47 protein-coding genes and 3 pseudogenes (2 of these 50 cut by a window edge) are annotated in these 57671 nt (G+C 65.4%); 14 read left to right on the top strand and 36 right to left on the bottom strand.

Going from position 1 to position 57671, the window contains the following annotated elements; genetic code table 11:
• A pseudogene (locus tag B384_RS18400) lies at positions 1–546 on the bottom strand (PhoH family protein) (it extends 523 nt beyond the left edge of the window).
• Positions 547–888: 342 nt separating this feature from the next.
• Between B384_RS18400 and B384_RS0108925 the strand changes: the two are divergent.
• A complete protein-coding gene (locus B384_RS0108925; RefSeq protein ID WP_019482773.1) occupies positions 889–1842 on the top strand; it encodes a GerMN domain-containing protein in 954 nt (317 codons plus the stop codon).
• 90 nt (positions 1843–1932) lie between these two features.
• On the opposite strand, the gene B384_RS0108930 is transcribed toward B384_RS0108925, so the two are convergent.
• The 3 genes from B384_RS0108930 to hrcA form a co-directional block, all read right to left on the bottom strand.
• Positions 1933–2688 carry a 16S rRNA (uracil(1498)-N(3))-methyltransferase gene (locus tag B384_RS0108930; protein ID WP_019482774.1) on the bottom strand — a complete coding sequence of 252 codons (756 nt, stop codon included), beginning with the start codon at positions 2686–2688 and terminating at the stop codon, positions 1933–1935.
• A gap of 2 nt (positions 2689–2690) precedes the next feature.
• On the bottom strand, positions 2691–3818 hold the full coding sequence (gene dnaJ / locus B384_RS0108935; RefSeq protein WP_019482775.1) for a molecular chaperone DnaJ: 1128 nt from the start codon (positions 3816–3818) through the stop codon (positions 2691–2693).
• Positions 3819–3924: 106 nt separating this feature from the next.
• Complete coding sequence (gene hrcA, locus B384_RS0108940) at positions 3925–4938, bottom strand: heat-inducible transcriptional repressor HrcA (protein ID WP_019482776.1); 1014 nt, start codon at positions 4936–4938, stop codon at positions 3925–3927.
• 150 nt (positions 4939–5088) lie between these two features.
• On the opposite strand from hrcA, the gene B384_RS0108945 reads away from it, so the two are divergent.
• Positions 5089–5955, top strand: coding sequence for a DUF3097 family protein (locus B384_RS0108945; protein WP_019482777.1), 867 nt, complete (start codon positions 5089–5091; stop codon positions 5953–5955).
• A gap of 87 nt (positions 5956–6042) precedes the next feature.
• Positions 6043–6474 carry a DUF4870 domain-containing protein gene (locus B384_RS0108950; protein WP_019482778.1) on the top strand — a complete coding sequence of 144 codons (432 nt, stop codon included), beginning with the start codon at positions 6043–6045 and terminating at the stop codon, positions 6472–6474.
• Positions 6475–6478: 4 nt separating this feature from the next.
• Here the strand turns inward: B384_RS0108950 and hemW are convergent, their stop codons facing one another.
• Entirely contained in the window at positions 6479–7708 is a 1230-nt protein-coding gene (gene hemW, locus B384_RS0108955) for a radical SAM family heme chaperone HemW (RefSeq protein WP_019482779.1), read from the bottom strand.
• A 2-nt stretch (positions 7709–7710) separates the two neighbouring features.
• A pseudogene (lepA, locus tag B384_RS18405) lies at positions 7711–9565 on the bottom strand (translation elongation factor 4).
• A gap of 185 nt (positions 9566–9750) precedes the next feature.
• Between lepA and B384_RS0108965 the strand changes: the two are divergent.
• Together B384_RS0108965 and rpsT are read left to right on the top strand one after the other, a co-directional pair.
• On the top strand, positions 9751–10230 hold the full coding sequence (locus tag B384_RS0108965; RefSeq protein WP_019482780.1) for a type II toxin-antitoxin system PemK/MazF family toxin: 480 nt from the start codon (positions 9751–9753) through the stop codon (positions 10228–10230).
• Positions 10231–10464: 234 nt separating this feature from the next.
• Positions 10465–10725 carry a 30S ribosomal protein S20 gene (rpsT, locus tag B384_RS0108970; RefSeq protein ID WP_019482781.1) on the top strand — a complete coding sequence of 87 codons (261 nt, stop codon included), beginning with the start codon at positions 10465–10467 and terminating at the stop codon, positions 10723–10725.
• 328 nt (positions 10726–11053) lie between these two features.
• Here the strand turns inward: rpsT and holA are convergent, their stop codons facing one another.
• The 5 genes from holA to leuS form a co-directional block, all read right to left on the bottom strand.
• Positions 11054–12019, bottom strand: coding sequence for a DNA polymerase III subunit delta (gene holA / locus B384_RS0108975; RefSeq protein ID WP_019482782.1), 966 nt, complete (start codon positions 12017–12019; stop codon positions 11054–11056).
• A 139-nt stretch (positions 12020–12158) separates the two neighbouring features.
• The gene (locus B384_RS18410) at positions 12159–14723 is read right to left on the bottom strand and encodes a ComEC/Rec2 family competence protein (RefSeq protein WP_192813076.1); all 2565 of its coding nucleotides are present in this window, start codon (positions 14721–14723) and stop codon (positions 12159–12161) included.
• A gap of 270 nt (positions 14724–14993) precedes the next feature.
• Entirely contained in the window at positions 14994–15932 is a 939-nt protein-coding gene (locus B384_RS19675; protein WP_083850892.1) for a ComEA family DNA-binding protein, read from the bottom strand.
• 72 nt (positions 15933–16004) lie between these two features.
• The gene (locus tag B384_RS0108990) at positions 16005–17093 is read right to left on the bottom strand and encodes a DegV family protein (RefSeq protein WP_019482785.1); all 1089 of its coding nucleotides are present in this window, start codon (positions 17091–17093) and stop codon (positions 16005–16007) included.
• 2 nt (positions 17094–17095) lie between these two features.
• Positions 17096–19594, bottom strand: coding sequence for a leucine--tRNA ligase (leuS, locus tag B384_RS0108995; RefSeq protein ID WP_019482786.1), 2499 nt, complete (start codon positions 19592–19594; stop codon positions 17096–17098).
• A gap of 317 nt (positions 19595–19911) precedes the next feature.
• Here leuS and B384_RS0109000 point away from each other — a divergent pair, with 317 nt between their 5' ends.
• Complete coding sequence (locus B384_RS0109000; protein WP_035766841.1) at positions 19912–23367, top strand: bifunctional proline dehydrogenase/L-glutamate gamma-semialdehyde dehydrogenase; 3456 nt, start codon at positions 19912–19914, stop codon at positions 23365–23367.
• Between the two features lie 204 nt (positions 23368–23571).
• Here the strand turns inward: B384_RS0109000 and B384_RS21500 are convergent.
• From B384_RS21500 to B384_RS0109010, 3 genes and pseudogenes are all read right to left on the bottom strand, one after another.
• Positions 23572–23811: pseudogene (locus tag B384_RS21500) on the bottom strand (type I restriction enzyme endonuclease domain-containing protein); the annotation flags it as partial.
• Between the two features lie 20 nt (positions 23812–23831).
• Positions 23832–24689, bottom strand: coding sequence for an ABC transporter permease subunit (locus B384_RS20570; RefSeq protein ID WP_019482788.1), 858 nt, complete (start codon positions 24687–24689; stop codon positions 23832–23834).
• Positions 24686–25633, bottom strand: a complete 948-nt coding sequence (locus B384_RS0109010) for an ABC transporter ATP-binding protein (RefSeq protein WP_019482789.1) — start codon at positions 25631–25633, stop codon at positions 24686–24688. Before B384_RS0109010 ends, B384_RS20570 begins: the two co-directional genes overlap by 4 nt.
• A 17-nt stretch (positions 25634–25650) precedes the next feature.
• On the opposite strand from B384_RS0109010, the gene B384_RS20575 reads away from it, so the two are divergent.
• The gene (locus B384_RS20575) at positions 25651–25788 is read left to right on the top strand and encodes a hypothetical protein (protein WP_156809033.1); all 138 of its coding nucleotides are present in this window, start codon (positions 25651–25653) and stop codon (positions 25786–25788) included.
• Between the two features lie 53 nt (positions 25789–25841).
• On the opposite strand, the gene B384_RS0109020 is transcribed toward B384_RS20575, so the two are convergent.
• Both B384_RS0109020 and B384_RS0109025 read right to left on the bottom strand, forming a co-directional pair.
• On the bottom strand, positions 25842–26339 hold the full coding sequence (locus B384_RS0109020; RefSeq protein WP_019482791.1) for a DUF6326 family protein: 498 nt from the start codon (positions 26337–26339) through the stop codon (positions 25842–25844).
• Between the two features lie 96 nt (positions 26340–26435).
• Complete coding sequence (locus B384_RS0109025; protein WP_019482792.1) at positions 26436–27476, bottom strand: NAD(P)-dependent alcohol dehydrogenase; 1041 nt, start codon at positions 27474–27476, stop codon at positions 26436–26438.
• 122 nt (positions 27477–27598) lie between these two features.
• Here B384_RS0109025 and B384_RS0109030 point away from each other — a divergent pair, with 122 nt between their 5' ends.
• Positions 27599–28273, top strand: a complete 675-nt coding sequence (locus B384_RS0109030) for a TetR/AcrR family transcriptional regulator (RefSeq protein ID WP_019482793.1) — start codon at positions 27599–27601, stop codon at positions 28271–28273.
• Between the two features lie 787 nt (positions 28274–29060).
• Positions 29061–30563 (top strand): HNH endonuclease signature motif containing protein, encoded by a 1503-nt coding sequence (locus B384_RS19680; protein WP_019482795.1) that lies wholly within the window; start codon positions 29061–29063, stop codon positions 30561–30563.
• Between the two features lie 221 nt (positions 30564–30784).
• Here the strand turns inward: B384_RS19680 and glpK are convergent, their stop codons facing one another.
• The 3 genes from glpK to B384_RS0109055 form a co-directional block, all read right to left on the bottom strand.
• A complete protein-coding gene (glpK, locus tag B384_RS0109045) occupies positions 30785–32299 on the bottom strand; it encodes a glycerol kinase GlpK (RefSeq protein WP_019482796.1) in 1515 nt (504 codons plus the stop codon).
• Positions 32300–32407: 108 nt separating this feature from the next.
• Complete coding sequence (locus B384_RS0109050; RefSeq protein ID WP_019482797.1) at positions 32408–33154, bottom strand: MIP/aquaporin family protein; 747 nt, start codon at positions 33152–33154, stop codon at positions 32408–32410.
• 132 nt (positions 33155–33286) lie between these two features.
• Positions 33287–35035 (bottom strand): FAD-dependent oxidoreductase, encoded by a 1749-nt coding sequence (locus B384_RS0109055; RefSeq protein WP_019482798.1) that lies wholly within the window; start codon positions 35033–35035, stop codon positions 33287–33289.
• 225 nt (positions 35036–35260) lie between these two features.
• Here B384_RS0109055 and B384_RS0109060 point away from each other — a divergent pair, with 225 nt between their 5' ends.
• The 4 genes from B384_RS0109060 to B384_RS0109075 are packed head-to-tail and all read left to right on the top strand — an operon-like array spanning position 35261 to position 39033.
• Positions 35261–36178: a sugar-binding transcriptional regulator gene (locus B384_RS0109060; protein ID WP_116777938.1), complete on the top strand. Its 918-nt coding sequence runs from the start codon at positions 35261–35263 to the stop codon at positions 36176–36178.
• Positions 36179–36206: 28 nt separating this feature from the next.
• Positions 36207–37043, top strand: a complete 837-nt coding sequence (locus B384_RS0109065) for an aldo/keto reductase (RefSeq protein WP_019482800.1) — start codon at positions 36207–36209, stop codon at positions 37041–37043.
• Positions 37044–37045: 2 nt separating this feature from the next.
• Complete coding sequence (locus tag B384_RS0109070) at positions 37046–37942, top strand: alpha/beta fold hydrolase (protein ID WP_019482801.1); 897 nt, start codon at positions 37046–37048, stop codon at positions 37940–37942.
• Positions 37939–39033 carry a glycosyltransferase family 4 protein gene (locus tag B384_RS0109075; protein WP_019482802.1) on the top strand — a complete coding sequence of 365 codons (1095 nt, stop codon included), beginning with the start codon at positions 37939–37941 and terminating at the stop codon, positions 39031–39033. The genes B384_RS0109070 and B384_RS0109075 overlap by 4 nt, the downstream gene beginning before the upstream one ends.
• Positions 39034–39143: 110 nt before the next feature.
• Here B384_RS0109075 and B384_RS21100 read toward each other — a convergent pair whose 3' ends face one another.
• The 14 genes from B384_RS21100 to pyrR form a co-directional block, all read right to left on the bottom strand.
• Positions 39144–39590: a hypothetical protein gene (locus B384_RS21100; RefSeq protein WP_237715273.1), complete on the bottom strand. Its 447-nt coding sequence runs from the start codon at positions 39588–39590 to the stop codon at positions 39144–39146.
• Positions 39514–41319, bottom strand: a complete 1806-nt coding sequence (locus B384_RS18425; protein ID WP_237715274.1) for a primosomal protein N' — start codon at positions 41317–41319, stop codon at positions 39514–39516. The genes B384_RS21100 and B384_RS18425 overlap by 77 nt, the downstream gene beginning before the upstream one ends.
• A 73-nt stretch (positions 41320–41392) precedes the next feature.
• Positions 41393–42607, bottom strand: coding sequence for a methionine adenosyltransferase (gene metK / locus B384_RS0109085; RefSeq protein ID WP_019482804.1), 1215 nt, complete (start codon positions 42605–42607; stop codon positions 41393–41395).
• An 80-nt stretch (positions 42608–42687) separates the two neighbouring features.
• Positions 42688–43968, bottom strand: coding sequence for a bifunctional phosphopantothenoylcysteine decarboxylase/phosphopantothenate synthase (locus tag B384_RS0109090; protein ID WP_026041078.1), 1281 nt, complete (start codon positions 43966–43968; stop codon positions 42688–42690).
• Between the two features lie 21 nt (positions 43969–43989).
• Entirely contained in the window at positions 43990–44253 is a 264-nt protein-coding gene (gene rpoZ / locus B384_RS0109095) for a DNA-directed RNA polymerase subunit omega (protein ID WP_019482806.1), read from the bottom strand.
• Between the two features lie 56 nt (positions 44254–44309).
• Positions 44310–44879 (bottom strand): guanylate kinase, encoded by a 570-nt coding sequence (gmk, locus tag B384_RS0109100; protein ID WP_019482807.1) that lies wholly within the window; start codon positions 44877–44879, stop codon positions 44310–44312.
• 38 nt (positions 44880–44917) lie between these two features.
• Positions 44918–45247 (bottom strand): integration host factor, actinobacterial type, encoded by a 330-nt coding sequence (gene mihF, locus B384_RS0109105; RefSeq protein ID WP_019482808.1) that lies wholly within the window; start codon positions 45245–45247, stop codon positions 44918–44920.
• A 105-nt stretch (positions 45248–45352) separates the two neighbouring features.
• The gene (pyrF, locus tag B384_RS0109110; RefSeq protein WP_019482809.1) at positions 45353–46234 is read right to left on the bottom strand and encodes an orotidine-5'-phosphate decarboxylase; all 882 of its coding nucleotides are present in this window, start codon (positions 46232–46234) and stop codon (positions 45353–45355) included.
• On the bottom strand, positions 46221–49535 hold the full coding sequence (gene carB / locus B384_RS0109115; RefSeq protein ID WP_019482810.1) for a carbamoyl-phosphate synthase large subunit: 3315 nt from the start codon (positions 49533–49535) through the stop codon (positions 46221–46223). Before carB ends, pyrF begins: the two co-directional genes overlap by 14 nt.
• Positions 49536–50732, bottom strand: a complete 1197-nt coding sequence (gene carA, locus B384_RS0109120) for a glutamine-hydrolyzing carbamoyl-phosphate synthase small subunit (protein ID WP_083850897.1) — start codon at positions 50730–50732, stop codon at positions 49536–49538. It abuts the gene before it with no gap.
• 41 nt (positions 50733–50773) lie between these two features.
• Positions 50774–51313, bottom strand: coding sequence for a PH-like domain-containing protein (locus B384_RS0109125; RefSeq protein ID WP_026041079.1), 540 nt, complete (start codon positions 51311–51313; stop codon positions 50774–50776).
• Complete coding sequence (locus B384_RS0109130; RefSeq protein WP_019482813.1) at positions 51301–52644, bottom strand: dihydroorotase; 1344 nt, start codon at positions 52642–52644, stop codon at positions 51301–51303. The genes B384_RS0109125 and B384_RS0109130 overlap by 13 nt, the downstream gene beginning before the upstream one ends.
• Entirely contained in the window at positions 52641–53645 is a 1005-nt protein-coding gene (locus B384_RS0109135) for an aspartate carbamoyltransferase catalytic subunit (protein ID WP_019482814.1), read from the bottom strand. Before B384_RS0109135 ends, B384_RS0109130 begins: the two co-directional genes overlap by 4 nt.
• Positions 53642–54247: a bifunctional pyr operon transcriptional regulator/uracil phosphoribosyltransferase PyrR gene (pyrR, locus tag B384_RS0109140; protein ID WP_192813077.1), complete on the bottom strand. Its 606-nt coding sequence runs from the start codon at positions 54245–54247 to the stop codon at positions 53642–53644. Before pyrR ends, B384_RS0109135 begins: the two co-directional genes overlap by 4 nt.
• A gap of 186 nt (positions 54248–54433) precedes the next feature.
• Here pyrR and B384_RS18430 point away from each other — a divergent pair, with 186 nt between their 5' ends.
• Positions 54434–55606 carry a PrsW family intramembrane metalloprotease gene (locus B384_RS18430; RefSeq protein ID WP_156809034.1) on the top strand — a complete coding sequence of 391 codons (1173 nt, stop codon included), beginning with the start codon at positions 54434–54436 and terminating at the stop codon, positions 55604–55606.
• A gap of 66 nt (positions 55607–55672) precedes the next feature.
• On the opposite strand, the gene nusB is transcribed toward B384_RS18430, so the two are convergent.
• The 3 genes from nusB to aroB all read right to left on the bottom strand — a co-directional run.
• Positions 55673–56083, bottom strand: coding sequence for a transcription antitermination factor NusB (gene nusB / locus B384_RS0109150; RefSeq protein ID WP_019482817.1), 411 nt, complete (start codon positions 56081–56083; stop codon positions 55673–55675).
• Positions 56080–56643 carry an elongation factor P gene (gene efp, locus B384_RS0109155; protein WP_019482818.1) on the bottom strand — a complete coding sequence of 188 codons (564 nt, stop codon included), beginning with the start codon at positions 56641–56643 and terminating at the stop codon, positions 56080–56082. The genes nusB and efp overlap by 4 nt, the downstream gene beginning before the upstream one ends.
• 146 nt (positions 56644–56789) lie before the next feature.
• A protein-coding gene (aroB, locus tag B384_RS0109160) for a 3-dehydroquinate synthase (RefSeq protein WP_019482819.1) crosses the window boundary here: on the bottom strand, positions 56790–57671 show its 3' portion. Its footprint extends 228 nt past the window's final position; 882 of the gene's 1110 nt are visible here — the last part of the coding sequence; the start codon falls outside the window, past its right edge; it ends in the stop codon at positions 56790–56792.

The following is a 57671-nucleotide window of genomic DNA, read 5'->3' on the forward strand; positions in this document are numbered from 1 at the left end:
CTCCCCCGCTTCGACGGCCGGGCGGGTGAGGATGATCCGGTTGACTTCCTTATGCTGCAGCGCCTGAACAGCTTTGGCCATGGCGAGGTAGGTTTTCCCGGTGCCCGCAGGGCCGATGCCAAACACCACCGTGTGCCGGTCAATCGCCTCGACGTAGTCCCGCTGGTTCAGGGTCTTTGGCCTGATAGTCCTGCCACGGGAGGAGAGGATGTTCATGGTGAGGACATCGGAGGGACTACTCACCGACTGATCCTTCAACATGGACACCAGCTGTTTGAGAACCTGGGGGTTGACGGTGGTGTTGTTGGCTGCGAGGGTGCGGATCTCGGAGATCAGACGTTCGGTGCGCGCGACGTCGACGGCCGGGCCCGTGATCGACAGCTCATTACCCCGGACGTGAAGATTGACCCCCACGAAAGTGCTCTCGATCAGCCTGAGCGCCTCATCGTTGGTTCCAAGCGCTTGAACCATTTGTTCCGTCGAATCGAAGTGGACCACCTTCGTGTCCAAGCCCACTGCGCTGATGCCAACTGAAGAATCGGTCATATAATCGGCCCTCGCGGCCTTCCATCTCTCCTTGAATCGGTTGGTGACGGCATACCGCCCCTTGACTAATCTTACGTTACGTCCCTGCCCGGCGGCCGTCCCCGGCCGCCGGATTCCGCCGTCGACGGAACCGGAGGTTTTACGGCGTCTCCGCGCGCCCAGGAAGCAGATGATCTCATCTGGGCAACGGCCCGGTTTCAATCCTGTCTCAGTCCGGCGACGACTTGGCTAAACCCCGTTCGGGGCCTGTTGCCATATGCGAAGCTGGAAACGTTGCTTTGAGTGCATTACTCGGCGGCGCACCAATCCGGCCGAGTGGTACAGCGAAAGGACAGGACGCGAATGGAGTGGTCCTTTCAACGCGATGCTGCCCGGCGCCGGCCTGGACGCGCTCTCTCGGTCACCGCGCTAATCGTCCTCGCTGGTCTGGGCCTGGGTGGCTGCACACCGGTCCCCGGCGATGATGCGACGGCCTCGCTTTCTGGACAACCAAACACGTCAGCTGGCCCAGCGTCGGCAGAGCACTCCGCAGTGACGGAATCCGCTACCCTGCGCAACCTGCTCCCCGTCTACTGGATGGGAGACAACGACGGAAGCATCCAGCTCTACCGGGAGTTCCTGGACGGCGGGAACGGTGGTGACCCAATCGCGGCGGCGGTCCAGGCGATGACCGCCAACTCACCAATCGATCCCGACTACTTTGGGTCGTGGTCCCCCGCCGAGTCTGTCAGCGCATCAATCTCCCCCGACAACGTTATTACGGTCGATATCTCGGCCGAGGCCTTCGATGCGCAGCTCGACCAGGGTGCCGCCTATCGTGCCATCCAGCAGCTCGTATACACAGCCACAGCGGCGGCGGCCAACGCGGGCCTGGTCTCGGGCGGTGACCCCAGCCGCGTCGTCGTCCTGGTGGACGGAGCGGCGGGGTTCAATGCTTTCGGCCACATCGAACTCGGTGGCCCGTTGCAGCGGGACTCGGCGTTGATGGCTCCGATCTGGATCATCGAACCCCAGCATGGGGCGGTCCGCGACCAGCCGACGATCACCGTGTCAGGCAGCGGAATGACGGAGAACGCGGTCCTGCACTGGCGGATCGACGAGGTGGTCGGCGATGAGCTGGAATCGTACCGCACTGGAACGGTGGGACTGGACGCCAGCGCCAGTTCCCCCGGACTCTTCGAGTTCACGATCGCCCTGGTGCCCGGTGAATACGAGATCAGCGTCTTCGACCGTCCGCAGGGCGTCCAGGAGAACCGTGAACTCGATACCGACACCAAGCGCGTCACGGTGCAGTAGGCAGCTGAGCCTCCTGCTTTCCTTCCCGGGGCTTGCTATTCCCGGGTGAGCACGGGACCTTATTCCCGGGTGAGCACGGAACTGAACCGGCTACCAGCGGCCCAGCAGTTGGCTCAGGACCGCAAGGGCGGCGGGTCCGGCGGTGGAGGAGCGCAGCACCTGGCCGCCGAGCCTGGCCGGATGCGCACCGTTCGACACGAACAGCTCCAGCTCCTGCCCGCTGATGCCCCCCTCGGGGCCGACCACCACTGCAATGCTGGTGGGCGGGGTGTCGGCCTGTGGCCCAACCAGTGCCCCAACCCCAGTTTCAGCGTCCTCGTGGAGGATCAGAGCGAGGTCCACGCCGGCAAGCCAGGCTGCCAGAGACCCGCTGTCGTGCAATGGCAGCACCTCGGGGAGGGTGGCACGCCGTGACTGTTTGGCGGCTCCCCACACCGTGGATTCCCATTTTCGCTGCCCTTTGAGCGCCTTGTCGGCGCGCCAACGGACAATACTTCGATCCGCCTGCCAGGGAATAACCGCATCGACGCCGAGTTCAGTGGCGGCCTCGACCGCCAGTTCATCCCGGTCCCCCTTGGCCAGTGCCTGCACCAGGATGAGACGGCAGGCGGGGGCCGGCTCGTCAATCACTGTTCGCACCTCGAGGGTGACTTCCTGCCCGGCGCTGGCCGTGACCACGCCGACGATTCTACGCCCGCGGCCGTCGGCGACGTCAATCGTCTCGCCGGCTGCCAGCCGTTTGACGGTCGCCGCGTGCCGGGCCTCGGCCCCGGTGAGGGTGAAACTGGCTCCGGGGAGGACAGCAGCCAGCGCCTCAGGGTCTCCGAAGTAGAGTGCGTTGCTCACCCCTAGAGATTACCCAACCGCTCCCGCAACTTCGCGAACACCCCTGAACCGCTGCTGGCCAGCTGACCCTCAACAAATTCCTCGCCGCGGAGTTCGGCAAGTTTGCGCAGCAGCTCTTCCTGCGCCTGGTCAACGTTGCGCGGAGTCTCGACGTTCAGGTGCACCTTGAGGTCACCACGCCCGTACCCGCGGAGGTGGGTTACGCCAAGTCCGCGAAGAGTCACGATCTCGCCCGACTGCGTGCCTGCTTTGATCCCCAGTTCCTGGTCGCCGTCGAAGGAGGCGAGGTTCACGGTGGTGCCCAGGGCGGCGGCGGTCATCGGCACGCTGAGGGTGACGTGGAGGTCGTCACCCTCACGGAGGAAGGAGGGATCCGGGTTAACCCGGATCTCCACATAGAGGTCGCCCTGCGGTCCGCCGGCCATACCGGCCTCGCCCTGGCCCCCCAGTTGAATGCGGGTGCCGGTCGACACGCCTGCGGGCACCTTGATGGTGAGGCTCCGACGGCTACGCACCCGACCGTCGCCGTTGCATTCGTTACAGGGGTTCGGGATGACTGTGCCGTACCCCTGGCAGGTGCCACACGTGGCACTGGTCATGACCTGGCCCAGAATGGACCGCACCGCACGCTGCACCTGACCCGACCCGCCGCAAATGTCGCAGGTTCGGGGGGAAGTGCCGGGCTGGCAGCAGGACCCGTCGCAGGTGGGACACACTGCTGCGGTATCGACGTCGATCTTTTTGTTGATCCCGAAGACTGCGTCGACCAGGTCGATCCGCACGGCGATCAGGGCGTCCTGGCCGCGACGGGTGCGCGACGGCGGGCCGCTGGCACCACCGCCACCGAAGAATGTTTCGAAGATGTCCTGGAAGGCGAAGCCCGGCCCTGCGTGTCCGCCGCCGAATCCGTTGTCGGTCCCGTTCTCGTTGCCGGTCGTGTCATACACGCGCCGTTTCTGCGGGTCCGAGAGCACCTCGTAGGCACGGGTGACCAATTTGAACTCTTCAGAGGCATCCGGCCCGGAGTTGACGTCCGGGTGCAGCTTTCGCGCGAGCTTGCGGTAGGCCTTCTTGATTTCCTCGCCGCTCGCATCGCGGTTCACACCGAGGACTTCATAGTGATTACTCACTCCTGCACTTCACTTCCTATGTCACTGACCGGTGCAGGGCTTGGTGCCCTGCCGGTATGGGGTCGACTGTTTCTACAACAAGTTCGCTGATGCGGTTACGTCAGGGTTAGTCCGTCAGGATCCGCGATAGGTACCGGGCTACCGCCCGCACCGCCGACATCGACGTCGGGTAGTCCATTCGGGTTGGCCCAAGGACTCCTACCTTGGCCAACGAGTCGGGACCGTATCCGGTGGCAATCACCGAGGCTTCAGCGAGGCCGCCGTGCGGGTTCTCCCGGCCGATCCGCACCGAGACGCCAAACGCATCCTGCTTCATTTCGGAAAGCAGGCGAAGCATTACTACCTGCTCCTCCAGGGCCTCGAGCACCGGCCCGATGCTCAGAGGAAAGTCTACGGTGGATCGGGCCAGGTTGGCTGTACCAGCCATCACAATCCGGTCATCCCGGTTGATGCCAGCCAACTGTTCGAGCGCCCGCGCCAGCACGGTGCCCGCCCTGCGCTGCTGGAACGACAGGGCTCCCACGGCGAGTGCGAGTTCCTGCGGAAGGGACGCCAGCTTGGTGCCGGCGACGGAACCGAGGAAGTGCTGCCGAAGCTCGGCGAGGGATGATTCGGGCACCGGTTCGGGCAGCGGGACAACCCGCTGCTGGACTGTTCCGTTGGTCGCTATGAGCACCACCAGAACCTGGTTGGGCGCCAGTAGGACGAACTCCAGGTGCCGGACGGCTGCGCTACCCAGATGTGGGTATTGGACCACCGCCACCTGATTGGTCAGGTGGGAGAGCAGCCGCACTGTCCGGTCCATGACGTCGTCGAGATCCTCTGCCTCCTCCAGGAGCGCCTGGATGGCGCGCTTTTCGGCAGCAGACAGAGGCTTGACCTCGGAAATCTGGTCGACGAACAGTCGGTAGCCCTTGTCGGTGGGGATGCGACCCGAGCTGGTGTGGGGCGCGGTGATCAGCCCCTCTTCTTCCAGGACAGCCATATCATTACGGATGGTGGCCGATGATACCCCCAGCTGATGCCGCTCCACGAGTGCTTTGGAGCCCACAGGCTCGCGGGAATGCACATAGTCCTCGACGATGGCACGCAACACTTCGAGTCTGCGTGGTTCGCTCACTTTTCACCTCCGCACACGTTTACTGTCTCTTCCGGCAGATCTGGCACTCGACACGCCCAAGTGCCAAGTCTAGTACGTTCGAAGGGATTGTTAGCATTGAAAATCCCTGGCCGGACCGTCCAGCGGCGAGTCGGGAAGTGAGCAACAATTTTGTCCAGTTATGAATGGGGCGCCCAGGACATCTCAGCCCCCCGCCAGGTTTCCCTGCCAAAGGTTCCGGTCAGCCGGGGCCTGGTTCTGGAGGATGTGCGGAGCGGGTACGTTGGCGCGGTGGTCCGGGTGGAGAAATCTGGTGGCATGCACGTCATGGTGCTCGAGGACCGGCGCGGCAGACTCAAGACTTTCCCGCTCGGGTTCGGGTTCCACGTCGACGGCGGGCCCGTTGAGGTGGTGGCACCCGCGCTGGCACCACCAGCGCCAGCCCGCAAGGTGACGGCGTCGGGATCGGTCAAAGTGGAGGGCGCCCGCGCGAGGACCGCCCGGGCCAGCAGGATCTGGGTGGAGGGACAGCACGATGCTGAGCTGATCGAAAAAGTGTGGGGCGACGATCTGCGTCTTGAGGGGATCGTCGTCGAGCCGCTGCACGGCGTTGACGACCTTGCCGGGATGATCCGCACCTTTAGTCCTGGACCGAACCGCCGGCTCGGTATCCTCGTCGACCATCTGGTAGCGGGGTCGAAGGAACAGCGCATCGCCCAGGAAGCCATGAAGGTTCCGGGAGCCGCCGCCAACGTCCTGGTGGTGGGACACCCGTATGTCGATGTGTGGCAGGCAATCAAGCCGGCGGCCGTCGGGCTCACCGCGTGGCCGGTGGTACCACGGGGCCAGGACTGGAAGACCGGAATACTCGCCGGTCTCGGCTGGCCGAACGCCGACAAGGCAGCGGTGGCACATGGCTGGAAGCGGTTGCTGGGGTGCGTCAATAGTTACTCCGACCTTGAGCCGTCGCTGCTCGGGCGGGTCGAAGAAGTGATCGATTTTTTGACCCCTCCCGGAGATTTCGACGCGACAATTTAAGCCCCAGTGCACGTTTGCTGGCGACGAAGTATCCTAGATAGGAAGGCTCCTGATCAAGGCTGCCCCGAAGCAATAGAGGATGTTCAGTTGTCTAACCCCGCCGACCAGCACGGAAACCACGGATCCGAGGACGGCCACGGCCAGCCCCGATCCGCTTTTGAGGGTGCCCCGGCGAATGCCTTGCCTCTGACCGCGACGGAAGACCGGCAGTGGGCAACCCTGTCGCACTTCGGGGGAATCCTCGGTTTCATTCCGTCGCTGCTCATCCTGCTGATTTTCAAGAACCGGGGACCTTTCACCGCCCAGGAAGCGCGGGAGGCGTTCAACTTCACCTTCCCGCCGACGGTGTTGGCGTTCGTGGCCTGGCTGCTCTCCCTCTTGCCAGCGGTCGGCGGCATGTTCGCCGTCGTCAACGCCCTGATCTGGGTGGCAATCGCCGTATCCTCGGTCATTGCCGGGATCCAGGTCAACCGTGGCCGCCCCTACCGGTACGCGTTCAACCTGCGGCTCTTCCGTTAGGAACCTAGTCGGGTAGTAGCCTGCGGACGACCGCGTCGGCGAGCAACCGGCCCTTGCCAGTGAGCGTGATCGTTCCGGCGAAGGCCTCCGCTGCAACGATCAGTTCATCAGCAATCAATCCGGCGACGGCGAGCCGCCCCCCTGGGTGCAGCACCCGGGTTGGTAGACCCTCGCGCAGCCTGGCGCGAAGCATCACGTCCTCGGTGTAGCGGGTCTCCGCGTCCAGGATTTCGCGGCCAGCGGCCGGTGACACTCCGGTTGAGAGGCGCTGGGCGTAGGCGGTCGGGTGCTTCACATTCCACCAGCGCACACCGCCCAGATGCGAGTGCGCGCCGGGACCAGCTCCCCACCAGTCGTCGCCACGCCAGTAGGCAAGATTATGCCTGCACTCGTCCGCAGGTGTGCGGGCCCAGTTGCTTACCTCGTACCATCCGAGTCCGGCGGCTGCCATCGCGCGTTCGGCCAGGGCGTACTTCTCGGCGTGATCGTCGTCGTCGATGTCGGGCACCTCGCCACGGCGGATCCGGGCCGCAAGTTTGGTGCCGTCCTCGATGATCAGTGCGTAGGCAGAGACGTGGTCCGGACCGTAGGACAGCGCCGCGTCAAGGGTCTGCTGCCAGTCGGCTGCGGACTCCCCCGGGGTGCCGTAGATCAGGTCAAGGCTGACGCGCAGCCCGGCTTCCCGCGCCCATTGCACGGCCAGTGGCACCCGTTCGGGCGCATGGGTGCGGTCCAGTACCTTCAGCACGTGCGGAACAGCCGACTGCATCCCGAACGACACCCTGGTGAAACCCGCCTGCGCCAGCACCGCAAGTGACTCGGGCGTGACCGAATCGGGGTTGGCCTCCGTGGTGACTTCAGCGCCTGGCGCGAGCCCCCAGTGCCCGACGGCGGTGCGCAGCACCGTCGCCAGATCGGCTGCGGGGAGGAGGGTGGGAGTGCCGCCGCCGAAGAACACTGTCGATAGCTGGCGTGGCGCGGTGCCGGAAGCGGTCAGGACACCGGCTGCGAGGTCCAGTTCAGCGCTGACCGTTGCGGCATAGCGGTCTTGCGATGCGCCCCCACCCAGTTCAGTGGCCGTGTAGGTGTTGAAGTCGCAGTAGCCGCAGCGCACGGCGCAGAACGGGATGTGGACGTAGAGCCCCAGCTTCCGGTCGGCGCTGCCGATGGCGGCCTGCTCCGGCAGCAGGCCGCTTTCCGGCGCTGGCAAGCCAAGAGGGAGGGCACCTGGCATTGCTACTTCTTGACCTTGTCCTTGGACTCGTCGGTGGTGAGTGCTGCGATGAAGGCTTCCTGCGGGACTTCGACGCGTCCCACCATCTTCATCCGCTTCTTGCCTTCCTTCTGTTTCTCCAGAAGTTTGCGTTTACGGGTGATGTCACCGCCGTAGCACTTCGCGAGGACGTCCTTGCGGATGGCCCTGATGCTTTCCCTGGCAATAATCCGTGACCCGATGGCCGCCTGGATGGGAACCTCGAACTGCTGCCGTGGGATGAGTTCACGCAGCTTGCCGGTCATCATGACGCCATAGGCGTAGGCCTTGTCGCGGTGGGTGATGGCCGAGAACGCATCGACCTGTTCGCCCTGCAGCATGATGTCAACCTTGACCAGGTCGGCGACCTGGTCGCCGTCGCTCTTCCAGTCCAGCGAGCCNNNNCCCGCGGGTCCGGGATTTGAGGATGTCGAAGAAGTCGAACACGATCTCGGCCAGTGGCAGTCGGTACCGGATCTCCACCCGGTCCTCGGAGAGGTAATCCATTCCGCCCATCACGCCGCGCCGGCTCTGGCACAGCTCCATGATGGCACCGACGAACTCGGTGGGCGCCAGGATGGTCGCCGAAACCATAGGCTCGCGGACCTCGGCGATTTTCCCGGTCGGGTACTCGCTGGGGTTGGTCACATGGACCATCTTTTTATCCTCGAGTGTTACCAGGTACTCCACGTTGGGTGCCGTGGAGATCAGGTTGAGGTTATGCTCGCGCTCGAGCCGCTCCCTGGTGATCTCCAGGTGAAGGAGCCCGAGGAAGCCCACCCGGAACCCGAAGCCCAGTGCCGCGGAGGTCTCGGGTTCGTAGACGAGCGCTGCATCGTTGAGCATCAGCTTTTCCAGCGCGTCGCGAAGCACCGGGTAATCGGTGCCGTCCAGCGGGTACAGACCGGAGAAGACCATGGGCTTCGCATCGGCATATCCGGGCAGGGATGCCTGGGCTGGCTTGGCCAGGTTGGTAACCGTGTCACCCACCTTGGACAGCCGGACGTCTTTCACACCAGTGATGAGGTAGCCGACCTCACCCACGCCAAGCCCCTTGGATGGGGTGGGCTCCGGGGAGCTGACGCCAATTTCGAGGAGCTCGTGACTGGCGCGGGTGGACATCATCTGGATCCGCTCGCGGGGATGCAGCATGCCGTCGACCACGCGGACGTAGGTGACGACACCGCGGTAGGTGTCATATACGGAGTCGAAGATCATCGCCCGTGCGGGGGCGTTGGGGTCACCAACAGGAGGCGGCAGGTCCCTGACAATCTTGTCCAGCAGTGCTTCGACCCCCATACCGGTCTTCCCGGAGACCCTGAGGACGTCGTCGGGATCGCCACCGATCAGGTTCGCCAGCTCGGCAGCATACTTCTCGGGCTGGGCGGCGGGCAGGTCGATCTTGTTCAGGACCGGAATGATGGTGAGGTTGTTTTCCATCGCCAGGTAAAGGTTGGCCAGTGTCTGGGCTTCGATCCCCTGGGCGGCATCGACCAGCAGGATCGCCCCTTCGCAGGCCGCGAGCGACCGGGAAACCTCGTAGGTGAAGTCAACGTGGCCTGGCGTGTCGATCATGTTCAGCGCGTGGCTGACACCGTCGAGTTCCCAGGGCAGCCGCACCGCCTGGGATTTGATGGTGATGCCACGTTCACGCTCGATGTCCATCCGGTCCAGGTACTGGGCCTTCATGTCACGCTGCTCGACGACGCCGGTGAGCTGCAGCATCCTGTCCGCCAGGGTGGACTTCCCATGATCGATGTGCGCGATGATGCAGAAGTTTCTGATGATCGCCGGATCAGTGGCGGCGGGCACCGGTGAGGTGCGGGCCTTGGGTGACACTGGACATTCCTTACTGTTGCGAGGGCTGCTGCGCGGCAACCGTTTCAACTACAACGACAGGGTTTGGAGCGAGGTGAACCCACCTCTCGGGCGGGGTTTGTTAAACCAGCCCCGGTTAACAGTCTCCCACGAGCTGGCGGGTGATCTGGAATTGCCTGGACTGGCCAAACTGTATCCTTTACCGCATGTCATTTGATTCCCGATCCTTCCTGCGGCTGGCCCGCACCGTTGTGCGGGCACTGCAGCCGCCGAAGCGGCGGTCCGGATCTGCCCGGAAACCAGCCGCCTACCCTGGTGATTTCACCGGCACCCCGAAGGTCAGCTATTCGCCCCGAGCCGATGATGTCCCGGATGCGGGGGAAATTGTCTGGGCCTGGGTGCCCTATGAAGAGGACCACCGTCAGGGCAAGGACCGCCCGGTCCTGCTGATCGGCAACCACCGGGGCAGGCTGCTGGGACTGACGCTGACTAGCCGCGACCGGAATGGAACCGGCAGATCGGATTCGGCCTACGTCGATATCGGGTCCGGCTCGTGGGACGTCAAGGGCAGACCGAGCGAAGTGAAAACCGATCGGATCATTCAACTGGCACCGGCGGATGTCAGGCGGATCGGTGCTGTACTTCCCAGGGCGCAGTTTGATCGTGTGGTGGCGCGGCTTGACTGAGTTGTTGTGGCTGCCCAACTTTCCATGCGGCACCTTCCACGTGCGGCGCCGCGCTCAGACAGACCGGCTGCCGGGACTAATCCGTGCATCTCTGGTAATCTAGACAGCTGTGTGTCCGCGCAGGTCGACGGGCACTTTAGTCCAATCGCCTACGGTATCCCCACGCCGCTCAGTCATTGGTTGAACTGAATTACCCTCACGACCAGTCCGCAATACAAAGAGAGTTCTAAATACGTGGCAAATATCAAGTCCCAGAAAAAGCGCATTCTCACCAACGAGAAGGCGCGCCAGCGCAACAACTCGGTTAAGTCCGAGCTGAAAACGGCCATCCGCGCCGTAAACACTGCGATCGGCTCAGCTGACAAGGAAGCTGCAACCAGCCTCCTCCAGTCGGCAAGCCGCAAGCTGGACAAGGCTGTCAGCAAGGGTGTCGTGCACAAGAACAACGCAGCGAACCACAAGTCTGCGATCTCGAAGAAGGTCAACGCTCTCTAACCAGAGCCTGATCGTTCGACGATTTCCAGATGGCTGGCCTTCGGGCCGGCCATCTGTCGTTTAACCGGTTGATCCCCTCGCCTTACGCGCCTTCAACCGACCAACGCCGCCTAAAACGCCTGCCGCGCCACATATAACTACAGCGCGGGACGATACCTACCGCGCGAGACGGCAGGCACAGCGCGAGACGGTAGGCACAGTACGAGACGGTAGGCACAGCGTGAGACGGGTCAGGCGCGGTACGTTCAGGTCGCAGAGAGTGCAAGCGGGTGCGCAGTGACTCGGAGCGCCGTCCGGGCCTAGCGGCACTTCAGACCGTACTGAGCCGCTAGCCGCGGCCAGCGAGGGCGATGGTGGTGACTGCGCGTTCGACGGCGTACACCGGATCCCGGGAGGCGCCCTTCACCTGGGCATCGGCTTCCGCAAGCACCTGAATGCACTCAACCAGACCTTCGGAACTGAAGCGCTGGGCGTCGCGTCGGGCCTGGTCTACCTGCCAGGGCGCCATCCCGAGCTCTTTTGCTAGCTGGGCGGAGCTCCCCCGCACCTGATGGACCTTCGCAACGGCCCGGACCTTCATCGCAAGGGCCGCCATCAGGAGTACTGGATCAGCGCCGGTCGCCAGGGCATGCCGGAGCATTGACAGGGCCTGTCCTCCACGGCCAGCCAATGCCGCGTCTGCCACCTTGAACCCGGTGACCTCCACCCGGCCGCCGTAGTACTTCTCGACGGTCTCCTCGGTGATTTCACCGGCCGTATCAGAAATCAATTGTTGACAGGCTGCCGCCAGTTCGGCGAGCTGGGACCCAACCGCTGCCACCAGCGCCCGCAGGGCTCCACCGCCGATCCGCCGGCCCGCGGCCCTAAACTCCTCGACAACAAAGTCTGTCTTGTCCGAGTCCTTCTTCAACGGCTGACAGTCGACAACGGTTGCCCCGGAAGACTTGAGTGCGTCAAGAAGCTTCTTGCCACGGTTTCCGCCGCTGTGATGCATCACCAGCACGACATCGGGGGCAGGATCGGCCAGGTATCCGAGCGTGTCCTGAAGAAAGTCGTCGTTCATCTGGGCGAGGCCGCTCACCTCGATCAATTTGGCCTCCCCAAAAAGGGACGGGCTCCCGTGGATGGTGAGATCGCCTGCCTCGTACTTGCCGGCGTCCAGCTTCACGTCTTCAAGGTCTGGACGTGCATCCCGCAGGCTGCGACGAATGCGTTCGACTGCCTGGCCGGCGGCATACTCCTCGGGGCCGCTGAGCAGCACCACTGGTGCGGGTACAACGGTTCGCCAGTGCATCCCTGAGCTTCCAGCTGATTCCCTGCGGGATGCGGCGGGCCTGGAAGTCACGTAGTTGCTCCTGGTGGTTGGTGGATGGAACGAGTCCTCAGCGTCAACTGTGCCACGGGCGGGACCTGCCGCAAAGCGGACAAGCGGGTCAACGGTGGACGCGGAGTGAGTCGTCCTGAATGGAGACCAGAAACGTTCCCAGCTGGTCGGTTCTGGCCACGGTAATCCCCGCCGCAGACAATCCGGCAGTGATAGTTGGGTGTGGATGCCCGTAGTCGTTATCCCGGCCAGCGGAAATCAGGGCGAGCCGTGGTTTGAGGGCGTGGGCCAGGTCGAGCCCACCGTTGCGGGCACCGTGGTGGGCTACTTTCAGGATCTGCACCCCCCGCTCACTGAGTCCGGGGCTGGCTCTCAACATGGCACGCGCCGCATCCTCCTCCAGATCACCAGTCAGCAGGACGGCCACATCGGGGGCGGCGTCAGTGTCGATGACGACGTCGAGCACAGCGCTGGAATTATTCTCGGAATCTATTGGTGCTCCGGCCTCTGGCCAGAGCACCGTCCAGCTGACGCGGCCATAGGAGCCACCGTCGCCATGTTCTCCAGTCATACCGGCAATGAGCCGCTCGGGTGATACTTGTTGCGCAGGGACCGCGGTGACAGTCGTGGGAAGTGCCGGTTCTGAGGAGGAGTACAGGATTCTCTGCACCGTCCTGTCCCTCGACACTCCTTCGATTCCACCATAGTGATCGGCATGGAGGTGGGTCAGCACGAGCAGTTCCACGGTGTCGACCGCCAGCCGGTCCAGGCAAGCGTCGACGTCGTCCGGTTCGGGACCCGTATCGATGAGGATCACGCTACGTTCGCCGGTCCGGACAGCGAAGGCGTCGCCCTGCCCGACGTCGCAGGCAGCAATGTGCCAGGTTCCATTGTCTGGTCGGCCCGGGGGCCACAGGCTGACGGCGGCAAGGCCCGCCACACAACCTACCGCAAGCCACAGCAGGGCACCGATCCTGCCGTGACCGGAATGGGCTTCGTTCCGGTTTGACCCGGGTAAAGGGTTCACCTTCGTCGACCTGCCTGGGCCGGGAGTAACAGTCCGGCGCCGGGGGCTGAAAGTCACCGCCAGCACGATTGCCGCCGAGAGCATTCCGGTGAGAATCACTCCCACCGGACCGCCTACCCACGGCAGGGTCGCCCCGGGCGCCGAGGCGAAAAAGGTTGCAACTGCGCCTACCCACGCTGTACCCCAACCGGCCACCAGGACCAGGGGTACCGCCAGCGGTTCCGCGACGGCGATCAACCCGACAGCCGCCATCCCCACGATGGTGACGAACGGTACCACCGGGCTGGCTGCGAGGTTCGCCGGAACCGAGTACAGCGGGAGAGTTGGCTGCAACAGCGTCAGGATCGGCGCGCAGAACAGTTGCGCCGCAATCGGAACAGCGACGAGCTGGGCGACCAGCAGCGGCATGAAACGGCTCAGCCTCAATGCCAGTACCGGACCGAACAGGATCAGTCCGGCCGCGGCGGCAACGGACAGCATGAACGCGAAGGAGGCGTGCAGCCAGGGATCGATGGTAAGGAGGACCACCACGGTGAGCAGCAAAAGTGCCAGCGGCACTTTCCCTCGCCCGGATAACACCGCTGCAACTCCGATGCCGCCCATCAGCGCTGCGCGCAACACACTTGGCTCGGGTCGAACCAGGATGACGAAACCAATCAGTGCAAGGATGCCCAGGACCGCCGACGGGAGTCGCGGCAGTCGCAGAGCGCGGGCACCGAGGAAAACGAAGGCCAACAGGTAGCTGCAGTTGGCACCGCTGACCGCTGTCAGGTGAGTCATCCCGGTGGTTTGCATATCTGCTGCCAGGTTTTCGTCCAGTGTGCTCCGGTCGCCGATGACCATGCCTGGCAGCAGCCCGCCCTCCCCCGTCAGCCGGGAAGAAAGCTGCGAAAAGTCAGTTCTTAATTCGGCTGGAACGGTAGTCCAGCCGGCAGGCGAGGTCACCTGCGGGCTGGTCGCGGCGATGAGCAGTGCGGCTGCACGGTCGCCGGGTTTGGTGGGTAGCAGGCGCCCGGCCGTGCGCACCGAGTCAGACGCGGCGACCGGCTGCCAGGACACCGGGCCAATCACCACCACCGGCGTACCCGCCGTGAACCTGACCCCGTCAAGCGTTCCAGCCGTCAACGTCCCTTCCACCATAAACCGGGAGGATCCGGTAAACCGGTCGGGGCTGATCATCGCTGCATCCGACGTCGCGTGCACAACAGCGGTGATCGCGGACTGCTCCTGGACCGCAGTTGATACCGGGCCGGAGGTCCGTGCGGCAAGGCTGGCTGAGGCGGGCGCGCAGACCAGGGTAGCGATGGCCAGCGGCACCACACAGGGTACCGCCACCCGCCTGACTCTGCCCGAGGCAAGGCAGCCGATCACACTGCAAAGGGCCAGCGTCGCCAGCACAACGGCGCCGAGCAGGGCGGAGGAGGCGTCCAGCCGGACCACCCCTGCTGCCGTGATCCACGCCACCGCGGCGGCAGGCAACAACCGTAAGTCCCGGTGACGGGGTTCGATAGCGCCTGTTCGGGTGTCCCTACCCCGCTTCTCCCGCAGAAACTTCTTCCGCCAGCTCGTCAGCGGGCCGATCGGTGTGCTTCGACTGCGCGCCGCCGTCAGTGTCGCTGCCGCACGGCCCGCTATAGTGCCGCTCACAGGGACGCTTGCTAAAGGGCCGGCCGCAGCAGCACCGCTCGCTACAGGGCCGGTCGCAGCAGTGCCGCTCACCACGGTGCCGCTTGCTAGAGGGCCAGCCGCAGCAGTACCGCTCACCACAGGGCCGCTCGCTACAGGGCCGGTCGCAGCAGCACCGCTCACCACCGGTGCGTCGCCTGTCTGGGCGCCCCTTCGGGCGTCCGCCCCCTCCGTCGCGGCCCGGACATACCTCGTCCAGTTGTGCCGTGGTCTCATGACCTAGACACTGACCTAGACACTGACCAGTGGGAGAAGTGCAGCGAGCATGGCCTCACCGATGCCTGGCACTGCGTCGAGATCTTCGGGCCGGGTGAACGCCCCGTGTGCGGCACGCCATTGGACGATCCGCTCTGCCAGCACCGGGCCAATCCTCGGAAGTGTCTCCAGTTCGTCGACTCCAGCCGTGTTGATGTTCACCGGGGCCGCCGGGCCAGTGGAACCCAGAGGATTCGCGGGCGACCNCCCGCCGTTGGCTGCGCCGTCAGGCGCAACCGGAGCCGGGGTCTCGCCCTGCAGGGGTACGCGGATCTGCAGACCATCCTGTATCTGAGCGGCCAGGTTGATTGCGGCGAGATCGGCGTCGGGGAGTGCTCCCCCGGCCTGATCGATCGCCTCAAAGACGCGGGATCCTGAGGCGAGTTCAACAATTCCGGGGCGGGTCACCGCACCCGCAACATGGACGAGCAGACGTTCGGGGGCTGCCTCCTCCCCCGGCGGCGGAGCCCCTGAGCGCGGTGCTCCAGCTGGCTGCGCCCCGGCAGGCGGTGCACCCGAGGACAGTGTTCCCGAAGACAGTGTTCCCGAAGACAGTGTTCCCGAGTACGGTGCACCTGACGGCGTGGGTTTCGATGAGGCTGGTGCACCTGATGCGTGGGCCGGAGGTGCCGGCTGCCCGGCCAACGGACTATCCAGCGCGACCGAGGTGATCTCCGGTGCCGGCCCGCCCCGGAGCAGGAAAAGCCCGAAGGCGATCGCAAGTGCCAGACCAAGCACCACGAAGGATACGCCACGACCGATTGCCCACCGGCGCCCACTATCGGCTGGCGGACCGGGCGGGTCTAAAGCCTCGAAATCCTCGTATCCCTGGGAGGGATCAGCAGCCCCGATCGGATCCGGTCGAAACCCCAAAACGCGGGGCGGTGGGCTGGTTGCCCGACGATGTCTGGCCATGGGTCGAGCCTAGGATTTACCGCCAGGGGAAGGAGACCGTACGGCTGCGTATGTGGGTAAACCCAGTAGCAGTCAGTCGGCAGTGGACGGTCCAGCGTCGCCGTCGTCGTCAATCCGCCCTGCCACGGCGATAGCGATGACTCCCAGCCCGGTGTGGGCAGCCAGCACTGCCGGGAGTTGCGCCAGGACTGTCCGAACTTCGGGGTGGCGCTCCTGGAGGTTCAGTGTCAGCTCCTGCACCTGGGATTGATTGCCGAAGTAGTGGAAGGCGACCACGGCGCCGGGCCTCCCGGCAAGGTCCGCTTCCACCAGGTCCAACAGGCGGGCGGTAGCCTTGGGCAGGGACCTCACCTTTTCGAGCGGCAGGATCCGCCCCTCCTGCACACTGAGGATCGGTTTCACCGACAACAGTGTTCCCAGCATGGACGCTGCCGCACCGATCCGGCCCCCTTTACGAAGCTGCTCCAGGCTGGGTACCAGAAATCTGAGCGTCGACGAATCACAGACCGCGCGCGCTACCGCTGACGCCCCAGCAAGGTCGACCCCGTCACGCGCAGCCGCCTGGGCCGCCGCCACCCCGAAACCCATCGCCATCCCGACCGTCCGGCAGTCGAGCACCTCCACCGGGATGGAGACGGCTGCCGCTGCCCAGCGCGCCGCGTCGGTGGTCCCCGACAGGTCGCCCGAGAGGTGCACCGAGAGGATTCCCGTCGCTCCGTCGGCTTCGAGCCGCCGGTAGACACTCTCGAACTGGCCCGGCGACGGCCGGGACGTGCGCACCTCGGCGCCTTCGGCCAACGCCACCGACAGCGGCCCGGTCAGGTCGTCGGTGCCCTCACCGAAGATCCGTCCGGCGATCATCACCGGCATGGGCACGACGACGACGCCACGCGCGGCACCCCCGACTGCCAGCCACTCGGGCGGTATGGCCGCAGCCGAGTCGGTCACCACAGCGATGCGGGACGGTGCGGCGGCCTCCTGCGCGGCACGGGATCCCGACGGACGGACCCACAGTCGCTCCAGCCACCTCATCGAGTACCAGGCCGCAGAGCCGGTTTTTGCCGGCGTCCGTGGTGCCTGTTCCGCGGCCGACGGGCGTGGTTCAGCCGACGCCGGACCATCCTGCCCTGCTGGAGACTTCACTGCTTTGTCGGCCCGCATGGTTACTCCGGAACGATATTGACCAGCTTCGGAGCCCGCACAATGATCGTCCGGATTCCCCTGCCGTCGAGGGTCTTCTGGATCTGGGGACTGGCCAGCGCCAACTCCCGCAGCGCATCCTCGGTGATGTCCGGGGACACCTCCAGCCGGTCACGGACCTTGCCCTGCACCTGTACGACGGCGACGACAGTCTCCTGCACCAGCAGCGACTCGTCGACCGCGGGCCAGCCCGCTGTTGCCACCGAGGCTGGGTGCCCCAGCCGGTTCCACAGGTCCTCGGCGGTGTAGGGAGCGAAGAGGCTCAGGATGATCGCCACCGCCTCCGTGGCTTCGCGGACAGCCGGGTCGGCGCCCCCAACGCCCGAGTCGATCGCCTTGCGGGTTGCGTTGACCAGTTCCATCACACGGGCAATGACCACGTTGAATTTGTTGCCCTGCAGCAGGGCAGCGCTGTCCGCCACGGTCCGGTGGGTGATGGACCGCAGCGCGCGGTCGCCACCTGAGACGTCGACGCCGGGCGCACTGGTCACGTCCTGACCGAGCCGCCAGGCACGGGCCAGGAACTTCGACGAACCCGACGGCGAAACATCCGCCCAGTCGACGTCGTCCTCGGGCGGGGAAGCGAACACCATGGTCAGCCGGATGGCGTCAACGCCGAACTTGTCCAGCTGCTGGCTCAGGTCGACGCCATTGCCGAGCGACTTGCTCATGGCCTTGCCGCCGTTGAGCACCTGCCCCTGGTTCAGGAGCGCCGAGAACGGTTCGGTGAACCCGATCAGGCCCAGGTCGAACAGCACCTTGGTGAAGAAGCGGCTGTACAGCAGGTGCAGAATGGCATGCTCAACGCCGCCCACGTACTGTCCGACGGGCAGCCAGCGGTTCACTGCGTCGGTATCGAACGGCGCGTCGGTGGTGTCAGGGGATGCGAACCGCAGGAAGTACCAGGAGGAATCGACAAAGGTGTCCATCGTGTCGGTGTCCCGCTTGGCGGGCCCGGCGCACTGCGGGCAGGGCACATTGACCCAGTCCTCGACGGCGGCGAGCGGCGAAGTCCCCTTCGGGGACAGGTCGCCGCCGCGCAGGTCTTCCGGCAGCGTGACGGGCAGCTGGTCGTCGGGGACCGGCACTTCGCCGCAGGTGGCGCAGTGGATGATCGGGATCGGGGTGCCCCAGAATCGCTGCCGGGACAACAACCAGTCGCGCAGCCGGTAGTTGACCGTGTGCTCGCCGGTGCCGTGCTCGGCGACCAGATCGATGGCGCGGGCAATGGCTTCGTCCTTGCCCAGCCCGTCCAGCTCACCGGAGTTCACCAGGGTGCCGTCGCCGGTGGTGGCGATCCCCGACACCGCCGGATCCTCGGCACCGGTGTCCACGACCATTCGGACCGGCAGCTCGAAGGCGCGGGCGAAGTCCAGGTCGCGCTGGTCGTGGGCGGGAACGGCCATGATGGCGCCGGTGCCGTAGTCGGCCAGCACATAGTCGGCGGCCCAGACCGGCAGCTTCTCCCCATTCAGGGGGTTGATCGCCCAGCGGCCGGTAAACACTCCGGTCTTTTCGCGCTCGGTCGACTGCCGCTCGATCTCCGACAGGGACTTGATGCCCTCCCGGTATTCTTCCAGCTCGGCCCGGTGGGGTTCGGTGACCAGGTCCAGGGCCAACGGGGCGTCTGCTGCCACCACGAAGAACGTGGCGCCGTGCAGCGTGTCCGGCCGGGTGGTGAACACGGGAACGCTCTGGGCCGGCTGCCCGTCGGCCTCTTCGATGACGAAGTCGACGTGGGCACCCTCGGAGCGACCAATCCAGTTGCGTTGCATGGCCAGGACCCGCTCGGGCCAGTGACCCCGCAGCTGGTCCATATCGTCCAGCAGACGATCCGCGTAGTCGGTGATCTTGAAGTACCACTGGTTGAGGCTCTTCTTGGTGACTGGGGTGCCGCAGCGCTCGCAGGCGCCGTTGACTACCTGCTCATTGGCCAGCACCGTCTGGTCTTTCGGGCACCAGTTGACCGGAGAGTTTTTCCGGTACGCCAGACCCTTTTCGAAGAAGCGCAGGAACAGCCACTGTGTCCACTGGTAGTACCCGGGGTCGGACGTGTGCAACCGACGGGACCAGTCAACGCTGATCGCGTAGCGGCGGAACGAGTTGGCCTGCGTCTCGATATTGGTATAGGTCCATTCGGACGGGTGCGCGTTGCGCTGGATGGCCGCGTTTTCGGCGGGCAGCCCGAACGAGTCCCAGCCGATGGGGTGCAGGACGTCGAACCCCTGCTGCCGGTAGTAGCGGGCGACGACGTCGCCCATCGCGAACGCCTCGGCGTGCCCCATGTGCAGGTCACCTGAGGGGTACGGGAACATGTCCAGCACATACCGGCGCTCCCGTGAGCCGTCGTCGGCTGGCTTGAACGGCTGGAGCCGGTCCCACTCCGCGGGCCATCGGGCTTCGATGTCAGCGAAACTGTAGGTGTTCTCGTCCGGTTGCCCGGCGTCGGGTTGCGTGCTCACTGTTGTTGCCCTGTCCTCTTGATCAATTGCCCCTAGACACACAAAAGCCCCTCAGCCAGGGAGGGGCATGCCGCACGGTTGACTGTGCGGCTAGCTAAGGAGTTGTACTACAGACATGCGACCACTCTAGCGCAGATTGGCGACGGCGACCTGTGGCGCGGGTTACGATGATTCTGGTACGCGCGCACGCAGGTCGCGCACTGCCACGCCGAGGCGGAGTGCGCCCCCGGCTGATCGGCCACCGGCCCCGCAAGGGGAATACCACCTGATACCAGGAACCGATGACAGTGGCCCGTCACATTGTGAGGCACGATCGCATGACACAGCTCTTTCCCACAGCCGATCCCGCTCCCGCAGACCTGGGTGACGACGCCGTCGCGCTGGTCCGCCGCTGGCTGCACCTGGACGACGTCCGGCGCCCCGAACCGACAGTCACCCGTGGGTCGCGGTCGGCGCAGCTGCTCGCCGAGGTCCTGAAGGACGACGCCGGGCTGCAGTTCACACTGGGCTTCGTTGACCGGGTCATCCGGCCCGAAGACAACGCGGTCGCTGCACGCAACCTCTCAAAGCTGGCGCGGCAGACGCCGTCGTTCCTGCCCTGGTACATGCGCGGCGCCGTGAAGCTTGGCGGCGCTCTCGCCCCGACGCTGCCCGGCATCGTGGTCCCGGTAGCCCAGCGGGTGCTCCGCGAGATGGTGGGACACCTCATCGTCGACGCCCGCCCACAGAAGTTGGGCAAGGCCATCGCCGGTTTGCGGGGCGAATCTGTTCGACTCAACATTAATCTGCTCGGCGAAGCGGTACTCGGTCATGAGGAGGCAGACGCGCGCCTCGCGGGAACCAAGAAACTGCTGGCCCGCGACGACGTCGACTACGTCTCCGTGAAGGTGTCCTCGGTGGTGAGCACCATGAATCTGTGGGACTTCCACGAGACGGTGGAGCGGGTCGCGGAGCGGCTGCTCCCCCTGTACCGGTTGGCTGCCTCCTCCCCGGCGCCGAAGTTCATCAACCTCGACATGGAGGAATACCACGACCTTGACCTGACCGTGGCGGTCTTCAAGCGCATCCTCGACACCGAGGACCTGCTGCATCTCGAAGCGGGGATCGTGTTGCAGGCCTACCTGCCGGACGCGCTCGGCGCGCTGCAGGACATCACCAGCTGGGCCACCGAACGTCGTGCTCGTGGCGGTTCGGCCGTCAAGGTGCGGCTGGTCAAGGGCGCCAACCTGGCAATGGAACTCGTCGACGCGAAGGTTCACGGGTGGGAGCCCGCCACCCTGCCGTCGAAGGAAGCGACCGACACCAACTACAAGCGCTGCCTCGATTGGGCGTTGCGTCCGGACAACGCGGAGGCGGTCAGGATCGGCGTCGCCGGTCACAACCTGTTCGATATCGCCTTCGCACGCCTGCTCTCCTTGGCGCGCGGCGTGGAGGATCGCATCGAGTTCGAAATGCTGCTCGGGATGGCCGAGGAGCAGGCGGAGGAGATCAAGAAGGACGTCGGCTCGCTCCTGCTGTACACACCGGTGGTGCACCCTGCCCAGTTCGACGTCGCCATCAGCTACCTGATCCGCCGGCTCGAAGAAAACGCGAGCCAGGAAAACTTCATGTCGGCTGTCTTTGAGCTGAACAAGAGTCCGCACCTGTTTGAGCGTGAGAAGCAGCGTTTCCTCGCCTCACTGGCCGCTGTGGATGCTGTGGTGCCGGGTCCCAACCGGGCGCAGAGCGTTGACCGGTTCGTGGAAACTGCACCCGGCGAGTTCGCCAACCAGTCCGACTCCGACCCGTCGCTGCCCGTCATCAGGGACTGGGCCACCGAGATTCTTCAGCGGGTTCCGGAGTCAACCCTGGGGGTTGAGTTGGTGGAAGCTTCCTGGCTGGACACCAACGACGACGTCGAGCGCACCATCGCTGCGGCCCTTGCCGGCCAGCAGGAATGGGCGTCCCGGGCTGGCGCCGAACGGGCCGGGGTGCTGCGGAACGCAGCGGCCCGGCTCGCAGCGATCCGTGGTGACCTGGTGGAAGTTGCTGCCAGTGAGACCGGCAAGACGGTTGCCGAGTCCGATCCGGAGATTTCCGAGGCGATCGACTTCGCCAACTATTACGCACTGCTCGCCGAGGAACTGGACCAGGTGGAGGGCGCCGAGTTCGTGCCTGCACGCCTGACGGTCGTCACCCCGCCGTGGAACTTCCCGGTGGCCATCGCCGCGGGGTCGGCGCTGGCACCGTTGGCGGCGGGCAGCGCCGTCGTCGTGAAGCCTGCACCGCAGGCCAGGCGTTGCGCGGCAGTGCTGGTCCAGGCGTTGTGGGACGCTGGGGTGCCCCGCGAGGTGCTGCATTTCGCGGATGTTGAGGAGGGGCCGGTGGGTCAGCACCTCATTTCGCATCCGTCGGTGGACCGGGTCATCCTGACCGGTGCCTACGACACCGCCAAGCTGTTCCGCAGCTGGCGCCATGACCTGCCGCTGCTCGCGGAGACCAGCGGCAAGAACGCGCTGATCGTCACTCCCAGTTCGGACCTCGATCTTGCCGCGGCCGATGTCGTCAAGTCCGCGTTCGGTCATGCCGGGCAGAAGTGCTCGGCCGCGTCGCTGGTGATTCTGGTGGGTGCGGCCGGGAAGTCGGCGCGGTTCCGCAACCAGCTGGTTGACGCAGTGGCGTCGCTGAAGGTTGGTTACCCGGAAGATGCGGCCACCGAAATGGGCCCTGTCATCGAGCCTGCTGAGGGGAAACTGCGCGACGCGCTGACTACCCTTGGCGAGGGTGAAACCTGGCTGGTCAAGCCGAAGCAGCTCGACGACACCGGACGGCTGTGGAGCCCCGGCGTCCGCGCTGGAGTGAAACCGGGCAGCTACTTCCATCTCACTGAATTTTTCGGTCCGGTCCTCGGGGTGATGCACGCGGACTCGCTCGCACAGGCGATCGAATGGCAGAACGCCAGCCCCTACGGGCTGACGGCAGGCATTCACACCATGGATGGCGATGAACTCGCCCAGTGGCTGGACGCTGTCCAGGCAGGCAATCTGTATGTGAACCGCGGCATTACCGGTGCAATTGTTCAGCGCCAGCCGTTTGGTGGCTGGAAGCGTTCGGCTGTCGGGCCGGGCGCCAAGGCTGGTGGCCCCAACTATCTAATGCACCTGGGCAGCTGGAACCCCGTCGAGCTGCATCCCGGAAACGTTCACGCTCCGTTGAGTGGGCCGGTCCGGGATCTGCTGCACGCAGCCGATATCCCCGCCGTCGACCAGGGGTTCCTGGCCCGGGCGACCGCGGACGATCAGCGTCATTGGGTCAGGTCCTTCGGTGCCAATCGCGATGTGTCGGGCCTCGGGGTGGAACGCAATGAGTTCCGTTACATTGCCGGTGCTGTGACGGTGCGGCTCAACGAGGCCGGCACCCTCGCTGGTTTGGTCCGGGTCCTCGCTGCCGGCCTGCGTGCCGGTGCCTCTCTGCGGGTTTCGACGGCTCACCCGCTACCGCCGGCTCTCACAGCGGCGCTCTCGGCGCACAACATTGAACACGGCGTGGACGACGACGCCGCGTGGCTGAAGCACGCACCCACGGCTTCCCTTGGCCGGGTTCGGCTGATCGGCGGCGGCTATTCGGAACTGTGCGCGGCCACTGACGGGGATCCGGATGTTGCCATCTACGCCGGACCCGTCACTGAGTCGGGTCGGATCGAGATGCTTCCGTTCCTGCACGAGCAGGCTGTCAGCATCACAGCCCACCGGTTCGGCAACCCGGACAGCGTCTCGCACACGGTGCTGCACTAGGGCATCTGAGGGGGCGGTCCTGCCGCCCCTCTCCGCTTATCCCCTCCGCCGGGCGGTGAGGTCTCGCGGGTTCGGACGTCCCGAACTCGCGGTATCTCCCGCTCGGCGGTGCGGTTTAAAGCTAAGTCGCTTCAGCCTTGGATCTGCATCCTCAAGTTCATAATGTGTATGTGCCATTGCGGCCTGGCCGCATGCTTCCGGGTAACGCGGTGCCATGGACTCCATCTGCTCCATCACTAACTTGATGGCCACCGGCTGCTTATCGGGCGAATAGCCACTCTTCACGCGCAGCCGTTTGATGGAGACCCGTAGCTTCGCCCTCCTCGCGCACGGTCCAGGCTGACCGCAGGTCACGTTGCATCACTGCCACGAGGTCACGGGCGATCTGCGCCGGAATCCCCTCGCCCTGCGCTCCACTGCAGACTCGTCCTGAGCCACCGCGTCGGAGCACGCTTGGCTTGAGTCTAGGCGTCGCGTCGGTGCAGCGTGATTGCGGCCGCTACGAGGGGGACGATAGCGTAGGCGGCCAGCACGATCAGGCTCGCCTGTGTGGAGAGGTAGGCTCCTTGCGTTTCGGTTGCTCCGGTGGTGAGCAACGCTGAGGACGCCGGCAGCGGTAGGTAGCTGACGATAGTCTCTACCCAGTCCAGGCGGATGAAGCTGAGGGTGCCGGGCAGTAGCAGCAGGACGGTCAGGGCAACGGTCACGGTGGCGGCGGTGGAGCGCAGGAGCGTGCCGATACCAAGGGAGAGCAGGGCCGCGGCTGTCAGCGAATAGAGGGTGCCGCCAAAGACGCGCCAGGTGCCCGGGTCGTCCAGCGCTGGGACGAGGTCGTACTGCGAGAGCTGGGGCATGGTGACGACGTAGGACAGGGTCGCGCTTACGAGGGTCACGGCGGCCGTCAGCACAATCAGGACGAGGGCTTTGGCGCCAAGGACGGGGATCCGGCTCGGGACTGCCGCGAACGTGGAGCGGATCAATCCGGTGGCGTATTCCCCGGTGATGAGTAGGGCGCCCAGGACGGCGATGGTGAGCATGCCGAAATGGAAGCCACCTGCGATGACCTCGGCACCATGCATCTGCTCGATGCCCTGGGCCAGGGCGGGATCGTCGGTCGTGGCGCTCAGGGACATGGCGGAGGCCAGGGCCACCAGCGTGATTACTGCGGCGGTGGAGGCCAGCGCCCACCACGTCGAGCGCAGGGACGCCAGCTTGATCCATTCCCCGCGCAAGACCCCCGCGAAGGTGGGATATACCTGCCCAGCGGCGGGCGGGTTGGTGGCCGGTGAGGTCATCGGCGGGTTGTCGGTCAGTGTGCTCATCGGTTCAGGCCCTTCTGGGCTGGGGTGCTGTGGGCGGTGGTGGGGTCGGAGCGGTACTCGACCGCATCCTGGGTCAGGGACATGTACGCCTCTTCGAGGCTCGCGCGGCGCGGGGACAACTCGGAGAGCGGCAGCCCGTATCGGAAGGCGACCTGGCCGATGTGCTCCGCGGTGGTCCCGCTGACCTCGAGCATGCCGGCCTCCGGAGAAGTGATGGTCACACCGTCGGCGGTCAGGGCGTCAGCGAGTTCGCCGGCGCGCGGGGAGCGCACCCGCACAGCGCCGCTGGCGACGGAGTCGATGACCTGTTGGACCGAGCCGGTGGCGATGATGTGACCGCGGCCGATCACGAGGAGTTGATCGGCGGTCTGGGACATCTCGCTCATCAGGTGTGAGGACAGGAACACGGTCCGTCCCTCGGCGGCCAGGTCGCGCACCAGTTGGCGAACCCACTGCACGCCCTCGGGGTCGAGCCCGTTGACCGGCTCGTCGAGGATGAGCGTTCGGGGGTCGCCCAGAAGTGCGACGGCGATACCCAGGCGTTGGCTCATGCCGAGGGAGAACCCGCCGACGCGCTTGGTCGCGGCCCCGGCCAGGCCGGTCATCTCGATGACCTCGCTGACGCGGGAGGCCGTGATGTGGTGGGTGGCGGCCATCGTGCGTAGGTGCGAGCGGGCGCTGCGGCCGGGGTGCACTGCCTTGGCGTCGAGCAGGGCGCCGACCTCCCGCAGCGGGGAACGGTGCTGCCCGTAGGGCTTGCCGTTGACCAGGACGCTGCCCGACGTCGGCCGGTCCAGTCCCATGATCAAACGCATCGTCGTGGATTTGCCGGCACCGTTCGGGCCGAGGAACCCGGTCACGGTGCCGGGCGCGATGGTGAAGCTGAGGGTGTGCACGGCGGTTTTGTCGCCGTAGCGCTTGGTGAGCTCGTGTGCCTCGATCATGACCGGGACCTTCCTGAGTGATGGTGGGATTGGCGGATTTGATGCGGCGGTTCGGCGTGCCCGTCGTGACGGGTCGGTGGGGGGACGACGACGTTGCCGCGCTGAAGGTCGGTGTCGACGATGCGGTGGTCCTGGATGCGCATTCGGTGACCTGACCTGCCGGTAGGGGCCTTGGTAGGCCCCTACCGGACGGGGATTGCTCTTGAGTTCACGCTCGCTGCTGGGCGCGAACGGCTTCACGGTCCGGGCTGGTCGGCATGGTCGCCGACGGAGCGGTGCGGGGCCAGGTCCAGGCGGAGCGCAGGATGAAGGCCAGGATCAGCAGCTCGACTCCAATGGTGAGGCCGTAGTAAAAGGCCCAGTCCCAGGTCGCCCCTGCCGCGTTGAAGATGGAGAGGGGGATGAAAAGCAAGGCAACGGCCAGGTTCGTGGCGCGGTTCGCCCGGGCGGGCAGCGCCATCGAGAGCAGCACCATCAGGCTCGGGATCGCTATGATCACGAAGAAGATGGAAACCAATGTCCCGGTGATGTCGAAGACAAAGATCTCGCCACCCCGGATTACATCAATTTCGCCGGGCTGGTAGAGGTGAAAGTAGTCGATGTAAATAACGAGGAACATGAAGCTGGTCCAGGCGGCCGCGAGCTTGGCCTGCACGGGGATTCGCGGGTTGTCGAGCAGTTTCGGGGTTTTCGTTCGGAGGGGCATTGGTTGTTCTTTCGATTCGAGCGGTCCGTCCGCCGGAGTGGCGGCAGGTTGGGGCGTGCATTCGCACGGGGTGGGTCGTTCTCGTCGGTCCGGTCGTCAGACGGTGATCACGACCTTCCCTCGGGTGTGGCCAGCTCCGACATAGCGGAGGGCGTCGGCCGCTTCGTCCAGCGGGTAGGTGCGGTCGATGACGGACCTGACCTGCCCGGCCGTGAGCAACTCGGCCAGGGCGAGCAGGTCCTGGCGCTTCCCAACCGACATGAAGGGCAACAGCAGCTGACGGGTGAATCCGGACAGCACACGCGCTTTGACGATCCGACCGAGGGGGCCGAACCAGCGGCCGCCGCGTCCGCTGTTGGGGATCAGGGTGCCGGTGGGCGTCAGCGCTCGGCGGACAGCCGCCAGGGGCTGGGCTTCCACGTTGTCGAGGATGACGTCGTAGCGATTCTCGCTGCGGGTGAAGTCGGTCCTCGTATAGTCAATGACGTGGTCGGCACCGAGTGACCGGACCAGATCGATGTTGCGGGTGCTGCACACACCCGTGACCTCGGCACCAAACGCCTTGGCGATCTGTACAGCGAAGGAGCCCACACCGCCTGACGCGCCCGTGACCAGCACCGTCTGGCCCGGTCGAACATTCGCGATCTTGCGCAATGCCTGCAACGCCGTCATCGCCGAGGTGGCCACCGCTGCCGCGTCCACGACCGACAGGTTGGCAGGCACGGGCACGAGATTGTCCGCCGGGACGCAGGCGTACTCCGCGAGTGCTCCTGCGGTGCTCCAGCCGAACACCTCGTCGCCGGGGCGGAGAGCGGTGACATCCTTCCCGACTGCTACCACCACGCCGGCGAGGTCCATGCCAGGGATGCCGTGGCGCGGCCGGCGGAGCCCGTACACCAGGCGCACCATGTACGGCTCGCCGGTCATGACGAAGTAGTCGCCAGGGTGTACCGAGGCCGCGCCCACCCGGACGAGGACATCACCCTGACCGGGTAGCGGTAGCCCGACGTCGGACACCTCGATCACGGAGGGCGGGCCGTAGCGATGCTGGACGGCGGCCCGCATCGTCGCCGCCCCGTCCAGATTCGCCCCCGGCACCAGGGGTGTTCCGGCCTTCGATCGCTGTTCGTTTGTCACAGAAGCCTCCTTACGTCCGAGCAACGACCTTCCCTGCTCGTACACCGTACGACGTACGTTGTACGATAAAGTGTGGGCGTACGCTGTACTAATGTCAAGCACTTTGAGAAAGCGAGGAATTTGTGTCCGCTAGGGAACAACGCCAGGTCGCGTCAGACGCGGGGCTGACCAAGCACCGGGTGGTGGTCGAGGCGATCCGGCTTGCCGACCGCGAGGGGGTCGAAGGGTTGAGCATGCGCCGGCTGGCTCGCGAGCTTGGCGCGGGCGCGATGTCCCTCTACCACTATGTGGCGAGCAAGGAGCAGTTGCTGGACGCGATGATCGACGTCGTGTTCGAGGAGATTGAGCTCCCGCCCGAAGGGACAGACTGGCAGTCGGCGATGCGACGGCGTTCGGTATCCGCCCGACAGGTTCTGGCGCGCCACCCGTGGGCGATTGGCCTGATGGACTCGCGGACATCGCCGGGGTCCGCGCACCTCCGCCACCGCGAGGCTGTCACCGCATGCCTGCGGAGGGCCGGCTTCTCGGTTCTGATGGCGACGCACGCCAACTGGTTGCTCGACAGCCTTGTCTACGGTTACGCCCTGCAGGAAGCCAACCTGCCGTTCGATACGGCTGATGAGTTCGCGGACATGGCCGAGGACGTCTACCTGCCCCAGCTTCCTCCAGGCGAGTTCCCCTACCTCAACGAGTCCGCCGCGGCACTCGTCGCTGCTGGCTACGACCCGTCGGAGGAGTTCATCTTCGGACTCGATCTCGCCCTGGCCGCCCTCGAACCCCTGAGAGCCTCCGCATAGCGACGCTCACAGACCGTCCCGCGGACCTCTGTACGGCAGTTCCGATCCATAACCGTCGTGTTGTAGCGGGCTCGTAGCGGCCGTGCGCATGGGGTGCCTACCTGACTTCGTCGACTGCGTCTGCTGCGCTGGCAACAGCAGCCACACCCAGTTGTCTGTATCTAACAACATTCGCTGCTGAACTCCCCGCGGCTTTCGACCAGATCGAGGCTCCTGCCGACCCTCGAAGTAAGACCGGCGTGTGTGCCGGCGCCTTAACCGCGGGTGGCTACTGGAGTTGGCCGGAAGGAAGCTCTCTCATTAACGGCCTACATCCCTTACCTGTCATTTGCGGTCGCCATTCCTGCTGCCTTCCACTGGATAGGTCGACGTCATTTCGAAACTATCCAGCGACCCCGACAGTGTCAGACGATTTCCTCTACCAACGCCGCAGCTTCTTTGCCCCGGAGTTTCCCGGACATGAGCTGTGGAAGAAGCGCATCCCGAATGGTAACCAGGGAAAGATTTTCGATCTGGCTTTCGAACCCAGGCTCCACAAAGCTTCCATGAACTCATTCTGGTTGACCACAACTTCTGGTGACGGGACGCGTACCAGTTCATCAAGCTGTCGCCGCTGAATGTGGCCCCAGGCCCCCCAAAGGCTCCCGCACCGAACGATGAGCTGGTTTTGGGGCCAGCCAATGCCGTCTGGTCTGCTCTGATCGTGCCACGAAAATAGTTCAAAATTCTTTTCCGTACCCCCTCCCACGCACCTCATTCTGTCAGAGGCGAATGATGGAATGGAGGTATGGAAAGCAGTAAAGCTTCTTCTACCGGATCGGGATTCTCTCCCGAATTCGGCGCGGATACCGCCTCCAACGGCGGGTCCGCGGATACGTCCGCCCGGACTTCGGGGACCACTGCGGCTGCGGGAACTGCGACCGGGTACGGTCCCGGCGGTCCGCTGAGTGTCGAAGCGATATGGACGGCTCCCGTGGCTGACACCGTCCCTGACTCATCGGATGCCCAGTCGCCGGACAGCCAGTCGGCAGATACCCGGGCGTTTGCGGGCTGGCTGGGGTTAACTGCGGTCGGTGAGCTGGACGGGGCTCAGGCGTTGGACGCGTTGCGGGACGTCAACCGGGCGAGGTCCTGGCTCGATGCGCAGGAAGCGAAGATCGCCACTCGCCTCCTTGACCTGACCACCGAATCGATGGGCCCCGCTGGCCGCCTCGGGTATGCCCGGACACTGACGGAGTCAGAAGTTGGAGCCGCCCTGCATATGCCGGAGCGGACTGCCGGGAGCCTGATCGAACACAGTGAACTCCTGACCCGGCATTATCGGGTGGCTTTGGCGGCCCTTGAGGACGGGAGGCTATCGAGGCGGCATGCCTGGGCCGTAGTCGAAGAGGCCACCAGCATCCCGGACGCCACGCCCGAGGTATTGGCGGCATTCGAGAAACGCCTGGTCGACATGGCGTGCAAAACCACTGTGAGTCGGTTCTGCTATCAGGCCAGACGGCTACGCGAGCAACTGCACCCCGAGTCCACCACCACTCGGCATAAGAAGGCCGTCGAGGGTCGGTTACTGCAACTAACTCCTGCGTATGACGGGATGGCGTGGCTTGAAGCGTACCTGCCTGTAGAACAAGCCGCAGGGATCTTCCATCGGGTCGACACCGCCGCCCGCAACCTCCAGGGACCGGATGAGCCCCGGACCCTCACCCAGTTGCGAGCTGACGTGTTTGCTGACGTCCTCACCAGCTCCGGGCCGAGCGCCGATCAAGCCGGTGGAGCCAGCTATCAGGGTGTCCAGGCGAAGGTGTTCGTCACTGTTCCAGTGATGACCCTCCTTGGCGGGGATGTACCGGGAGAACTTGAAGGTTATGGGCCCATCAACCCCGACCTGGCCCGCAAACTCGCGGGGCATGCGCCGTCGTTCACACGCATCCTCACCCACCCCTTTACCGGGGCACGCCTCGGGGCCGATGCCACCACCTATCGGGTGCCGAAGGACCTGCGAGACAGCATCAGAGTGCGGGACCGGACGTGTCGTCATCCAGGCTGCAACCGGTTGGCAGTGTTTTGCGAACTCGACCATACAAAACCCTGGGCCAACGGTGGAAAGACCAGCTACGGCAACCTCGCTGCCTTGTGCAAACGTCACCACCGGCTCAAATCCGAAGGCTACTGGCATTATCGACAACCCGAGCCGGGGACCATCATCGCCATCTCACCGGCAGGCGAAACCTACATCACCCGGCCGGACCCACCACCAGCATCACCCCTGGACGATCCACCACCGTTTTAACCGCGCCGCCCGTACTGAAAAAATGCCGTCGAGGCGTTAGCTCTGGAGACTCGGAACGCCGTCGGCCCGCCACAGCCAGCTACTCGGCGGAGGTTCTGATCGGCGGAAGTACTGGCCGGCTAAAGGTGAGGTACCGACCGGCCGATCACGCGGAAGGGGCGGTGACCATCCTTTCGGATAGCCACCGCCCCTTCCGGTCAAGCCTGGAGTGAAAGTAGGGCTTATTTCACGTCTTCGTCAACCCAGTCGAACGTCCGGGTGACAGCCTTCTTCCAGAGCCGCAACTGGCGGTCGCGCTCCCCCGCATCCATGGATGGCGTCCAGCGCTTGTCCTCGGCCCAGTTGGTAGCCAACTCGTCGGTGTCCTTCCAGAAACCCACCGCCAGACCTGCCGCATAGGCTGCGCCCAACGCGGTGGTCTCAGTGACCTTCGGCCGGATGACCGGGATACCGAGGATGTCGGACTGGAACTGCATCAGCGCGTCGTTGGCGACCATACCGCCGTCGACCCGCAGATCCTCCATGTCCACTCCCGAATCGGCGTTCGCCGCGTCCAGCACCTCGCGGGTCTGGAACGCGGTGGCTTCGAGGGCGGCCCGCGCGATGTGCCCCTTGTTCACGAATCGGGTGAGACCCACAATGGCGCCGCGGGCTTCGCCGCGCCAGTACGGTGCAAACAGGCCGGAGAACGCTGGCACGATGTAGACCCCACCGTTGTCCTCGACCGTTCTGGCAAGCTCCTCCACCTCGGGAGCCGACTTGATGATGCCGAGGTTGTCCCGCAGCCACTGGATCAGCGACCCGGTCACAGCGATCGAGCCTTCCAGCGCGTAGACGGCCTTGGCGTCGCCAAGCTTGTAGCAGACGGTAGTCAACAGACCATTCTTTGAGTGAACAATCTCCTCACCGGTATTGACGATCATGAAGTTACCGGTGCCGTAGGTGTTCTTGGCGCCGCCCTTCTCGAACGCCGCCTGACCGAACGTTGCCGCCTGCTGGTCGCCCAGGATGCCGGCAACCGGCACCTCGCGCAGCAGCTGGGAGGTGTGGACGGTCCCATAGACCTCGGAGGAGGACTTGATCTCCGGCATCATGGACCGCGGCACACCAAAGGCCTCAAGGATTCCGTCGTCCCAGGACAGGGTCTCCAGATCCATGAACATGGTCCGCGAGGCGTTGGTGACATCGGTGATGTGCACGCCGCCGTCGGTGCCGCCGGTGAGGTTCCAGGTGACCCACGAGTCGGTGTTTCCGAAGATCAGATCGCCGGCCTCAGCCTTGGCCCGGGCGCCCTCGACGTTGTCCAGGATCCACTTGATCTTGGTGCCCGAGAAATAGGTGGCCAGCGGCAGCCCGACCTTCTGCTTGAACCGGTCCGGCCCCCCGTCAGCCGCCAGCTCGTCAACGATCGACTGGGTCCGGGTATCCTGCCAGACAATCGCGTTGTAGACCGGCTGTCCGGTCGTCTTGTCCCAGACCACAGCAGTTTCACGCTGATTGGTGATGCCGACGGCGGCAATATCGTGACGGGTCAGGTTGGCCTTCGACAAGGCGTTGCCGATGACCTCCCTGGTGTTGTTCCAGATCTCCAGGGGATCATGCTCGACCCAGCCGGCCTTGGGGAAAATCTGTTCGTGTTCCTTCTGGCCGGAGGACACAATGTCCCCGCTGTGATCAAAGACGATCGCCCGGCTGGAAGTAGTGCCCTGATCAATCGCAATTACATACTTCGACATGTAGTGCTCCTCTTTGAGTGTTCCGTCGGTGAATGATGCCGGCGCGGACGGTCGTAGGACCGCCCGGCCGGTTGAGTGCTAGCAAGTGATTGCGCTAGCGGGGCATTCCTACCCGGTAACCGCGGGGAAGGTGACCAGCATGGCCACCAGGCCGCCGAGAACGCCACCGATCAGTGGACCAACCACTGGAACCCAGGCGTAACCCCAGTCGCTGCCGCCCTTGCCCTTGATGGGAAGCAATGCGTGGACGATCCTGGGGCCGAGGTCACGGGCTGGGTTGATGGCGTAGCCGGTGGGCCCACCGAGTGACGCACCGATGCCGACAACCAGGAGCGCAACCGCCAGCGGGCCGAGGCCCGAGGGCGTGCCAGCAAACGAAATGACTACGAAAACCAGCACGAAAGTACCGATGACTTCGGTAATCACATTCCAGGCATTCGACCGGATCGCTGGTCCGGTGGAGAACACTCCCAGCTTGTTGGCGGGGTCGGGCTCAGCGTCGAAGTGCTGCTTGTATGCCAGCCAGCAGAGGAAGGCGCCAATCATGGCACCAATCAGCTGGGCCGCAAAGTACAGCAGGACGTTGATGAAGGTCTTGTCGATATCGGGGCCGAGCGCTTCTATATCTGAATTGACGAGCAGGCCGACCGTAACGGCGGGGTTAAGGTGCGCGCCGGATAGGGCCGCCACATAGACGCCAGCAAAGACGCCGAGACCCCAGCCGAAGTTCACCATCAAAAATCCGCCATTGTTGCCCTTGGTACCGGCCAGAGCGACGTTGGCAACGACACCTGTACCCAGCAGCAACAGCAGCATGGTGCCGAACATTTCGGCAACGAATGCTTCCAGAGACATCTTTGACTCCTTTAATTATTCATTTTTATCGAACCCAGCCCGCGGCTGTGGCTCTCTTGCTCCCCCCGGCAACAGCTGCCGTTGGTCCTGCATCCGCTCCGGGAGCGGCAATGGTTGCGCGCCAGATCCCGGCTACGCCACCAAATCTTCAACGTGAACGTTGTGCCAGTCCCGCAGCACCCGTTCAGCCAGCTCAATCTCAGCCTGCACCTTCTCACCGTTCCAGCCCAGCAGCGGCGCGAGCGTGTCCGCTAGCTCGTGCAACAGTTCGGTACTGACCAGTCCCCTGAAGGCGATCGAGGTCCGGCGGATCAACACGTCAGCCACATGGCCTACCTGTTCCTGTTCGACCATGTACGCCAACTCGCGGTGGCTGAGCTCGCTGGTGGAGGTAAAGGTTTGATCCTGGCCCGCCCGCAGGTACTCGATGACGTCGACGGCACGGGTCCCGTATCGAGTCAGCAGACCCTCGACCCGCTCGGCCGACAGCCCCGGTTCGATGTGGGCGCTCACCCAGGCCTTCTCCGCGGAGGGAGTTCTCGGGAACCCCTTCCCGCCGCCGATGGCGAGACCCGCCGTCGTCGTCGTCCGGCGCTTGCCGAGGATTTCCAGGACGTCGTTGGCCATGTGCTCTGACAGCGCGCGGAAAGTGGTCCACTTGCCGCCGACCAGGCTGAGCGTGGTCACCGTCCGGGCGCCGGAGCGATCCTGGCGCTTCTCAATCCGGTAGTCCCGGGAGACGAAGCCCGGCTGCGTGTCGTCGTGCCGTGGCAGTGGTCGGACACCGGAGAAGCTGTAGACCACATGGCCGTGCTCGACGACGATGGCCGGGAAGACGTGTCCGATCAGTTCAATGAAGTAATCCACCTCTTCGGGGGTGCACACGGCCGGGGTGTCGACATCGGTATCGATGTCGGTGGTGCCCACCAGAACGCGGTCGCCGATCGGGTAGACCAGCACAATCCGGCCGTCGGTGTGCTCGAAGAAGATTTCACGCCCTGCGCAGGCCGCCAGCAGTTCGGGGTGGTCGAGGACAATATGGGAGCCCTTGGTGCCGCCCATGAACTTGCTGCGTTCGCCCAGGGAATCGTTGGTCCCGTCCACCCAGGCGCCGGTCGCGTTCACGACGACGTCGGCGGCGAAGGCGAATTCCTCGCCAGTGAGCTCGTCGCGGAGCAGCACCGAATCGCCGTCACGGCCGATGGCGCTGACGTAGTTGGTGGCCCGCGCCTCGGCATTGGCGGCAAGGCCGTCGCGGAGCACATCGAGGGTCATCCGCTCGGGGTTGTGCACCGATGCATCGAAGTAGGTGGCCGTGTAGCGCACATCAGGCCGCAGGTCCGGCAGCTGGGCGAGCGACGCCTTGCGACCGGCGAAGCGGTGACGCGGTACGGCGCCGCCATCCCTGGAGAACCAGTCATACATGGTCAGGCCCGCCTTGATCAGGAAGGCACCCCGCTCGCGGGGCTGGCCGTGCTGACGGTGGGTCAGGAACCGCAGCGGAGCCGCGAGAATTCCGGAGAAGGTACTGAAAATGGGGATGGTGGTCTGAAGGGGCTTGACGTAGTGCGGCGCTGTCTTCAGGAGGGCGTTGCGCTCGACCACTGACTCGCGGACCAACCGAAACTCGCCGTTCTCGAGGTACCGGATACCGCCGTGGATCATGTGCGAGGAAGCACCGGAGGCGCCCTGGCAGTAGTCACCGCGTTCCACCAGTGTTACGTCGACACCCTGCAGCGCCAGGTCCCTGAAGGTTCCTACGCCGTTAATGCCGCCACCAATAATCAGCACCGACGCGCGCGGCGTTTCCTTCAACCGTTGCACCCCCGGCCGTTCAGCGGGCGTGCTTGTGGCACCATTCGCACTGGCGGACTCAGCCAAAACATTCTCCTCAACAGTTTGCAGGCTGCATTGGATCCGCAGCCGTCCCACCTATTCTTGAAATGCTGGGAATAATAGTCAATGGTGTTGCACATACGTGCAGAAGTGACGGAGGATTTGGCTATGAACGTTCGACCAAAGGCTGAAAGATCGGACCCCGCTGCACAATCTTCCGCTGAGGACTTCAAGCGGTCCCGGAGCGGTGACGCCCTGCGGGCCGCGCAGATGTACTACCTGCAGGACCTCACGATGAACGCCATCGCGCGGGAATTGCGGACCTCACGATCTACCGTGTCACGGCTCCTGTCGATGGCCCGGGACACCGGGCTGGTGCAGATCCAGGTCAACAATCCGTTGCAGCGGGCTCCGTCTCTGGAACAGCAGATCCGGCGACAGTTCGGGGTGGAAGCCCATGTGGTGCCGGTGACCGACATCGTGAGCGACTCCGATGTCCTCGACCGGGTAGCCATCCAGGCGGCCCGGACCATCGGTCCGCTGGTCGATTCGAACGCCATTATCGGCGTCGCCTGGGGTTCGACCCTCAGCGCTGTCAGCCATCATCTGACCCGCAAGGTCACCCACGACAGCACCATTGTGCAGTTGAACGGCGCCGGCAACACGCAGACCACCGGCATCACCTATGCCAGCGAAATCCTTCGCCGGTTCGGGCAGGCCTATGGCGCCCGGGTGGAGCAGTTCCCCGTGCCTGCCTTCTTCGACCACGCCGAAACCAAAACCGCAATGTGGGCCGAACGGAGCGTGATGAGAATCCTGGACCTCCAGAGACGCATGACGATGGCCATTTTCGGCGTCGGGTCCATCGACGCCAATATCCCCAGTCATGTCTACTCGGGCGGCTACCTCGACGACGACGACCTCCGGGCGTTGGACGAGCACCAGGTGGTTGGCGATGTCGCAACCATGTTTTTCCGCGCCGACGGCACCCACAGCGACCTGCTCCTTAACCAACGCAGCACCGGACCCGAACTGGATCTGCTCCGGCAGGTGCGCCGGCGGATCTGCGTCGTGTCGGGCGAGACAAAGATCAACGGGTTGCGCGGCGCGCTGGCGGCCGGGCTCGCCACCGACCTCATCCTCGATGAAGGGTCGGCGCGGCGGCTGGTTCACGGCGGGTCCCGCTGACCCAATCGCCCTTCGGTATTGTCAAGGTATGCACAAGGCACCGAAAATCGCGCTCAATAACGGGGTACAAATCGACCAGGTCGGGTACGGCGTCTACAAGGTGCCGCCCGAGACGACCCACGACCTCTGCGCCCAGGCCCTCGAAATTGGGTATCGCACCATCGATACCGCCGCCATGTACGGCAACGAGGCGGGGGTCGGCGGTGCCATCAACGACGCCGTCGGTGCTGGGTGGCTGGAGCGCAACGACGTCTTTGTCACCACCAAGCTGTGGAATGACGACCATGGCTACGACTCGACCCTCCGCGCCTTCGACGCCTCCCAGCAAGCGCTTGGTCTGGACTCCATTGACCTGTACCTGATTCATTGGCCCTGCCCGGCCCGGGATCAATACGTCGATACTTTTCGCGCCCTGGAGCAGCTGTACCACGATGGCCGGGTGCGGGCGGTGGGTGTCTCCAACTTCCAGCTTCCCCATCTGGAGCGTCTGCTCGGCGAAACGTCGGTGGTCCCGGCCGTCAACCAGATTGAACTGCACCCCTACCTCCAGCAGGAGGAACTGCGGCAGTTCCATGACGCCCACGGCATCCGCACCCAGGCGTGGAGCCCGCTGGGCCGCGGTGCGATCCTGGCTGACCCGGTGATCGGGGCGATTGCCGAGGAGCTGAACCGGACCCCGGCGCAGGTTGTCCTCCGCTGGCATGTGCAGTCCGGCCACCTGGTCATCCCCAAGGCCAGCAGCCCCGACCGGATCGCCAGCAACCTCGATGTCTTCGGCTTCGAGCTGAGCCCCGCACAGCTCGCGGCCATTGAGGGTCTTGAGCGGAACACCCGCTTTGGTTCGCACCCAGACCAGGTGAACTAGCATTGGTTCCCACCGCCATCACCGTGACGCGCCAGGCCACTGAGGCAACCCATTCCTACCTAGGCGCAACGCAGCGGTACTGGGATTTCTCCCCGGCGCCCGGCGCTCCCGCGAACGTGCCCACCCTCTTCATGGTGCACGGGTTCAGGGGCGATCACCACGGCCTGCTCCGCATCGTCGAAGCGCTGCCGTCTCACCGGATTGTGGTGCCCGACCTCCCCGGTTTCGGCCAGTCCGAGGCGCTCGACGGCGTGCACGACGTCGACGCCTACGCCGATTTCGTGGGCTTCAGCTTCACCGCATTGGCGTTGGGACCCGCCACGGTGCTGCTCGGCCATTCATTCGGATCCATCGTCGCGGCGCGGTGGGCGGCCGCCCATCCGTCGGCGATCGCGGCCCTGGTGCTGATCAATCCGATCTGCGAACCCGCGCTGGAAGGTGCCAACCGGCTCGCTTCCAAACTGGCGGCCGTGTACTACCGGGTGGGGGCGGCCTTGCCAGAGAAGCTGGGCCTCGCGGTGCTCGGTAACCCGGGGATTGTCCTCGGCATGAGTTCGATGATGGCGAAGACGAAGGACCGGGCGCTGCGCAGGTACATCCACGGACAACATCTGAGCTACTTCAGCACCTACGCCAGCCGCCGGGTGCTGCTGGAGGCGTTTCAGGCCTCCATTACCGGGACGGTCAGGGATGTGGCAACGCGACTGGCCATGCCGGTCCTCCTGATTGCCGCAGAAAAGGATGACCTGGGTTCGGTGGCCGGTCAACGTGACCTCGCTGGCCTGATCGCTGATGCCCGGCTTGAGATCATTCCCGAGGTGGGTCATCTGGTGCATTACGAGACCCCGGACGAAGCGGCTCGGCTGATCGAGAACTTCCTGGCGGGACGACCCGAATGAGGATCCTGTTCGACGCCCGGTTTACCCGGCTGGACCATCACGACGGCATCAGCCGCTACGGGGCCAGCCTGATTGCGGCGGTTGCGGAACGGGCAGACGTGGCGATGCTCATTTCCGACCCCCGGCAGCTCGGCCTCCTGCCCGACGTACCCCACGTGCTGATCACCTCTCCCCTGTCCCCCCGGGAGCTATTCGTGGCGAGCCAGATCAACGGGCTGCGCCCCGACGTCGTCGTCTGCCCCATGCAGACCATGGGCAGCTGGGGCCGGAAGTACCCGCTCGTGCTCACCCTGCATGATCTGATCTACTACCAGAATCCCCAACCGCCCGGTTCCCTGCCCTTGCCGGTCCGGACCCTCTGGCGGCTGTACCACCTCGCCTACTGGCCGCAGCGGGTGTTGCTGAACCGGGCCGACGTCGTCGCCACCATCTCCGAGACCACCCGGGGGCAAATGAGTGAGCACCGGCTGACCCGCCGTCCGGTCCGGATCGTCGGCAACGCACCCCAGCCGGACACCGTGGTGCGCCCCGAGGGAGTTGAACCCGGGCGGGACCTGCTCTACATGGGCTCCTTCATGCCGTACAAGAATGTCGAAACGATCCTGGCCGGAATGCGAGGACTCGATGGGTACACGCTGCATCTGCTGAGCCGTATCACCGATGCCCGGCGGAGGGAACTGGAACTGCTGATTCCGCCCGGCCAACAGGTGATCTTCCACAATGGGGTCAGTGACGATCGGTACCAGGAGCTGCTGCGTTCGGGGGCGGCGCTCGTGACGCTGTCCCGAACCGAGGGATACGGGCTGCCGGTCATTGAGGCAATGGCCGCCGGCACCCCGGTGATCGCCGCGGACACCGCGATCTTCAGGGAGGTGGGCGGGGCTGCGGCCCTCTATGTTGACCCCGATGATCCGACACAGTTCACGGCGGCAGTCAAGACCCTGGCCGAACCTGACCAGTGGCATGCCGCCTCCCGGGCCGGCAGGATGCAGGCCGGAACGTATTCCTGGGATCGGTCGGCCGAGCAGTTGCTTGAGGCTGCCGCTATTGCAACGGTCGAGCATGCCGGCAAGCCGCCCTGGCGCCGGTAGCCAGCACGCAGGTGGGCGCCGTCGAGTGGGCGCCGGTAGATAGCCACCGGCAGGTGGGCACACGGATGAGCACACGGATGAGCGCCGGCAGATGGGGGTCTTCCGGTGCGCTAGATCAAATCGGCAGCGTCGCAGCGGACATGGACCGGCTCTGACGTTCCCCTGGCTGACAGGGCTGCCTTGCGGGCTTTCAGCCAGGCGGTCGCTGCGGGTGCGCTGCGGTAGCTGAAAAACAGCAGGAGCCGGTGCTGGTCCGCGCTGGAGGTCTGGGTGTCGGATTTGTCGGCTCGTGGGCCTGGTCCCGAAGGACGCCCTCCCGCGGTGCGACCGGGCTGCCCGCCGACAGGCATCGGGCCAACGGTGCGAAGGAAGAGCCGGGAATCGAGGTCTGCGGTGAAGACTGCCAGCGCTTCCCGCGATCCCGTCAGCGCCGCGAACCGGACGGCCGGCGGCAGTCCGAGTTCGCTGCGGGTGGCAAGTTCACGGCCAGCAGCGCCCTGCGGGTCCCAGCGCACCAGATGACCCACCGCCGTCGAATCGTCGGCGGTGATGACCACCAGTCCGCCGTCGGCGGCGGGNNGGGCGGGCCAGCAGCGAAGCGGTGAACCAGCGCCGCAGGGTGTCCTCCCCAGCGCGGAGCGACTCGCGGGAGAGCATCGCCGAACCGTCAAGCAGAATCACCGCCGCGTAACCGGTGGGGGCCAGTGGCTCTGCGCCGGGGGTGGCGACCACCACCGAGGGCCGGTCGGGCACGGTGTCCAGAATGTGCTCGCCGGCGGACGAGTAGACCGTCGCCCCGGGGAAGGCCCGCCCCAGTTCCTCTGCGGTACGGGTTGCCCCGGCAACCGTGGCGCGCAACCGCTGGCCCCCGCAGTTGGCACAGCTCCACCGCAGGTCCGGCCTGCCACACCAGCGGCATCCCGGTGCGCCGCCGCGCCCGGTCTGGGCGAGCGGACCGGTGCACGCGGTGCACCGGGCAGGCTCGCGGCACTCCTCACAGGCCAGCGCCGGCGAAAATCCAGTGCGTGCCACCTGCAGCAGCACCGGGCCGTGCGCCAGCCCCTCGGAGGCAGCCTTCCACGCGGCATGCGGGATGCGGGCCCTGGCAGCGAGCGGATCGCGGGCCAGTTGAAACTCGTCCCCCGTATGGATGACCCGCGGGGTGCTTCGACGAACCTCGGAACGGTCGGCGACAATTGCCTGCGCCCAGCCGGTGGATACCAACCGGTGCGCCTCGGTGCTTTGGGCTCCGGAGGCGAGCAGCGCAGCGCAACCCTCCTGCTCGGCGCGAAGCAGTAGGACCTCCCGGACATGTTGGTAGGGAGCGCGCTGCTCCTGATGCAGGTCGTCGCCGTCGTCCCACAGGCACACCAGTCCCAGGTCCTGGACCGGCGCGTAGGCGGCAGACCGGGTGCCGACGGCCACCCGCACCTGCCCGCTCAGCAGCCTGAGAAAGTTACGGTACCGGGGCGTTGGCCCGTCCTCGGCGGTTAGCCGGGCAATGTTCCCGGCGCCCAGGCGCTGGTCCAATGCCGCTTCGACCCGTGCCAGGTCCCGCTGGTCAGGGACGACGACGACGGCCCCGCGTCCTGTGTGCCACACAGCAGCTACCGCCTCGGCGATTTCCGCTGGCCAGTCGCTTGCCCCGTAGCCGCCCAGGCTGGTCAGCACGGCACGGGGACTGTGCCCGGCAGCGAGGTGCCGCAAAAAGGTGGCACCGTTGGCGTAGCGGGTGAGGAGCGCAGCCCCGGCGCCCGCACCTGTTTCGGGTTGACCTGCTGCGGGCTCGGAAGTGCCCACAACCCCGGCAGCAGCCTCCTCACCTGTCACCGCGAAGGCAGCGTCAACGCGCGCCATCCGGGGCGGGATGGCGACCTTCAGAACTTCGCTGACGGTTCCCGCGTACCGGGCGGCGACTGCCCTGCTGAGGGCCAGTACTTCGGGCGTGAGAACCGGCTGCTCGGAGATCACTTTCGCCAGCGGCAGCAACCGCTTGGCGCTTTCGGTGGTGGCAGTGCGTGCGACGATAAACCCGGTGAATTCCCGCCCGCTGAAGCGCACCTTGACCCGCACCCCGGGCTGGGCTGCGTCGGCGAGCTCCGCGGGAACGGCGTAGTCGAAGACCCGGTCGAGGTGGGTCAGGGGCGAATCAAGGATGACCTGGGCGACCGGCAGGGTTCCTGCGGGGACGGTGGCACCGACTGCGCGTGGGGCTGTCGGGAAGCCCTGGAGAAGCGACAGCTGGACAGCCCCGCCGGCCCCGCCGCTGGGGGACGCAGCGGGCACGGTCCGGTGCGGGGGCTGAGAAGTGACGCCGCCGTCGGAGCCGTCCCCGTGTCCGCTCCCGGCCGGATCCGTCCTAGGCGTTGAAATAGCTCCGCAGCTTGTCCACCCGGTCGGTGAGTTCCCAGTTGAAGCCGACGTCTTCGCGGCCGAAATGGCCGTGAGCAGCGGTCTTCTGGTAGATCGGGCGCAGCAGGTCAAGGGCGTTGATAATGCCCAGCGGGCGAAGGTCGAACACCTCGCGGATGGCCTTGCCAATAGCGGCCGGGTCGACCGTTTCAGTGCCGAAGGTTTCAACGTAGATTCCCACTGGCTGGGCCATCCCGATCGCGTAGGCGATCTGAATTTCGGCGCGACGGGCCAGGCCTGCCGCCACCACGTTCTTCGCTACCCAGCGCATCGCGTAGGCCGCCGAACGGTCGACCTTTGAGGGGTCCTTGCCGCTGAACGCGCCGCCACCGTGCCTGGCCATGCCGCCATAGGTGTCAACGATGATTTTGCGCCCGGTCAGTCCGGCGTCGCCCACCGGGCCGCCGATCACGAAATCACCACCCGGGTTGAGGATGTGCCGCACGTTGCTGATATCCAGATCGGACGCCGCCAGCACCGGATCGATCACGTAGGTGGCGAGGTCGGCCCGCAGCTGGTCCAGGTTCATGCCCTGGGCATGCTGGGAAGAAACGACCACCGAGTCGACCGATACCGGGATGTCGCCGTCGTAGCCGATGGTGACCTGGGTCTTGCCGTCGGGACGAAGGTAATCGAGGGTGCCATCCTTCCGGACGGTCGTCAGACGCTCGGACAGCCGGTGCGCCAACCAGATGGGCGTCGGCATGAGCACTGCCGTCTCGTCGCTGGCGTAGCCGAACATGATGCCCTGGTCGCCGGCGCCCTGCGCGTCGTACGGGTCGTGCCCGGTACCCTGGCGGGTCTCCAGGGAGTTGAACACGCCGTTCGCGATATCTGGTGACTGCTGCCCGATGGACACCGACACGCCGCACCGTGCCCCGTCGAAGCCGTTGGCCGAGGAGTCGTACCCGATACCGAGGAGGGTCTGCCGGACCAGCTCCGGGATTTCCACGTAGGCCTCGGTGGTGACTTCGCCGGCCACATGCACCAGTCCGGTAGTGACGAGGGTTTCCACGGCGACCCGGGATTTGGGATCCTTCTCGAGCATGGCATCGAGGATGGCGTCACTGATCTGGTCACAGATCTTGTCCGGATGGCCCTCGGTGACTGATTCCGAGGTAAACAGGCGCAGGTCGCTGCGAACGGGATTGGCTGAATTCACTTGATCACTCTACTTGGTTCGACCGACAGGACGGCGGTTGGGTGACGGACTGTGTGCTGTGCCGGGTGGCGTGCGGGCGGCTAGCCCCGGCCCGCAAGGGCTGCTGCTAACCGGGCCACCACGGCAGTGGCTACCTCGGCTTTGGTTCCGATGACCTCAACAGGTTCGGTGCCACCAGCAGCAAGGATGGTTGCTGCTGTGTCATCCAGTCCGAACACCCTGCCGTCGCCCACCTGGTTGAGCACCAGATAGTCGCAGCCTTTGCGTGCGAGTTTCTCCCGAGCGTGGCTCAGGGGATCAGCGGTCGGGTCCCCGGTCTCGGCGGCGAACCCGACGATCACGGGTCCGGCGCCCGCCGCGGTTCGCTGCTCTACGGCTTCCCTGAGGATGTCGGGGTTGCGGATCAGGGTGATGACGGGGTCGACGCCGTCGGCACGTTTCTTGATTTTGGTGAGAATCTGTTCGGCGGGGCGGAAATCCGCCACGGCTGCTGCCATGATCAGCGCATCGGCCTGCTTGGCGGCGCGCAGGGTCGCGGTCCGCAGCTCCTCGGCGGTTTCGACCTGGACCAGTTCGACGCCGTCTGGCGCCGGGACTTCGACGTGGGCGAGGATCAATTCAACAGTTGCCCCCGCGGCGAGAGCCGCCGCGGCCAGCGCCATCCCCTGCTTGCCTGAGGAACGGTTACCGAGGTAGCGCACCGGGTCGATGGGTTCGCGGGTGCCTCCGGCGGTAATGACCACACGGCGACCGGTGAGGGAACCGGGTGCGGATAGGGTTCCGGTCCCGGTTTCGGCGCCTGACCCGGTGTGCTGGGCGTCAGTTCGACCGTGGGCAGCGTCATAGGCGGCCATTGCTGCCGCGAAAATTTCGGCGGGCTCGGGGAGTCTGCCAGCACCCGAGTCGGTGCCGGTCAATCGTCCGGAGGCCGGGTCGAGGATGAGCGTACCCCGGCTCCGCAGGGTGGCCACGTTGGCGACGGTAGCGGGGTGCTGCCACATCTCGGTGTGCATGGCGGGTGCCATCAGGACGGGGCAGCTGGCCATCAGCAGAGTCCCGGTGAGAAGGTCGGGGGCCATCCCCGCTGCCGACTTCGCGAGCAGGTCGGCCGTGGCCGGGGCGATGACCACGAGGTCAGCGAGTTGCCCCAACCGGACGTGGTTGACCTTGTCGACGTCGTCGAACACGCTGTTGCTGACTGGATTGCCCGACAGGGCCTCCCACGTGGCGGTCCCCACGAACCGGGTGGCAGCATCGGTGGGGATCACCGTCACGTTGTGCCCCGCCTCAGTAAAAAGCCGGAGGAGGGAAGCCACCTTATAGGCGGCAATCCCTCCCCCGACTCCCAGAATTATGCGCACGTGGTTGGCAGCTGGATAAAGCTACTGCTCGGTGGATTCGACCGGCGTGGCGACGAGCATGCCCTCGTTGATTTCGCGCAGGGCGATTGAGAGTGGCTTCTCGTTCAGACGGGTGTCGACCAGTGGGCCGACGTACTCGAACAGGCCCTCGTGGAGCTGGGAGTAGTACGCGTTGATCTGGCGGGCGCGCTTGGCTCCGTAGATCACCAGGGCATACTTCGAGTCCGATGCCTCCAACAGGGAGTCAATCGGCGGGTTGATGATGCCTTCAGGCTGTGTTGACACAAATACTCCGTAAATGTTTCAGATTGTTGGTGGAACATCGGCTCGCGGACCGCGCGTTAGCGCTCCTGCGGGCTTAGTCCCATCAGTGATACAAGCTCGTCCGCTGCACGCTGAACACTGTCATTGACCACCGTGTGATCGAATTCAGGTTCCGCAGCAAGTTCTAGTTTAGCGGTTTCCAGCCGTTGCTGCTGCTCCTGCTCCGTTTCGGTGCCGCGGCCGACCAGCCGACGCACCATTTCGTCCCAGCTGGGCGGGGTCAGAAACACGAAATTCGCTTCCGGCATCGACTCCTTGACCTGCCGCGCGCCCTGCAGATCGATCTCCAGGAGCACCGATTTGCCGTCAGCCATTGCCGCGTCAACGGTGCGTCGCAGGGTGCCGTACCGGTTCCGCCCATGGACCAGGGCCCATTCGAGCATTTGGCCCGACCCGACCAGGTCATCGAATTCCTCGTTGCTGACGAAGAAGTAGTGGACGCCGTCGAGCTCGCCGGGACGGGCTGGCCGGGTGGTGGCGGAGACCGACAGCCAGACCTGGGGGTAGTTATCGCGAATGTAGGTCGAGACGGTTCCCTTGCCGACGGCCGTCGGCCCGGCGAGTACTGTCAGCCGAGGCTGCGACACGTGGTTCCTCACTCACAGGCGTCCTTGGCTCGCCCCGGTCAGGGCGTTGGATCCTGCTTTGCTAGATGTTCGATCAATGCTTGTCGCTGGTGGACACCCAGCCCGCGCACGCGGCGCGTGGCGGCGATGCCGACGTCGTTCATGATGCCTGCTGCCCGCACCTCACCGACCCCGGGGAGAGCCTTCAGGAGGTCAAGGACTTTCAACCGGCTGACGGCTTCATCCTCGGACATCCCGTTGACCACTTCGCTGACAGTGGTCTCACCGGTCTTCAGTTTCACTTTCAGTTCAGCCCTGACCGCACGGGCGGCAGTGGCTTTCTCGCGCGCTTGCGTCCGTTCGGAGTCCGATAGCGGCTTCAAGCTCACAAGTGCTCCCCTGCAGTAGGCACCGTCCCGCGCTGATCGCTCGGGTAGATGCAAATTCTTGTGGAATGGGCTTGCACTGAACCTATCCGTAGTTGCGGCCCAAAATCAATTGCCGAGCTCAGCCAGCGCCAGTTCCGCTGCCGCCCGCAACTTGCCGTGCTCGGGACCCGCAGCGAGGATGCTGCGGCTGGCACTTCCGAGGACCAGGGCTGAGGCCCCGCCAAACGTGTCAGCGATTTCGGCTCGCCCCGCGCCCTGGGCGCCGATCCCGGGTGCCAGAATCGGACCGTTCAGCTTTCCCAGTTCCAGGCCCAGCGTGCGCACTGCTGCGCCCGCCGTGGCACCCACCACCAGGCCCACCGATCCAAGACCGACGGCGTCGCGGTTCTCCCACGCAGCAGCGTCGGCAATGATCCGGGCCACTGCACGGCCGATACTGGCCCCACCCTGGTTCCCGGCGGCTGCCGGGTCCCGGACCTGGGCGTGCTGGATGTCAGCTCCCTCCGGATTGGAGGTCAGCGCGAGCACGAAGACGCCTCGACCGGTTTCTGCGGCAAGGTTGAGGGCGGGGCGCAGCGATTCAAACCCCAGGTACGGGTTCAGCGTCACCGCATCGGCGGCCAGGGCTGACCCGTCCCGGAGCCACGCGTCGGCGTAGGCGGCCATGGTCGAGCCGATGTCCCCGCGCTTCGCATCGGCTATCGTCAGCACCTCCCGGTCCGCGGCGGCAGCCAGCAGGCGTTCCAGGGCGGCCAGCCCAGCCGACCCGTGCCGCTCAAACAATGCCACCTGCGGTTTCAGGATGCAGGCGGTCTCCCCCACCGCGTCCAGCACGGTCAGGGCGAAGCGTTCGCATCCGGCGGCGTCGTCGTTCAGCCCCCAGTCGCGCAGCAGCGCCGGGTGCGGGTCAATGCCCACACACAGGTTGCCCCTGCTGCGCATCCGCTCCGCAAGCCGGACCCCGAAAGTTCCGTTACCGTGCGGCATCGCGGGCTTCGGTGGCAACCCGAAGGTTAGCGGCGTGTTCCTGGAGGCTGGTGACCGACCACTCGTAGCACCGCATGGCCTCGATGGCCTGCACCGCAGCACCGAATTCGGGCACCGTAGTGATCACCGGAAGACCGTACGACGTCGCCGCGGCCCGGATCTCGTACCCGTCGCCGCGGGCCTGCCCGCCGGTGGGCGTGTTGATGATCATGTCAATGGTGCCATCGGTGATCAGGTCGACCACCGTTCCCTCACCGTGTTCCCCGGTGCCCTCGGCAATCTTGCGCACCGTGGTGGACTGGATACCGTTGCGGCGCAGCACATCGGCGGTGCCGCCGGTGGACAGGATTTCAAAGCCGAGATCCACGAGACGTTTGACCGGCATGATGATTGACCGTTTGTCCCGGTTGGCAACCGAAACGAACACCCGGCCCTCGGTCGGCAGTGCTGCGTTGGCAGCCGACTGGCTCTTGGCAAAGGCGGTATCGAAGTATTTGTCGATACCCATGACTTCACCGGTGGACCGCATCTCCGGGCCGAGCAGTGAATCCACTACCGTGCCGTCGGTGGTGCGGAACCTGCTGAACGGCAGCACTGCTTCCTTCACCGAGACCGGAGCGTCCAGGGGGAGGTCCCCGCCGTCGCCGGTCGCCGGAAGCAGACCATGCTCGGTCCGGAGGGCCGCGATGGAGACTCCCGTGCCGATCAGCGCCGCGGCTTTGGCGAGCTGCACACCGGTGGCCTTGGAGACGAACGGCACGGTGCGCGAGGCACGCGGGTTCGCTTCCAGGACGTAGAGCACATCGGAGGCCAACGCGAACTGGATGTTGATCAGACCCCGGACCCCGACGCCTTCAGCGATGGCGAGGGTGGCTTCACGGACGCGCTGCAGGATATCGGCTCCGAGGGTGATCGGTGGCAGGACGCAGGCCGAGTCGCCGGAGTGGATTCCCGCCTCTTCGATATGCTCCATGATGCCGCCGAGGTACAGGTCGGTGCCGTCGTACAGGGCGTCGACGTCGATCTCGATGGCGTCTTCCAGGAACCTGTCGATCAGGACCGGATGCGCCTCGGTGATCTCGGTGGCGTTGGCGATATAACGGGACAGGTTGGCCTCGTCGTAGACGATTTCCATGCCACGGCCGCCCAGCACATAGGACGGCCGGACCAGCACCGGGTACCCGATCTCGTCGGCGATCTTCTTGGAGTCCTCGAACGAAACTGCGGTGCCGTTCTTGGGCGAAATCAGCCCTGCCGCGTCGAGGACCCGGCTGAACGCGCCGCGGTGCTCGGCCAGGTCAATGGCTTCGGGGGACGTGCCCAGGATCGGGATGCCGGCGTCGGCCAGTTCCTGCGCGAGTTTCAGCGGAGTCTGCCCGCCAAGCTGCACGAACACGCCCATCACGCCGCCGGTGCGTTCCTCGGCCGCGATGACTTCGAGGACATCCTCGAGGGTCAGCGGCTCGAAGTACAGCCGGGTGGAGATGTCGTAGTCGGTGGACACGGTCTCCGGGTTGCAGTTGACCATCACCGTTTCGTAGCCGGCTTTGCGCAACGCCATCGACGCGTGGACGCAGGAGTAGTCGAACTCGATGCCCTGGCCGATCCGGTTGGGCCCGGATCCCAAAATGATGATGGACGGCTGGGCGTGGGGGCCCACCTCGTCCTCCTCGTCGTAGGACGAGTAGTGGTAGGGAGTGTAGGCAGCGAATTCGGCGGCACAAGTGTCGACGGTCTTGTAGACCGGCCGCACCCCGAGCGCATGGCGTACCCCGCGCACCACTGCTTCGGGGGTGTGGGTCAGCGCCCCGATTTGTTCATCGGAGAAGCCGTGGCGTTTGGCGAGGCGCAGCATTTCCTCGGTCAGCGCGGGTGCCTCCCGGATAGTTTCCGCCACCTCGTTGAGCAGGACCAGCTGGTCCAGGTACCACGGGTCGATTCCTGTGGCCTGGTACAGCTCGTCAACGGTGCCACCACCGAGGAGCGCCTGCTGCACCTGGGAGAGCCGCTCGGTGGTGGGGCGCCTGGCGGCACTGATGAGGGCCGGCACGTCGATGTCGGCTGAGATGTCAAAGGACAGCTGGGAGCCCTTCTGCTCCAGGGAGCGCAGGGCTTTCTGGAGCGCTTCGGTGAAGTTCCGGCCGATCGCCATGGCCTCACCCACCGACTTCATGGTGGTGGTCAGGGTGGGATCGGCCGCTGGGAACTTTTCAAACGCGAACCGGGGCACCTTGACCACCACGTAGTCGAGGGTCGGTTCAAAGGAAGCCGGCGTCTTCTTGGTGATGTCGTTCGGGATCTCGTCCAGGGTGTAGCCGAGGGAGAGCTTCGTGGCGATCTTCGCGATCGCGAAGCCGGTGGCCTTGGAAGCCAGGGCCGAGGACCGGGACACCCGCGGGTTCATTTCAATGACGACGATCCGGCCGGTATCCGGTTCGATGGCGAACTGGATGTTGCAGCCGCCGGTGTCGACGCCGACCTCTCGGATGATAGCGATCGAGATGTCACGCAGCCGCTGGTATTCGCGGTCCGTCAGGGTCATGGCCGGGGCCACGGTGATGGAATCCCCGGTGTGGACGCCGACCGGGTCGAAGTTCTCGATGGAACAGACCACCACCACGTTGTCGTTCTTGTCCCGCATCATCTCGAGCTCGTATTCCTTCCAGCCGAGGATGCTCTCCTCGAGGAGGACCTCGGTGGTGGGGCTGTACTGCAGTCCCTGGCCAACAATGCGGCGCAGGTCCTTCTCGTTGTAGGCAAGACCCGAGCCGAGACCGCCCATGGTGAAGGAGGGGCGCACCACCATCGGGTAGCCCAGGTCATCGGCTGCCTCGAGCGCACCGTCGATGGAATGGATGATCATCGACCTGGCGGATTCGGCGCCGCAGCGGGCGACGACGCCCTTGAATTTCTCGCGGTTCTCCCCCAGTTCGATTGCTGCGATGTTGGCGCCGATCAGTTCAACACCGTACTTGTCCAGTACGCCGTTCTTGTCGAGTGCGATCGCAGCGTTGAGGGCGGTCTGGCCGCCGAGGGTGGGCAGGAGGGCGTCGGGGCGCTCCTTCTCGATGATCTTGGCGACCACCTCGGGGGTGATGGGTTCCACATAGGTGGCGTCGGCGAACTCCGGGTCGGTCATGATCGTGGCCGGGTTGGAATTGACCAGGATGACCCGCAGGCCCTCCTCCTTCAATACCCGCAGGGCCTGCGTTCCCGAATAGTCGAACTCGGCGGCCTGCCCGATGACGATGGGTCCTGAGCCGATAACCAGGACGCTTTTGAGGTCAGTTCTGCGTGGCATCTAGTTTGCTTCCTTATCGTTTGCGGCGCTGTCGTTCGTGTCGCTGTCGTTCGCGTCGCTGCTCGGCTGGTCGGAGGACCGCGTGTCACCCATCAGCTGGATGAACCGGTCAAAGAGGTACGCCGAATCGTGGGGTCCCGCTGCTGCCTCCGGGTGGTACTGGACGGAGAAGGCCGGCAGGTCGAGGCAGGCGAGGCCCTCGACGACGTCGTCGTTGAGGCTGACGTGGCTGACTTCGACCCTGCCGAAGCGCCCCTCGGGCGCCTGGGTCGGACCATCGAGGGGAGCATCGACGGCGAAGCCGTGGTTCTGGGAGGTGATCTCCACCTTTCCGGTGCGCCGGTCCAGCACCGGCTGGTTGATGCCGCGGTGGCCGTACCGGAGTTTGTAGGTGCCAAACCCCAGGGCGCGCCCCAGGATCTGGTTGCCGAAGCAGATCCCGAAGAAGGGGATCCGCGCGTCGAGCACTTCCCGCAGCAGGGCGACCTGGGGGTCGGCGGTCGCAGGGTCGCCGGGCCCGTTGGACATGAACACGCCATCCGGTGACTCCCGGGCGACGTCGTCGAAGGTTGAGCTGGCGGGCAGCACGACCGTGCGCACGCCGCGCTGGGCGAAGTGCTTGGGGGTCATGGACTTGATGCCCAAATCCAGCGCGGCGACGGTGAACAGGGGCTCACCCTCCCAGCCGTTGTCGGACGGTTCGACCACATACCGGCTGGTGGCGCTGACTTCCTCGGCCAGCCGGGCACCCTGCATTGACTCCTGGCCGGCGACGAGCGCCAGCAATTCGGCATCGGATCCAGCCGCAGCCGGCCCGGAGAAGATTCCCGCCTTCATTGCGCCGCGTTCGCGCAGATGGCGGGTGACCGCCCGGGTGTCGACTCCCTGGATGCCGACGATGCCCTGGTCGCGGAGCTGACCGTCGAGGCTCTGCTCAGACCGCCAGTTGGAGGGTTTCCGGGCGGCGTCGCGCACAATGTAGCCGGCCACCCAGATCCGGCGGGACTCGGCGTCGGCGGCGTTGACCCCGGTATTGCCGATGTGGGGCGCCGTCTGGACCACCAGTTGGCGGGCATAGGACGGGTCGGTGATGGTCTCCTGGTATCCGGTCATGCCGGTGGCGAAGACCGCCTCGCCGAGGGCGGTGCCCTCGGCCCCGTAACTGCGGCCGCGGAAGATCCGGCCGTCCTCGAGCATCAGAACGGCAGCGCTTTCGGTTGCTGGCTGGCTGGAATCTGTCACTGTGTGTCCTTCGTGGGGTTGTGAACCTGAGCCTGTGAGGTGCTGGGTGCTGCGGGGGCGAGGGCTGCAGCGGCGTCGAGGAGGCCGGTGCGGGCGGCTGCCTCGCGGGTCCGGAATCCGGTGTCAACGGCTGTCCCGTTCAGGGTCCAGGTGAACACCACCAGCCCGTCCTTCTCAACGAACTTGCCGGCCATCCCCCGCTCGAGGCGGACGCCGCGCAGGTCCGGACGACTGATGAAGAGGTCCCGGGCGCCGCTGCGGACAATCAGGATTCCTTCGTCGTGGACGCTCGCCGTGGCGTTGGATTTCACGCCCAGGCCATGGACGGCGATCCGGTCGAGCCAGTCCCCCGCCGTCGTCGTGACCACGTACTGGCCGTTGGCCAGGTAACGCGGTTCGCTGAGTGTTTCGGGGGCGGGGGACGGCGCCGGGATGTCGCGTTGCCGGGCCAGGCGGGCACGCCAGCCCAGGGCTCCGAGCGCGACGACGACGGCGATGGTGCCCAGTGAGATGGCGACGGGCATTAGCCAGTCCATGTGGATTCCTCAGCTGCAGTTGGGTGCGGTGTGTTCAGTCGGCCAGCCAGGACGGTTGGGTGGCCCCTGAAGAACGTGGCATGCACGGCTCCGGGTAGTTCGGTGCCGGCGAATGGGCTGTTACGGCCCATCGTGGCCATTTTATCCGGATCGACCACCCAGCGTGCCTCCGGATCGACGAGTGTGACGTTAGCTGCCTCACCCTCGGCCAGCGGCCGTCCCTGCTGCTCAAGGCCTCCGATCGTTGCCGGGGTGCTCGAGGTGACCCTGGCGAAGCCTTCCCAATCCATCAGGCCGGTGTTGATCATGGTGTGCTGCACCACCGAGAGCGCGGTTTCCAGCCCGGTCATGCCCATGGCGGCCTGCGCCCATTCACAGTCCTTGTGCTCGGAAGGATGCGGGGCGTGGTCGGTGCCGACGACGTCGATGGTCCCATCGGCCAGGGCCTCCCGCAGTGCTTGCACGTCCTCGCTGGTGCGGAGCGGCGGGTTCACCTTGTAGACCGGGTTGTAGCTACGAACCAGCTCGTCGGTGAGTAGCAGGTGGTGCGGGGTGACCTCGGCGGTCACCCTGATGCCGCGGGCCTTGGCCCAGCGGATAATTTCCACCGACCCGGCCGTCGACACGTGGCACACGTGGAGCCGTGACTGCACATGGTGGGCCAGCAGGACGTCCCTGGCAATGATGCTTTCCTCGGCGACGGCGGGCCAGCCGGTCAGTCCGAGGACCGCGGAGACGGCGCCCTCGTTCATCTGGGCCCCCTCGGTCAGCCGGGGTTCCTGCGCGTGCTGGGCGATGACGCCGTCGAACGCCTTCACATACTCCAGCGCCCGGCGCATCAGGACGGGGTCGCTGACGCACACGCCGTCGTCGGAGAAGACGCGGACTCGCGCGCGGGAGTCGGCCATGGCGCCGAGCTCAGCCAGCTGGGTGCCCCCGAGTCCTACGGTGACGGCACCGACAGGTCGGACTTCCACCCAGCCGGCGCGCCGGCCCAGGCTGTACACCTGCTCCACCACTCCGGCGGTGTCCGCGACGGGCGTGCTGTTGGCCATCGCGTGCACGGCCGTGAACCCGCCCCTGGCTGCCGCCCGGGTACCGGTCTCGACGGTTTCGGCGTCCTCCCGGCCCGGTTCGCGGAGGTGGGTGTGAAGGTCCACCAGGCCGGGGAGGGCGATCAGGCCGTCAGCGTCAATCACCTCGGCACCGGCGGCTGAAAGTCCCTGGCCGACGCCGGCGATGATCCCGTCGGCAATCAGGAGGTCTGCCCGTTCCCGGCCGAGCAGCGCTGCGCCGCGGATGAGATAGCGGGCCGGGGCTGGTGCGTTCATCGTGGGTTCTCCTGAGTGGGTTCGGTGGCCGGCGACTGGTGTTCGTCGCCGGAGAGCAGCAGATACAGGGCGGCCATTCTGACGGAGACCCCGTTGCGGACCTGGGCCAGGACTGTTGAGCGGGGAGAGTCGGCTGCCGCCGCCGATATTTCCAGGCCCCGGTTCATCGGACCCGGGTGCATGATGACCGTGTGGTCCAGGCCGTGGGTATCGAGGGCCGCCAGCCGGGCGTCGTCGAACCCCCACCGCCGGGAGTATTCGCGGGTCGAGGGAAAGAAGGCCGCGTTCATCCGTTCGGCCTGCAGCCGCAGCATCATCACCGCGTCGGGTCCGGCGGCCAGCGCCTCGTCCAGGTTGTAGGTGATCCGGCAGGGCCACCGTTCGGCACCGACCGGGACGAGGGTGGGCGGCGCGACCAGGGTGACCGAGGCGCCGAGGGTTTCCAGCAGCCACAGGTTTGAGCGGGCGACCCGGGAGTGCAGGACGTCGCCGACGATGGTGACGGCCATGCCCGACAGGTCGGATCCGACCGATGGTACGCCCGAGATTTTCGCCCAGTGGCGCCGGAGGGTGAACGCGTCGAGCAGCGCCTGGGTGGGATGTTCATGCATCCCGTCCCCGGCGTTGATCACTGCTGCGTCGATCCAGTCCGACGTCGCGAGCCGGGCGGGCGCACCGGAAGCCCAGTGCCGGATCACTACGGCGTCGGCGGACATCGCTTCGAGGGTCTGGGCCGTGTCCTTGAGCGATTCGCCCTTGGACACCGAGGAGCCCTTGACGGCGAACGTGATGACATCCGCCGAGAGTCGTTTGGCCGCGGCTTCGAAGGAAATCCGGGTGCGGGTGGAGTCCTCGAAGAAGAGGTTCACCACGGTGCGGCCGCGCAGCGCCGGAAGCTTCTTGATCTCCCGTTCACCGACCGCCGACATTTCCTCGGCCACGTCCAGGATGCGGATGGCGTCCTGCCTGGACAGGTCGCGGGTGGAGAGCAGGTGCCTCATGCGGGGCCCTCGATGACAACCTCGTTGATGGGCTCCCCGTCGACGGCATCGATTTCCGCGAGGTGGACCCTCACCTTCTCCGCCGAGGAGGTGGGGAGGTTCTTGCCCACATGGTCGGCGCGGATCGGCAATTCGCGGTGGCCCCGGTCCACCAGGACCGCCAACCGTACCGCCCGCGGCCGGCCGAGGTCCACGAGAGCGTCGAGGGCAGCCCGGATGGTCCGCCCGGAATACAGGACGTCGTCGACGAGGACCACTACCTTGTTGTCAATGCCCGACGGCGGCAGCTGGGTTGGCAGTGGCGGCCGGGTGGGGTGGTGGCGCAGATCATCCCGGAACATGGTCACATCGAGCTGGCCGACGATCGCGGTGGGGTCCAGTGGCGAACCGGTGGTCTGGTTTTCGGCGGCAGCGATTTTCCGGGCCAGGCGCTGGGCTAGCGGATAGCCACGACGGGGAATGCCCAGCAGCACCAGATCGGTGGTGCCCTTGTTGGCTTCCAGGATCTCGTGGGCGATGCGGGTTAGCGCTCGGTCAATATCGGCTTCGGCGAGAACGACACGCGAAAGAACACTCTCAGACTGAGGTGCGGGCATAGTCATTGGACGCTTCCTCCTTCCCCGCCTCACAGGACGGAATTTAAAGGTTGGTTGCGATGTCAAAACTATCACAGCGCGCCCCGGCTTCCCTGTGACACTTCCTCCTGTGACACATCCTTCTGTGACGGCTTAGCCCTGCGACGGCACACCCCTGCGACGTTCTACCCCGTGACGATCTACCCTGTGAGAATGACTATGTCGGCGCCACCGCCCTGGGAATCACAGCAACCTGTTCAGCCGGTCTGGGACCGGGCTGTGCGCCGGGGGCCCGGCGTCGTCAATGTGCTGCTGGTGATTATCGCGGCGCTGGTCCTCGTGGTGCTCGCCTGGTTCCTCAGCAGCAGCCTTGGTGGCGGGGCCCTGATTTCATGCGGGATCCTCGCCCTGATCCCGCTGTCCATCTGTATCGCCGGGCTGATGTGGATTGACCGTTGGGATCCTGAACCCCGCGGTGCCCTCTGGTTCGCGTTCCTGTGGGGTGCCGGAATCTCGGTGGTCGCAGCCCTGCTGCTGGGTAGCTATGTCACTGAGTTGCTGTCCCTGGCGTTGGCCTCCACCTCCTCCGACGTGATTGGGCCGGTGCTGCAGGCGCCACTTGTGGAGGAAATCGCCAAGGGGCTCGGCGTCCTGGTGCTGGTCTTCTCCCGGCGCAGCCATTTCGACGGACCGGTGGACGGCATTGTGTACGCGGGGATGGTCGGCGCAGGCTTCGCATTCACCGAGAACATTCTCTACTTCGGTGCCGCGGCACTGGATGGCGGCGGGCTGGGCGGGCTGGTCGCCGTGTTCGTGATCAGGGGCCTGTTCTCGCCGTTCGCGCACGTCATGTTCACCGCCGCCCTGGGCGTGGTGCTCGGGCTGGCGGTAGCCCGCAGCGGCACGCGCTTCATTTTCCCGGCCTTCATTGTGGGCCTGGTTCCGGCGATCGCCGGGCACATGCTGTGGAACGGCGGCCTGCTGGTACTCTTCACCGACTTTTTCGAGTTCTATTTCCTGATTCAGCTGCCCCTGTTTCTTGCTGCGCTGGCCAGCATCATGGCACTGCGACGGGCCGAGCGGCGGGTCACCGAAGACCGGCTCGGCGGTTACGCGGCAGCAGGCTGGTTCACTGCCCAGGAGGTCCACATGCTGGCCACCCGTGGCGGCCGGTCACAGGCGCTTGGCTGGGCCCGGCGTATCGGCCGGCAGCGCACCATGAAGGCATTCATCAGGTCCGCCACCCGGCTGGCCTTCACCCGGCAACGCATCATCGCCGGGCATGACCTGCAGCTCAACGTCGGCCGGGAACAGCTGCTGCTGGCCGACGTGACCCGGCTCCGCCGCGAGTTACTGACGACGGCGGCGGCCAACACCCGCGGCTGAATCTCCGAGCGTCTGCCCCTGGGCCTGCGAGGGAGCGCGGCGTCCGGGATGGCGCGGAATTGCTGTCTAGGCGAGCAGCGTCGGTTTCAGCTGCTGGAGACGCCCCAGCAGACCGTTGACAAACGCTGGAGATTCGTCGGTGGAGAGCATTTTCGCCAGTTCCACCGCCTCGCTGACGGCGACGCCGTCGGGCACGTCCGCGTTGTACAGCAACTCCCAGGCGCCCACCCTGAGGATCATGCGATCCACGGCTGGCATCCGGTCCAGGGTCCAGCCCTGTGAGTAGGTGCCAAGGAACTCGTCGATTTGCTCGCCCTGGGTCATGACGCCCTCGATGATGTCCACTGAGTAGGGGGCAACCACCGTGTCGGTCTTTTCCCGACGGGCCTTGAGCGCTTCGAGTGGTGAAACGGCGCGCTGCTCCGCTTCGAAAAGGATGTCCAGTGCCCGGCGTCGGGCTTTACTGCGGGCACTCACTCGTTGACGCGTCCCAGGTAATCGCCGGTGCGGGTGTCAACCTTGACCTTGGTCCCGGTTTCCAGGAACAGCGGAACCTGGATGTCGTAACCGGTTTCGACAGTGGCCGGCTTGGTGCCACCGGTGGAGCGGTCGCCCTGCAGCCCAGGCTCGGTGTAGGTCACTTCGAGAACGACCGACGGCGGAAGCTCAACGTAGAGGGCTGACCCTTCGTGCATGGCAATGGTGACCATGAGGCTCTCCAGCATGAAGTTCTCGGCCTGACCGACGGTCTTGCCCGGAACGGTGAGCTGATCGTAATCCGACGTGTCCATGAACACGAAGTCTTCGCCGTCCTTGTACAGGTACTGGTAGTCACGACGGTCCACTGTGGCTGTTTCGATCTTCAGACCGGCGTTGAAGGTCTTGTCGACTACCTTGCCCGACAGGATGTTCCGCAGCTTGGTGCGCACAAAGGCGCCGCCCTTGCCTGGCTTGACGTGCTGGAACTCGAGAACGTTCCACAGGTTGCCTTCGAGCTTCAGCACCGTGCCGTTTTTGATGTCGTTTGTGGTAGCCACAGGTCTCTTTCGGGTAAAACAGCGACGTCCGGGCAGTAAGCATCCGGAGGCCACATGCGATGAGGTGGGAAAAGTCCAGAGCCCATTCTACCCTGTGGTGCAGGAGGCGGCTGCGGCGGGTGTCGCGGGTGACCTGCCGGGTGCTCCTACGAAGCGATTTCCTGGTACGCGGCGAACAGCAGCGAAGTGTCGGGGACTTCCAGCATGCCGGGACGGGCGAGGCCATCGAGCACGACGAAGCGCAGCAGGTCACCCCTTGACTTTTTGTCCCGGCGCATGCCGTCCAGCAGGGCGGCCCAACGGTCCCGGCGATACGTCACCGGCAGCTCAAGGAGTTCGAGGATACTGCGGTGCCGGTCGGCTGTTTCGTCGCTGAGCCGCCCGACCATCCGGGAGAGTTCCGCGGCGAACACCAGCCCCACTGAAACGGCTGCACCATGCCGCCAGGAGTACCGCTCGGCCAGTTCGATGGAGTGGCCGAGGGTGTGGCCGTAGTTGAGGAACTCTCGTCGTCCGCTTTCCTTGAGATCGGCTGACACGATCTCGGACTTCACCGCGACCGCCCGTTCAATGAGTTCGCGGACCGTCGCTGAACCGCCGTCGGACACCGCTGCGGGGTCTGCCTCGATCAGGTCGAGGATGCGCGGATCGGCGATAAAGCCACATTTGACCACTTCAGCCATCCCGGTGAGCAGTTCGTTGCGGGGTAGCGTCGCGAGGGTGTCAAGATCGGCCAGGACAGCGGCGGGCGGGTGGAACGCGCCAACCAGGTTCTTGCCTTCGGCTGTGTTGATACCGGTCTTGCCGCCCACTGCGGCGTCAACCATTCCCAGCAGGCTGGTGGGCAGGTGGACCACCTTGACGCCCCGCAACCAGGTGGCCGCAACGAAGCCAGCGAGGTCAGTCACGGCGCCACCGCCCACCGCCACGACTGCGTCGGAGCGGGTGAAGTCGTTCTGGCCCAGGACCTGCCAGCAGAACGCGGCGACCTGGATGTGTTTGCCTTCCTCGGCGTCGGGGATTTCGGC

Origin of the sequence: Arthrobacter sp. TB 23, assembly GCF_000294595.1 — a bacterium.
GTDB lineage: Bacteria > Actinomycetota > Actinomycetes > Actinomycetales > Micrococcaceae > Arthrobacter_D.

Bases quoted from the DNA above. Each gene is read 5' to 3' on its own strand.
- B384_RS0108925 (WP_019482773.1), top strand. From the start codon at position 889: ATGGAGTGGTCCTTTCAACGCGATGCTGCCCGGCGCCGGCCTGGACGC.
- hemW (WP_019482779.1), bottom strand. From the start codon at position 7,708: ATGCCAGGTGCCCTCCCTCTTGGCTTGCCAGCGCCGGAAAGCGGCCTG.
- B384_RS0108965 (WP_019482780.1), top strand. From the start codon at position 9,751: ATGTCATTTGATTCCCGATCCTTCCTGCGGCTGGCCCGCACCGTTGTG.
- holA (WP_019482782.1), bottom strand. From the start codon at position 12,019: ATGCACTGGCGAACCGTTGTACCCGCACCAGTGGTGCTGCTCAGCGGC.
- B384_RS0108990 (WP_019482785.1), bottom strand. From the start codon at position 17,093: ATGCGGGCCGACAAAGCAGTGAAGTCTCCAGCAGGGCAGGATGGTCCG.
- B384_RS0109000 (WP_035766841.1), top strand. From the start codon at position 19,912: ATGACACAGCTCTTTCCCACAGCCGATCCCGCTCCCGCAGACCTGGGT.
- B384_RS20570 (WP_019482788.1), bottom strand. From the start codon at position 24,689: ATGAGCACACTGACCGACAACCCGCCGATGACCTCACCGGCCACCAAC.
- B384_RS0109010 (WP_019482789.1), bottom strand. From the start codon at position 25,633: ATGATCGAGGCACACGAGCTCACCAAGCGCTACGGCGACAAAACCGCC.
- B384_RS0109020 (WP_019482791.1), bottom strand. From the start codon at position 26,339: ATGCCCCTCCGAACGAAAACCCCGAAACTGCTCGACAACCCGCGAATC.
- B384_RS19680 (WP_019482795.1), top strand. From the start codon at position 29,061: ATGGAAAGCAGTAAAGCTTCTTCTACCGGATCGGGATTCTCTCCCGAA.
- glpK (WP_019482796.1), bottom strand. From the start codon at position 32,299: ATGTCGAAGTATGTAATTGCGATTGATCAGGGCACTACTTCCAGCCGG.
- B384_RS0109050 (WP_019482797.1), bottom strand. From the start codon at position 33,154: ATGTCTCTGGAAGCATTCGTTGCCGAAATGTTCGGCACCATGCTGCTG.
- B384_RS0109060 (WP_116777938.1), top strand. From the start codon at position 35,261: ATGTACTACCTGCAGGACCTCACGATGAACGCCATCGCGCGGGAATTG.
- B384_RS0109065 (WP_019482800.1), top strand. From the start codon at position 36,207: ATGCACAAGGCACCGAAAATCGCGCTCAATAACGGGGTACAAATCGAC.
- B384_RS0109075 (WP_019482802.1), top strand. From the start codon at position 37,939: ATGAGGATCCTGTTCGACGCCCGGTTTACCCGGCTGGACCATCACGAC.
- pyrF (WP_019482809.1), bottom strand. From the start codon at position 46,234: ATGCCGCACGGTAACGGAACTTTCGGGGTCCGGCTTGCGGAGCGGATG.
- carB (WP_019482810.1), bottom strand. From the start codon at position 49,535: ATGCCACGCAGAACTGACCTCAAAAGCGTCCTGGTTATCGGCTCAGGA.
- carA (WP_083850897.1), bottom strand. From the start codon at position 50,732: ATGCTCGAGGACGGCCGGATCTTCCGCGGCCGCAGTTACGGGGCCGAG.
- B384_RS0109125 (WP_026041079.1), bottom strand. From the start codon at position 51,313: ATGGACTGGCTAATGCCCGTCGCCATCTCACTGGGCACCATCGCCGTC.
- B384_RS0109130 (WP_019482813.1), bottom strand. From the start codon at position 52,644: ATGAACGCACCAGCCCCGGCCCGCTATCTCATCCGCGGCGCAGCGCTG.
- B384_RS0109135 (WP_019482814.1), bottom strand. From the start codon at position 53,645: ATGAGGCACCTGCTCTCCACCCGCGACCTGTCCAGGCAGGACGCCATC.
- pyrR (WP_192813077.1), bottom strand. From the start codon at position 54,247: ATGACTATGCCCGCACCTCAGTCTGAGAGTGTTCTTTCGCGTGTCGTT.
- B384_RS18430 (WP_156809034.1), top strand. From the start codon at position 54,434: ATGACTATGTCGGCGCCACCGCCCTGGGAATCACAGCAACCTGTTCAG.